Source organism: Bacillus sp. AR8-1, from assembly GCF_008042345.1.
GTDB lineage: Bacteria > Bacillota > Bacilli > Bacillales > Bacillaceae_G > Bacillus_A > Bacillus_A cereus.
The window spans coordinates 1-57263 of the sequence record NZ_QNUB01000018.1 but is presented as its reverse complement, the minus strand read 5'-3'; the positions used below and the strand labels follow the sequence as shown (position 1 = coordinate 57263).

Here is a 57263-nt window from a genome sequence, read left to right as displayed (position 1 = left end):
GCACTTGCTACTAACACGCTAAACACATTACCAAAGTTAGAGCTAGCTGTCATCTTGATATATTTTAAAATATTTCCGAATGTAGTACGTCCTTCTAAAATCCCGGCTTCTAATATAGTTAAACTTTTTTCGAGTAGAATAATATCAGAAGCTTCTTTCGCAATATCAGTAGCAGTATCAACAGATATTCCGACATCAGCTTCACGTAATGCTACAGCATCGTTAATGCCATCTCCCATGTAACCTACAGTGTGTCCGTTTCCTTGTAATGCGTGTATAATGCGAGATTTTTGCATTGGATTAAGCTTCGCAAATACAGTCGTTTCTTCAGCAAGTTTTGCTAATGCTTTATCTGGTAAAGAATCAATCTCGTAACCGAGGATTGGTTCGCCGATATCTAATCCAACTTCTTTACAAACTTTTCGTGTAACAATTTCGTTATCACCAGTTAAAATTTTTACTTGTACACCATGCTTTTGTAATGCTTGAATTGCAGCTGCTGCAGATGGTTTCGGTGGATCTAAAAAGCCGATATATCCAGTGAGAATCATATCAGTTTCGTCTTTTACTGCGTACTCTTTATCATTTATGTTTCTATCTTTTTTATAAGCCACAGCAATAACCCGCATACCTTCACTATTCAATGTCTCGCTTAGTTTTTTGACATTTGAGCGTATTTCCTCAGTGAGTGTAACGATTTTTTTATCCACTTCAGTGTAGTTGCAAATTGATAAAATTTCTTCTACGGCACCTTTACAAACCATTGTATGTTCACCTGAAATATCTTTTACGATGACTGACATACGCCGGCGGGCGAAATCGAATGGAATTTCATCTAGCTTTTGAAAAGCTGATGGGTCAAATGTATTGTTTTCCTCTGTATGCTTAATAACAGCTTTATCTATTAAGTTTTTCAATCCAGTTTGATAGAAACTATTTAAATAGGCAAATTGCAAGACGCGATTGCATTTATTTCCATTAGGATCTAAGTGACGAACAAGGATAACGTTATCTTCTGTTAAAGTTCCGGTTTTATCTGTACAAAGAATATTCATAGCACCTAAGTTTTGAATAGAATTTAGTTGCTTCACAATTACTTTTTGTTTAGACATGTTAACGGCACCTTTAGCTAAATTAGCAGTTACAATCATTGGCAACATTTCAGGTGTAAGGCCAACAGCCACGGCAATAGCGAAGAAGAAAGCTTCTTGCCAATCTCCTTTTGTGAATCCGTTAATGAGAAGGACAATAGGCGCCATAATAAGCATGAATGTAATTAAGAGCCAGCTTACTTTGTTTACACCTTTATCAAAGCTTGTTTCTACCCGCTTTCCGATTACCTTATTTGCTAAAGAGCCGAAATACGTATCAGTACTTGTTGAGATGACAACAGCTTTTGCGCTACCACTTACAATATTTGTTCCCATGAAGCAAAGGTTTTCCATATCGAGTGGATTGTAATTTTTTTTCATGTTTTTCGGTAAGATATGCTTATTTTCTGTATGGTAGCAGTTTTCGTATTTTTCTACAGGAAGTGCTTCCCCTGTTAAAGAAGATTGATTAACAAATAAATCTTTAGCGGATACAATACGCACATCGGCTGGAACGATATCACCTGCTGAAAGGGAAATAATATCGCCAGGTACAAGTTCCTCAATTGGAATTTCTGTTGTGTAATTTCGATTTAAATTCGTTACATTTTTTATTTCATGTACAAATCCATTTATTCTAAATACGCTCGCAGTTGTTCGAACCATAGCTTTTAATTTATCGGCAGCTTTTTGAGAACGAAATTCTTGGGAAAACCGAATCGTTGCACTAAGTAGGACCATTACAGATACGACAATTGTTCCTTGCATATCATCCGTGAAAAAGGAGAGTGCTCCAAGAGCTAATAAAACGAAAATAAATGGATTTTTAAATGCTAACAGAAGCTGAATGTACCACGGTGCCATTTTATTATGAGCTATTTCGTTCGGGCCATATAAAGAAAGTCTACGAGACGATTCTTGTTTAGATAATCCATCTTGAGATGTTTCTAAAAGTTTTAACGCAGAGCTTATATCTTGTGTTGCAACCTCCACTAATAATTCGTTATTTGTTTTCATGCTATCTTGCTCATAAGCATGCTTTGTTTCTTGTCTTTGTAAATTAAACATCGGTAGTTCCTCCTCTGTCATGAAGGAGGAAACAATCTGTTACCTAACTATTTGAAATGGTGAGGAACAGTTTTTTTCCTACCTACATGATGAAATATGAATGTAAAACGTATGGGTATCTGGGCCGAATCATCAATTGCCAACTGTTCCTCACCTCCGTACAATTTAGTAGTTTCTGAATATGCTATGTTTGTTTCATAGTAAGGTGCATATAGACGTAAAAAGACCTTTACTCAAAACGAGTAAAGGTCTGAATTCGCAGTTAAAAGAGTCCACAACAAAGACTGCTAGTAGACATAAATAAAAACAGTTTTTGTGTATGACAAAATACATGCACCTCTCCCTCGTTGAGTTTTAGCACTGTATAGCATAGGTACTGAAACCAGCTACGTTAAAAAAGGCCTTCATTCCGACCTTTCCTGTTGACCCATTGGCGTCTCTCGACATTTTTGGGCAGCAGCGTTTCTCTATACAGGAGCCTCACCTAACAGAGACCATATTCAATTACATGTTGAATGTTAGCACTGTAAAATCGTAGTGTCAATATCTTTTTTATCTGTGTTTTTAAAATATTAAATGGATTTATAATAGATATATGGGATGAAATGCATGATATTAATTATAAATAATGTGGAAAATAAATATTTTTATAAAAGGGGAATTTGTAATGGTACCACAAAATTTTATTATAAATATTGAGAATCAAAAGTGGTTGTTTAATGAGCAGGAAGATTTATGTTCTCACGGGGAAATTTATTTAAATGTGGATGGAACGATTATTACACAAACAGGTATGGATGAGGAATGGGGAATAAGTGAATCAGCTCTAGCTCTGTTACGAACTTTAGATAAAGAATATATTTGTGATATTGAAAATGAAGAGGGGCTTATTTTGCACGGATGTGGCACTATGCTCATGTTAGGATGCCCAATTTTAATTCATTGGACTATAAACCATATAGGCGAAAATGTGGTTTTAAAGGATTTTGTCAAAGTTATTTCTACTGATCAAAAGGCTATATACTATGAAGGGCTTCATATAGAAGTAAATGAAAATGAATATAGAAAACAAATTGTTTCTTTTGCGCTACAAGCAAAAGAATTATTCAATAAATCAAGTGAAAAGATAATTTTAGATGAGTTTGATCAAAGTATGTATACAGACTTGTGGACGGAATATAATCATTTGCTAAATAAGTATAAATAAAAAAGCACTGTAACCAGTGCTTTTTTATTATAGATTACGAGATTGTAGGGTTTTCAAAAATAACAATCTCTGAACTGTTTGTAGTTGAAACGCGTTGGGCGTAATATGTTAAAGCTGAAGAAATATATGCTGGTAACGTATCATTTGTATGTGATGTTGTATATTCATGGATTAATTCCTTTAAAGTTGTCCATTCTAATTGTGCTGGGTGATCAGACACGAAAGAACTTACCCAGCGATCAAATGAAGATGAAAAATCAGTTTGTAAACGAAATACTTCTTTCATAATAAAACGCTCCCTTAAAATGTAGTATAATCATTTTAACACAAAACACGAACGATTGCTAAATTTTTTAAGTATAACGTTCGTGTTATATAGTTGTCTAGATGATTGGTTATGTAAATTCAATTTGCCATTTGAAATAACATTCCGTAAGATGAGAGATAGAGTATATTTAGAGCTGGAGGAAAGAAAGTGGAATTTGTATTTTTAGGAACTGGTGCAGGTGTTCCTTCAAAAGGAAGGAACGTTTCAGCAATTGCTTTACAATTGTTAGAAGAACGAGGACAAACTTGGTTATTTGATTGTGGCGAGGCCACGCAACATCAAATATTACATACATCTGTACGTCCGCGCCGCATTGAAAAAATATTTATTACGCATTTACATGGCGATCATATTTTTGGATTGCCTGGTTTATTAGGTAGCCGTTCATTTCAAGGAGGAACTACGCCTTTAACGGTGTATGGACCGAAAGGAATTAAACAATTTATTGAAGTGGCATTATCGGTAAGTACGACACATGTGAAATATCCACTTGAAGTTGTGGAGATAACAGAAGAAGGTACCGTATTTGAAGATAATGAATTTTATGTAGAAACGAAAAGATTGTCACACGGTATAGAATGTTTTGGATATCGTATTGTAGAGAAAGATATACAAGGTGCTCTTTTAGTTGATAAGTTGCTTGAGATGGGTGTGAAACCAGGTCCAATCTTTAAACGTTTAAAGGATGGAGAAGTAGTTGAATTAGAGGATGGCACGATATTAAATGGAAATGAGTTTATCGGCCCACCTCAAAAAGGAAGAATTATTACTATCTTAGGTGATACGCGATATTGCGAAGCAAGTAGGGAGCTTGCGCAAGATGCAGATGTACTTGTCCATGAAGCGACTTTCGCAGCAGAAGATGAGCAACAAGCGCATGATTATTTTCATTCCACATCTAAGCAAGCTGCGAGCATTGCACTTCAGGCAAATGCGAAGCGATTAATCTTAACTCACATTAGTTCTCGCTATCAAGGAGATACATATAAGGAATTATTGAAAGAGGCAAGAGAGTTGTTTTCTAATACAGAAATAGCGACAGATTTGAAATCATTCCCAGTAGAAAAATAATAATTTTGTAAAAAATGGTAACGGTGGGTTACCATTTTTTTATGTCTAAAAAAATTTAAAAATAAAACTGTTATTATTTTATACTTATACTTGGATGATACAGAAAATTAGAATGGTTTGAATATATACGATAAAAATACGAAATAATGATTATTTAGAAAAACTGTTATATAAGTCAGATGACATACAAGTGATACAAATAGCAGGAATGGACTTTTATTCAGAACTTTTAAAATTCAACAAAAGTAAGCGTTTTATAAAAAACAAGCTATAATGAGGGCAGATTATAATTTATGATAAGTCACATGCTTTTTAGTTATTATCGTAACAAGTGAAGTTGACTAAACCATGAGAGAGTAACATGAGAATTATAATAGGAAAGATATCGCTTGTTTATGCTATCCTTGCAATGGCTTCTGTGTTAAACTTTGGATTGCTACCAGACTTTATTGTGGATTATCTTATATCATTTTTTAATGAAAATAATGCTAAGATTCTTATGTATTATTATAACTGGTATTATTTCAGGTTATATTGGATTACTTTTATTTAAAAATTATCCAATTCATACAGCAGAACAAATTCGTGGTACAACTGGAAAAGCGACAGATGTAGCAGGTTAATAGAATAGTAGAATAAATTTTTGCATAGAGGTTTAGGGGGAGTTATGATGAAGTATCGCTCAGTATTTGATATTATCGGTCCAGTTATGATTGGACCATCAAGTTCACATACAGCAGGCGCGGCAAGAATGGGGCAAGTTGCTCGCCAGCTGTTTCGTCATGAACCAGAAAGAGTAAGCATTTCGTTATATGGATCATTTGCAAAGACGTATCGAGGGCATGGTACGGATGTAGCACTAATCGGTGGAATATTAGGATTTGAAACAGATGACTTACGTATTCCAGAGGCGCTAGAAATAGCAAAAGAGCGCGGAATTGAAGTGGAATTCATTGAAGAAGATGCCAATGCACCTCACCCAAATACAGCGAAAATTCGTTTGTATAAAGGTGAAGAAGAAATTGAAGTTGTTGCTTGCTCAATTGGTGGCGGTAAAATTGAAGTTGTAGAATTAAACGGATTCGATCTTCAATTATCAGGCACAAGTCCAGCACTACTTATTGTAAATAACGATCGCTTCGGTGCTATTGCAGCAGTAGCTTCAATCCTTGCGAAACATGAAATTAACATTAGTACAATGAGTGTTTCTCGTAAAGAAAAAGGAAGAAGAGCGCTTATGGTCATCGAAACAGATGAATTATTAGCAGATGAAGTGATTGAAGAAATAAACGCGCAACAAAATATTTGTCAAGTAACTATTATGGAATAATTGCAGGGGGGACACACCATGTTTCGGAACGCAGCGGAACTAGTGGCGCAAGCTAAAGAACAAAATGTAAAAATCGCAGAAATTATGATTCAATGTGAAATGGAAACAAGAAGTATTTCACGTGAAGAAGTAATTGCTGGTATGGAAAAGAACTTAGTCGTAATGGAGCAAGCAGTAGAACGTGGTATTCGCGGAGTGAAATCACCAACTGGTTTAACTGGCGGAGATGCTGTAAAAGTTCAGGCGTATATGAATAGCGGAAAAGGCTTATCTGGAGATACGATTTTGGACGCGGTGAGTAAAGCTGTTGCAACAAATGAAGTAAACGCGGCGATGGGAATTATTTGTGCAACACCAACAGCAGGGTCTGCTGGAACAGTGCCAGGTGTACTGTTTGCACTGCAAGAAAAATTAAAACCGACACGCGAAGAGATGATTGAATTTTTATTTACAGCAGGAGCTTTCGGTATGGTTGTTGCGAATAATGCTTGTATTTCCGGCGCGGCAGGAGGTTGCCAAGCTGAAGTAGGTTCAGCAAGTGGAATGGCAGCAGCAGCTGCAGTTGAGATGGCTGGTGGAACGCAAGATCAAGCAGCTACAGCGATGGCGATTTCATTAAAGAATATGCTTGGTTTAGTATGTGATCCTGTTGCAGGACTTGTAGAAGTACCTTGTGTAAAACGTAATGCAGCAGGAGCTGCAAATGCGATGATTTCAGCAGATTTAGCATTAGCTGGTGTAACGAGTACAATTCCATGTGATGAAGTAATTGAGGCAATGTTTAGAATCGGACAAACGATGCCAGTAGCACTTCGTGAAACAGCTGAAGGTGGACTTGCAGCAACGCCGACTGGTCGTCGCCTGCAAGAAGAGATTTTTGGGAAGAACAATAACTAAGTGTAATTATAGAAAAAGGAGCTCAAATAAACTTGAGCTCCTTTTTTTATTTTTCTTTTGTTAGTTGTTCTAATGTTTTTCCAAGATTATGTGATCTTTCCGTTGCCTGTGTAATACAAGAAATAAGTGCTTGTTGAAATTTATGTTCTTGTAATACTTCAATGCCTGCCTCGGTCGTTCCGCCAGGCGAAGTAATTTCCTTTCGCAAAACAGAAGGGTGTTTTTCGCTTGCTTTTAGCATTTCAGCAGCACCAATCATCGTTTGAAGAATAAGTGATTTTGCAACATCTTCTTTTAAACCAATTTTTTTTGCAGCTTCTTCCATAGCTTCCACTACGTAATAAATATAAGCAGGTCCACTTCCGGATAATGCAGTGACAGCATGCATATCTTCTTCCTCTACAACAGAGACGAGACCAATCGTTTCAAATAAAGATGTTGCAGTGCGAATATGTTCCGCTGTTGCATGTTTCGAAGGGGAGATAGCGGTAGCTGATTTTAAAATGGCTGCGGATGTATTTGGCATTGCACGAATAATTGGAACGTCTTTTTGAAGTAGTTTTCTAATTGAGTGAGTAGAAACACCTGCTAGTAATGAAATAATAAGCACGTTATTATTTATGTATTCTTTAAAAGGGATAAGCGCCTCTGCAACATCCTTTGGTTTCATTGCTAGAAAAAGAATATTTGCATCAGTAAGTAATTCTTTTTTATTATGAGTACCTTTGACACCGTATTTTTTATGTAGCTCTTGTAATCTTGTCTCGTTAGAACGATTACTTACAGTAATTTGTTCACATTTAACAACATTTGCATGTAACAAGCCACCAATAATAGCTTCAGCAATAGAGCCTGCACCGAGAAAGGAAATGTTTTGAATAGACATGATGTTCCTCCTTTAATTTTGGTTAGAAATTCTTATAAATGTACATACATTCGTTTTTTTATAGGAAACACCTCTTTTTATCTGAAAATAATGACAAATATATATAGAAGTTGTAAACTGAAGAAGTATTCATTTTTGAACCGGAAAGAGACAGGGGGGCTAAGCATGACGGCGATTCACCGAATGGAGATTCCTGTACCATTTGCAGTGGAAACTGTGAATGTGTTTTTAGTTGAGGGGGAGACATTAACATTAATTGATACAGGGACGAATACAGAAGAGGCAAGAAATGCGTTAGAAAGTCAATTAGGTACATTAGGACATACGATAGAAGATATTGAAACAGTAGTCATTACGCATCATCATGCAGATCATTGTGGACTTTTAAATATATTTTCTGAGAAGACGAATATTATTGGACATCCTTGGAATGAGCCTTGGATCACACAAAATCCAGAGTTTTTAAAGCGGTATCATGAATTTTTTAGAGAGACGGCCTTACAGTTTGGTGTGCCAGCAGCATTTTTGAAAGACGATTCGTTATTGACGACGAGGACACTTAAATATTCTTGTAATAGATCGTTAACGCATACTGTGAGAGAAGGAGATCGTATTAATTCTTTGCCTGGATTTACAGTGCTTGAAACACCAGGTCATGCTTCTACTCATATTTCTTTATATAGAGAATCTGATGGAATATTAATTGGTGGAGATGCTCTCATTAGTCATATTTCTTCGAATCCAATACTAGAACCACCATATGAAGGGCAAACAGAACGGGCACGCCCATTACTACAATATAATCAAACATTACAGCGTTTAAGCGAAATGAATATTTCACGCATTTTATCAGGGCATGGGGAAGATGTTCTAAATGTGAAACAACTTATTGAAACGAGATTACAAAAGCAAGAAACACGTGCTTTTAAAGTACTTGAGTTATTAAAGGAAAAACCAATGACAGCATTTGAAGTATGTGTAAAACTATTTCCGGTATTATATAAAGAACAATTACCACTTACTATTTCAGAAACGGTTGGACAATTGGACTATTTAGCATATAATCAACAAGTGATGATTGATGAGTCATCGCAACAATTGATTTATTATGCAAAGTAGGTGACAGCAATGACAGGACGTTTACAAAATAAAGTAATCGTCATTACAGGTGCTTCTAGTGGGATTGGTGAGCAAGTTGCAATGCAAGTTGCAGCACAGGGAGCGACTCCAGTATTAATGGCTCGAACAGAAGAGAAACTACAAGCGTTAGTAGACAAAATTAAAGAAACTTATAATACGCCTTGCTATTATTATGTATTAGATGTAAGTGATGAGATGGAAGTACAGTCTGTTTTTTCAAAGGTATTACAAGAAGTGGGACGTATTGATATATTAGTAAACAATGCGGGATTTGGTATTTTTAAAACGTTTGAAGATGCGTCAATGGGTGAAGTAAAAGATATGTTCCAAGTAAATGTATTTGGATTAGTAGCATGTACGAAAGCGGTACTACCTTATATGGTAAACAAGAATGAAGGACATATTATTAATATTGCTTCACTTGCTGGAAAAATTGCAACTCCGAAATCGAGTGCTTATGCAGCAACGAAACATGCCGTATTAGGATTTACGAATAGTTTACGCATGGAATTAGCCAATACAGATATTTATGTTACAGCAATTAATCCAGGTCCGATAGATACAAACTTTTTTGAAATAGCGGATCAATCTGGTACATATGTAAAGAATATGGGACGTTACATGTTAAAACCAACATACGTAGCAGAACAAATCGTAAAGTCGATGCACACGAAAAAACGTGAAGTAAACTTACCGAAGTGGATGGGAATTGGCCCGAAACTTTATGCTTTATTCCCAGGTTTATTTGAACGTGTAGCAGGTAAATCATTAAGTAAAAAATAGGAGATTTCCATATGGAAATCTCCTATTTTTTATTGTTTTCCAGTTACATAATCATAAACAATATCCTCAATTTCCTCGTATAAATCAATTTCAATATTTGAATGAGTCACCGTTTGAATATGTTTCACTAGCATTTCCTGATCTTCTTTTGATATTGGACTGCATTGATATTGTTGAAAACTTTTTATAATCATTTTCTCAATTAATTTTTCGTTCATATTTTTCCCCGCCTGTATGTACGTATGTATTGTTTTATTGTACTTGAAGTGAAATAAAAAAACTACTATGCACTATTTTTGTATAAAAATTCGGTTGAGTATATTATTTTTCTAATAAAATTAAGTTTTTTTAGATTTAAAAATTTATAAATATTTAATTGACTCTATAAATATACAATATTATAATCATACTTAATTTAAAGAATCGATATGAGGAGGAACTTATGAAAGTCGCAATTATTGGAGCCACTGGATATGGGGGCATTGAGTTAATTCGTTTATTAGAACAACATCCATATTTTTCGATAGCATCTCTCCATTCTTTTTCACAAGTTGGTGAGTGTATAACAAATGTATATCCGCATCTTCGAAATGTCCTTTTTCATACGTTACAAGAAATTGATGTGGAGACGATAGGAAAAGAAGCAGAAATCGTATTTCTAGCAACCCCAGCAGGAGTATCGGCGGAGTTAACTCCCAAGTTATTAGCAGAAGGTTTAAAAGTAATTGACCTATCTGGAGACTTTCGTATGATAGATCCTTCGTCATATGAACTGTGGTATAAAAGGCCAGCAGCGAAAGAAGAAATTCTTAGAAAAGCAGTGTATGGGTTAAGTGAATGGAAAAGGACTGGGATTCAAAAGGCAAATTTAATTGCAAACCCAGGATGTTTTGCTACAGCCACATTGCTAGCGATAGCGCCGTTAGTACGTAGCGGCATGATTGAAGAAGATTCGATTATTATTGATGCGAAATCAGGGGTATCAGGAGCAGGTAAAACACCAACAACAATGACTCACTTTCCTGAGCTATATGATAACTTGCACATTTATAAAGTGAATGAGCATCAGCACGTTCCAGAGATTGAGCAAATGCTTACAGAATGGAATAGTGGATCACAGCCAATTACATTTAGCACACATTTAATACCGATATCTCGAGGAATCATGATTACACTTTATGCAAAAGTAAAACAAAAGATGGAAATAAAGCAACTTCAAAAATTGTATGAAGAAACGTATGAACAATCGCCTTTCATCCGAATTTGTACGCAAGGGAAATTTCCAAGTCCAAAAGAAGTGAGAGGCTCAAATTATTGTGATATTGGCATAGCTTACGATGAAAGAGCTGAAAGAGTTACGGTCGTTTCTGTTATAGACAATATGATGAAAGGCGCGGCTGGGCAAGCGATTCAAAATGCAAACATAATAGCGGGACTAGAAGAGACAACAGGTTTACAACATATGCCGCTTTATGTATAAGGGGGACATGATGATTAAAGTAGCGTCTATTACAAAATTAGAAAATGGTTCAATTGTAACGCCGAAAGGCTTTTCGGCAATTGGTACTGCAAATGGTTTAAAAAAGGAGAAAAAGGATTTAGGTGCCATCGTTTGTGATGTACCAGCATCATGTGCCGCTGTGTATACAACGAATCAAATACAAGCAGCTCCTTTGCAAGTAACAAAGGATAGTATAACGGCAGAAGGGAAGTTACAAGCAATTATCGTTAATAGTGGAAATGCAAATGCTTGTACTGGAATGAAAGGATTACAAGACGCATACGAGATGCGCGCATTAGGGGCGGAACATTTTGGGATGAAAGAAAATTACGTTGCAGTAGCTTCAACAGGTGTAATTGGTGTTCCACTGCCGATGGATATAATCCGAAAGGGAGTTGCAACTCTTATACCGACGAAGGAAGAAAGTGAAGCATATTGTTTTTCTGAAGCAATTTTAACGACGGATCTTATAATGAAAGAAACTTGCTATGAAATGATTATTGATGGGAAGAAAGTGGCGATTGCGGGTGTTGCAAAAGGTTCAGGGATGATTCATCCGAATATGGCAACGATGCTTAGTTTTATTACGACAGATGCTCATATAGAGCATGACGTATTGCAAACAGCGTTATCACAAATAACGAATCATACATTTAATCAAATTACGGTAGATGGAGATACTTCTACGAATGATATGGTCATCGTTATGGCAAGTGGATTATCAGAAACAAGGCCGATAAATATGGAACATACAGATTGGGAAACTTTCGTATGTGCTTTACAGCAAGTATGTGAAGATTTAGCGAAAAAAATTGCGCAAGATGGTGAAGGAGCTACGAAGTTAATAGAAGTAAATGTGCTAGGAGCTCAAACGAATGAAGAGGCAAAAAAAATTGCAAAGCAAATAGTCGGTTCGAGTCTTGTGAAAACAGCAATACATGGTGAAGACCCAAACTGGGGGCGAATTATTAGCAGTATTGGACAAAGTGAAGTAGCTATTCATCCGAACACAATTGACATTACTCTTCAATCTATATCGGTATTAAAAAATAGTGAGCCTCAAATATTTTCTGAAGAAGAAATGAAAGAGAGATTACAAGAAGATGAAATAGTCATTAATGTGTACTTACACTTAGGTGAAGAGACAGGATCAGCTTGGGGCTGTGACTTAAGCTATGAATATGTGAAAATAAATGCTTGTTATCGTACATAAGGAGAGAGAAGATGAGCGATTATATTGTAGTGAAATGCGGCGGTAGTATGTTGAATCAATTAAATGCTGTGTTTTTTGATTGTATAAAGAAATTGCAACAGAAGTATAAAGTGGTGATTGTTCATGGTGGTGGGCCAGAAATTGATGCCAAATTAAAAGATTGTAACATCAACGTAGAAAAAAGAGATGGATTACGCGTAACACCAAAAGAAGTTATGGATGTTGTTCAAATGGTGCTATGCGGAAGTACGAATAAAAAACTCGTAATGAATTTACAAAAGCATAATTTACTTGCTGTAGGTTGTTCAGGGTGTGACGGTAATTTACTTCAAGTTCAACCTGTCAGCGAGGAGATAGGATATGTGGGAGAAGTAAGTTATGTAGAAACAGCCTTATTAAAAGGATTAATAAATATGGGGTATATTCCTGTTATTGCTCCAATCGGGGTAAATGGTAATGAAATTTATAACATAAATGCGGACAATGCTGCAGCTGGGATTGCGGCCGCGTTAGGGGCAAAAGAGTTGATTTTTATTACGGATGTAGATGGAATATTACATGAAGGGAATTTGGTAAAGGAAACGGATGAATCTGAAATTGCAACTTTTATAGAAACAGGTGTTATTACAGGTGGGATGATTCCGAAAGTACAGGCGGCACTAGCATCATTAAAAATGGGAGTGCAAAAGATAAGTATTGTGAATGGTACAAAAGATTTTACTGAGGTTACGGGAGAGTGTATTGGAACGACGGTAACGAAAGGTGTGAGTATTGCATGACGAGTCATCTTTTTCAAACGTATGGCAGAAGAACTATTGAGTTTGTAAAGGGAACTGGAACGAAAGTTATTGATAATAAAGGTAAGCAATATTTAGATTTTACATCAGGAATTGGCGTATGTAATTTAGGACATTGTCACCCTACTGTTCTCAAAGGTGTACAAGAGCAACTTGATGATATATGGCATATATCTAACCTGTTTACAAACAGCTTACAAGAAGAAGTTGCGTCATTATTAACAGAAAATAGAGCATTAGATTATGTATTTTTCTGTAATAGTGGGGCAGAGGCAAATGAAGCGGCTTTAAAGTTAGCACGTAAGCATACTGGAAAATCTCTCGTCGTAACATGCCAGCAGTCTTTTCACGGTAGAACATTTGGAACGATGAGTGCAACAGGCCAAGATAAGGTAAAAGAAGGATTTGGTCCATTACTTCCATCTTTTTTACATATCCCTTTTAACGATATTAAAGCATTAGAGGAAGTAATGAATGAAGAAGTTGCGGCGGTAATGGTAGAAGTTGTTCAAGGAGAGGGAGGAGTAATACCTGCTGATCTATCTTTTTTGAAAGAGATTGAAACATTATGTAATAAGTTCGGTTCCTTATTTATTATAGACGAAGTACAAACGGGGATAGGAAGAACTGGAACACTATTCGCTTATGAACAAGTGGGAATAGTGCCTGATATCGTTACCGTTGCAAAGGCGCTTGGGAATGGGATTCCTGTCGGAGCGATGATTGGCCGGAAAGAGCTCGGAGCGTCGTTTACTGCAGGATCACACGGTTCAACTTTTGGCGGGAATTACATCGCGATGGCTGCAGCGAAAGAAGTATTGCAAGTAAGTAAAAAACCATCGTTTTTAAAAGAAGTACAAGAAAAAGGCGAGTACGTATTAGAGAAGTTGCAAGAGGAATTACAGCATGTCGAATGTATTCAAAATATACGTGGTAAGGGGCTTATGATTGGGATTGAGTGTAAGCATGAAGTTGCAAGTTTTATAGAACAACTAGAAAACGAAGGACTTCTCGTATTACAAGCAGGCCCTAATGTTATAAGACTATTACCGCCACTCATTGTCACGAATGAAGAGTTAGAACAGGCAGTATATATAATAAAAAAAGTAGTTTGTACAAAAAACGTATCAATCATATAAGGGGGAAGTTTCATGTCAACTTTACAAGTACCGAAATTAAATACGAAAGATCTTTTAACACTAGAAGAATTAACGAAAGAAGAAGTTATTTCTTTAATTGAGTTCGCTATATATTTAAAAAAGAATAAGCAAGAGCCTTTATTACAAGGCAAAATATTAGGGCTTATTTTTGATAAGCATTCAACTCGTACTCGTGTATCTTTTGAAGCGGGAATGGTACAACTCGGGGGACATGGTATGTTTTTAAGTGGGAAAGAGATGCAAATGGGAAGAGGAGAAAGCGTTTCAGATACTGCGAAAGTATTATCACAGTATATTGACGGGATCATGATACGTACATTCTCACACGCGGATGTAGAAGAGCTTGCAAAAGAATCGAGTATTCCTGTTATTAACGGTTTAACGGATGATCATCATCCTTGTCAAGCATTGGCAGACCTTATGACGATATACGAAGAAACAAATACATTTAAAGGAATAAAATTGGCTTACGTAGGTGACGGAAATAATGTATGTCATTCATTGTTGCTAGCGAGTGCAAAAGTCGGAATGCATATGACTGTGGCAACGCCTGTAGGGTATGAACCGAATGAAGAGATTGTAAAAAAAGCGTTAGCAATTGCCAAGGAAACAGGAGCTGAAATTGAAGTTTTGCATGATCCTGAATTAGCGGTGAATGAAGCAGATTTCATTTATACTGATGTTTGGATGAGCATGGGGCAAGAGGGCGAAGAAGAGAAGTATACTTTATTTCAACCTTACCAAATCAATAACGAACTTGTTAAGCATGCGAAGCAAACATATCGTTTCTTACACTGTTTACCTGCCCATCGTGAAGAAGAAGTAACAGGAGAAATTATAGATGGACCGCAGTCTATCGTCTTTGAGCAAGCTGGTAATCGATTGCATGCTCAAAAAGCGTTATTAGTGAGTTTATTTAAAAATGTAGAAGAGCCTTCCTAAAAGGGAGGTTTTTTTTATTAAAATGTCGGATGTATATTTGGTTAACCATTTCGATATCATTTATAATAAAAGAGAAAACTAAATTTGTTTTTCAGAGTGTGTAAGGACATACTACATATAAAAATATAGTTAAAGAGATGATGAGGGTGAAAACAACTAAGAAAACATATTCGTTTTTCCAGCGGATGTGGAGAATATTAAAGTTTCAATATTATAAGTTGCTTCGATCGCCAGAAGGCGCAAAGAAAGTATCGTTAGGGTTTGCTATAGGATTCGGCTTAGAAATGTTAGTCATTTATACGGCATCGCTCGTATATGTAATATTTTATCCAATCGTCAGGTTAGCAAAGGGATCTTTTCCTGCGGCAGTTATTGGCAATATTATTGGGAAAATATCGTTTCTCCCAGTATTTTTATTTCCGCTTGCGTATGCGCTAGGAAAAATGATTTATCCATTTCATGTACAGAAAATTAATCATGAACCATTTACGATATCGGACTTGTTTTCAAGTCACATTTTTACGATATTAAAGAGCTTATTACAAAGTGAAGTGTATGTATTAATTGGAATGACGATTTTAGGAGTTGTGTTTGGTCTCATTTCATATTTCGTTGTGCATTATTTATACGAAAAGAACCGTAAGTTACGTTTGAAGAAAAGGAAGAAACGAGTGAGAGAACCACTTGTACAATTATAAACAATGTCACATTCATTTTCTCCTTTGAATATGTTTAAGAAAAAGGAGGAGAGGGTAATGTATTATTATTACGTACCTCAAGTATATCCATATGTAAATTATTATCCGGTTTATGATACGAGTAGACAATACGAATTATATCGGCAACAACAATTACAGCAATTATCACAAATACCACAATTACCAACACAACAGCCTACACAGGAAAAAAAACCATATTTAACAACATGGCCATATTCCAATGTATACTATGGTAACTATTACGAATCATAAAGCTGCTTCTATTTAGAAGCAGCTTTATACGTTTGTTTTCAAAATTAAATTTTGAATGGTTTGAAGAGAATGAATGAGCTTTTCGCGCTCTTCCTCAGATAATGTTTGGAAATTTTCTTTTAGTTTGTCTAAAATGAATTGCTGATACTGATTTACTAATAATTTCCCTTCAGCTGTTAGGGAAATTAAAATGACCCGTCGATCTTTTTCGCTATAATGACGCTCTATTAGTTCTTCTTGAATAAGTTTGTTTAATAGAGGTGTCATGTTAGGCCGTGAAATCGCTAGCCGCTTGCCGATTTCGGAAACTGCTAATGTGCCGTTTTCATGCAAAAGCAGTAATACTTGTGTATGTGATGGCGGCATATGTCTTTGAGAAGAAAATTCTCCAGGAAGCATAAATTTGCGATAAAAAAGAGGCACTAGCGAAAGAAGATGATCAACAATACGTTCCCACTCGCGTGATTCCATATAAAGGCCCCCTTCCACTATCATTGTAACAAAAAAGACATGTTATAAAAATAGAATTGTTTCATGGGAATTTTAATATTTGTAGGCCAACACTTTTTTTGTAAATGAATCGGCAATAATCGTATAGCCTTTATCATTTGGGTGTACTTGGTCAAAGAGCAATTCTTTTTTATCATTCGATATTAATTTACGAATTGGCAAAACGATAGATGGTTGATTCACTTTTGCAATGGAATAAACGGATTCATTCCAGCCGTCTAAAAACATATCTGCATAACTTGCGATGGAGTCATCGAGTTGTAACGGGTTATAGAGTTCAGAAAGAATGAGTAAAGCATCCGGATTTTGATCTCGGACTGTCTTTACAATATTTTTTACATCCGCTTCAAAATGAGCTTTTTCTTTATTTAACATTTTAATACCGTCTATAACACCGACATCACGATTTAAGCGAAATAAATTATTTCCCCCAATATTAATTGTAATGATATTTGCTGCTCTAATTTTTTGCTTTACATCTTCTGATTGAACTTTTTTAGCGAGACGATCTGTTGTAAGACCGTTTACCCCAAGGTTTTCTACTGTAATTGGTTTGTGAATTTGTGCTTCTATTTGCTTAGAAGCTAATTCAGCAAATCCACCTTGTGTCGATCCATATCCTTTAGCGAGTGAATCACCTAATACAAGATGATAAAAAGATTCGTTTGTTTGCTTATCAATCCAATTTGGGGCAGATGTTTTTTCTGTTTTTTCTTCAGATTCATTTTGTTTTGTCTCGTCGTTCTTTTCAAAATAAGAATAAGAAATGATCAGAAGGAGGAGACAAACAATTGTTAAGATGACTTTTTTCATAAATTCATCCTCCTTGTAATTGGTAATTGTATCATATTCAGCAGTATTAGCAATGTAAGGGCATATTATATGTTTATGAAAAGTTTATAATAACTTTACAGAAAATTTGTTGAAGTTTGTCAAAAAATATTGACGATAGGAAAGAACTTTATATATGATAATGTCAGATAAGGTGAAACTTTAATGAGTGGGAGCTTTATTTCCTATTAATTAATAGTCTTCATCAATCGGGCGTTTAAGGGGACTACTCGTTAGCGCAGGGTGAAATGAAAATTGTGTCTCTAATAGAAGAAAAAAGGTATGTGGTTAGAGACAGATAGGGATTCATTTCATTATTTCTGGTAATTGTATAAGGGGGATTTTTTGTGAAAAAGTCAAAAAAAATGCTAGCTGGAGCAACTCTTGCTATTGGTGTTATAGCGCCGCAAGTATTGCCAGCAACAGCTCATGCGGATGAGCAAACTGGGGAGAGTACAGTTAACTTACGAATTCTAGAAACATCAGATATTCACGTTAACTTAATGAATTACGATTATTATCAAACGAAAACAGATAATAAAGTAGGTCTTGTGCAAACGGCAACACTTGTAAATAAAGCACGTGAAGAAGCGAAAAACTCTGTCCTATTTGATGATGGGGATGCATTACAAGGGACACCGCTTGGAGATTATGTAGCAAATAAAATAAAAGATCAGAAGAATCGTGTGGATCCTAGTTATACACACCCATTATATCGTGTAATGAATTTAATGAAGTATGACGTCATCTCTCTTGGGAATCATGAATTTAACTACGGTTTAGATTATTTAAACAAAGTGATTGAAAAAACGGATTTCCCGGTTATTAACTCGAATGTCTATAAAGACGACCATGATGATAAGGAAGAGAACGATGAAAATTATTTTAAACCATATCATATTTTAGAGAAAGAAGTAGTGGATGAAGCAGGCCAAAAACAAATAGTGAAAATTGGTGTAATGGGATTTGTTCCACCACAAATCATGAACTGGGATAAAGCGAACTTAGAAGGAAAAGTAAAAGCGAAAGACATCGTCGCAACAGCAAACATAATGGTGAAAAAAATGCAAAATGAGGGTGCGGATATTATCGTTGCATTGGCTCATTCAGGCGTCGATAAGAGCGAATATAAAGAAGTGAATAAAATGGAAAATGCATCATATCATTTAGCAACACAAGTTCCTGGCGTAGATGCAGTATTAATGGGACATTCACATACTGAAGTGAAGGATGTATTTAATGGTGTTCCAGTTGTAATGCCTGGTGTTTTTGGTAGTAACTTAGGTATTATTGATATGCAATTGAAAAAGGTAAACGGAAAATGGGAAGTACAAAAAGATCAATCTAAGCCACAACTTCGCCCGATTGCTAATAGTAAAGGTACCCCATTAGTAGAATCTGATCAAAAATTAGTTAATGAAATTAAAGATGAGCATCAAGCGACAATCGACTATGTAAATACACCTGTAGGTAAAACGAAAGCACCAATTAATAGTTATTTTTCATTAGTACAAGATGATCCTTCTGTACAAATTGTGACAAATGCGCAAAAATGGTATGTAGAACAAGAACTTAAAAAACCAGAGTACGAAAAGATTAAAGATATTCCGGTTTTATCTGCAGGGGCACCATTTAAAGCAGGTGGTCGAAACGGTGCAACATATTATACGGATATTCCAGCTGGAACGTTAGCGATTAAAAACGTTGCAGATTTATATGTATATCCAAATACGTTATATGCTGTAAAAGTAAATGGGGCACAAGTGAAAGAATGGCTTGAAATGTCTGCAGGTCAGTTTAATACAATTGATCCAAAGAAAACAGAAGAACAGCCATTAGTAAATATAGGCTATCCTACATATAACTTTGATATTTTAGATGGCTTAAAATACGAAATTGATGTAACACAACCGGCGAAATACGATAAAGATGGAAAAGTTGTAAATGCAAATACGAATCGTATTGTAAATATGACATATGAAGGTAAGCCAGTAGCTGATGATCAAGAGTTCATCGTCGCTACAAATAACTATCGTGGAAGTAGTCAAACGTTCCCAGGTGTAAGTAAAGGGGAAGTTGTATACCAATCACAAGATGAAACACGTCAAATCATTGTGAAGTATATGCAAAAAATAAAAGATATTGATCCAGCAGCTGATCAAAATTGGACATTTAAACCGATTGTTGCAGATAAATTAAATACAACATTTGATTCTTCACCAAATGCACAAAAGTATATAAAGAAAGATGGAAAGATTTCATATGTTGGACCATCTGAAAATGAATTTGCGAAATATGCAATTGATATAACGAAGAAGAATGATGATAAAGAAACTGGTGAAGGAAATCCAACGACACCGCCAACAGGTGGTGGAGAAAATCCGACGACACCGCCAACAGGTAATGGAGAAAACCCAACACCACCAACAGAAGAAGGTAATAATGGTAATGAACCAAAGCAAGATGGAAATAATACCGGATCTGGACAAACTACAACAGATGATCAAAATACAAAAGAAACAACAACAACTGTAAGTGAAAATAAAGAAGCTGAAAAAGATGAACGTGATTTACCGAAAACAGGTGCAAGTATTGCTTCTACAATTGGAGCTGGTCTTGCGTTTGTTGGAGCGGGATTACTTATGTTATTTAGAAGAAAGAAAGCGAATAGATAGTCGAGAAATATAAAAAGGATTACCGATTTGGTAATCCTTTTTGTTATATTATGAAACTGGTACTGCTTTTTCTTTTTTCCATGAAAGACCGAATCCAGTAAAACCGACGATAATGGTTACGACTGGACAAGCTAAACAGAAGATTGCGTATGGCAGGTAATCGAATGTTGGAACGCTAAGAACATTTGTTAAGAATACGCCACTGACACCCCATGGTACGAGTGGATTAATTACTGTACCAGCATCTTCTAATACTCGTGATAAATTACGACGCTCTAAACCGACTTCATCGTATTTATTAGCGAATGCTTGTCCTGTTAAAACGATGGATAAGTACTGCTCACCAAGTAAGAAGTTTACACCAATTGCAGTTGAAGCAGTAGAAATAATTAAGCGTGTACTAGTTTTTACGAAGCTAGAGATAATATTCATCAGCTGCGCTATAATGCCCATTCCTTGTAATAATCCTCCCATACAAAGAGCTAGGAAAATAAGAGCAATTGACATCATCATACTTTGCAGGCCACCGCGAGATAATAAGCTATCAATATCTTTGATACCAGTTTTAGAAACGTAACCGTCTTGCATAATTTTCATTAAATCAGCTAAAGAAGTGCTAGGTTTAAAAATAAAGAGAATAATAATTCCTACCACAATTCCTGCAAGTAATGTTGGAACTGCGGGTACCTTTTTAAATGCGAATAGGAACAGTAATAAAATAGGAATAAGTGTAACGATAGAAATCGTTGCATTTTTTTCTAGTGTATTAATAAATGCTGAGAAATCAACGTTTCCACCAGATCCGCTTCCTAAAATGAAAAATGCGATAAAAGCAATAATGAAAGCTGGCACTGTTGTCCAAAGCATGTTACGAATATGTTCAAATAAATCTACACCCGTTACAGCAGGCGCTAAGTTTGTTGTATCAGATAAAGGAGACATTTTATCTCCGAAGAATGCACCAGAAATAATTGCACCAGCAATAAGAGCTGGATCGTATCCAAGGGCAGTACCCATTCCCATAAAAGCAAGTCCTACAGTTGCAGCAGTTGTAAAAGCACTACCGATACTCGTTCCAACAATTGCACAAACAACAAAAACAGTTGGAACGAAAATTTTTGGAGATACAAGCTGGAAGCCGTATACCATTAAAGTCGGAATAGTTCCAGCTGCGATCCAAACGCTAATTAATACGCCTACAAGTAAGAAAATAAATATAGATGGAATACCAGCTGAAATACTACTAATCATCCCTTTCTCCATAGTAGACCAAGAGATTTTCTTCAGGAATCCAAATGCTAATAAAAGAACGATACCAAATAAAATTGGGATGTGTGGTGAAACTTCTAATTGAATAACACTAAAACCAATACAGAAAAAGATAAAAATTGTTAAAAGAACAGACTCAATTTTTGAAACCATTGTTTTCCCCTCCTAAGTAATGTAAAATAGCTCTTTTTTATATAAAATTCGCCAATATTGTATATTTCCTTCTAAAATTTAGAATTTTGTGACAAATTACCGGTAATTGTTAGTCCTTCTATATGATACGGAAATGATTGGATAAAAAAACGTCCCTGCATATAATTATGCAGGGACGAAGAAATCGCGGTACCACCCTAGCTTGTGAAATGAATGCGTCACAAAATAAAGGGTCATATGATATGCGCTTATAAAATAAAAAACGCCCCTGCAATATATGCAGGGACGAAAAATTCGCGGTACCACCCTAAATTGTGAAACAGTGTCGTTTCACCACTCTTTAGACATAACGGTCTATAACCGTCTTTCACTACTCCTCACGTTTCGTAAAAGAAGCTCCAGGGGGTAATTCATAATTCGCTCTGTACTGGTTCGCACCGACCACCAGCTCTCTGAAATCAGAAATCGAAATACTACTAAATCCTATCAACGCCGATTCATATGATGTTAGTTAAATTTTTATCATATTTTCATCTTACATGTCAATAAAAATATTAAATGTTTTTTAGGGAAATAAAGGATAATTGTTTTTAAAGCTGTAAAAATGTACGTTATAATGAATTTGAAAGGGGGAGGAAAGAGTGAAGAAAAAAATAATTCTTTTTACCACTTTATTAGTTATTGGAGGAAGTGCTGGAATTTACACAGCTTTTGCGGCTGAATCAGAGCAGTTGAAACAAAAGCAAATACAACAGTCAGAAGTGAAGAAAGTAAAAGAAATAGAAGAGAAGAAATCAATGGAAAAAGCAGCAGAAAAACTAGGAGTTTCTACTGAGGGGAAAACAAAAGAAGAGGTTACGAAAGAAGTAAATACCGCTAGATTTGAGAAGCGTCATGATTTATTAATTGAGCACGCTAAGCAACTTGGAATTGATACAGAGGGGAAAAAAGATGAAGAAATTATTTTAGAAATTGGAAAGATACAGCATGGAAAGTAGAACAACTTATCGTATGATAAGTTGTTCTTTTTTAAGAACTATTTGATTTTAAAATAATTGACAGTCATTCGGATTTAATGTTAACTATATTTATAAACAAGTTAACATTAGGGGTGACAGTTGTGACAATAAATAGTAGAACGATTGAAAAATCATCTTATACATATGAAGAATTAGCAGAGAAAAATAAAGCTTACGTATGGCACCCATTTACACAAATGAAAGATTATTTAGAAGAAGATCCTGTCATTATTGAACGTGGAGAGGGAAGAAAACTATACGATGTAAATGGTAATGAATATTGGGATGGTGTTTCATCTATATGGTTAAATGTTCACGGACATCAAGTACCGGAATTAGATGAAGCAATTCGTGAGCAATTAAATAAAATTGCTCATTCTACTATGTTAGGACTTGCTAACGTTCCATCTATTTTATTAGCAGAAAAAATTATTGAGGTTGTACCAGATGGATTGAAGAAGGTATTCTATTCTGATTCAGGTTCTACCGCTGTTGAAATTGCAATTAAGATGGCTTTCCAATATTGGCAGCATAAAGGGAAAACAAAGAAACAAAGATTCGTTACATTAAAAGAAGCATATCACGGTGATACAATTGGAGCTGTTTCAGTAGGAGCAATAGACTTGTTTCACCAAGTGTATAGTTCGCTCTTATTTGATGCGATTAAAATGCCGTATCCATATACATATCGTTCTCCTTACGGAAATAATAAGGAGGAAATTGTAAAAAGCCATTTAGAAGAAATGGAAGAATTGTTGAAAGAAAAGCATGAAGAAGTAGCTGCCATCATTGTAGAGCCATTAATGCAAGGTGCTGGCGGAATGATTACAATGCCAAAAGGATATTTAAAAGGACTGCGCGATTTATGTACAAAGTACAATGTATTATTTATTACAGATGAGGTAGCGACTGGATTTGGGCGTACAGGGAAAATGTTTGCGTGTGAACATGAAAATGTGACGCCAGACATTTTAACTGCTGGGAAAGGTTTAACAGGTGGATATTTACCAATTGCAGTTACGGTAACGACAGATGAAATATATAATGCCTTCTTAGGAGAATATGAAGAACAAAAAACATTTTTCCATGGACATAGCTACACAGGTAATCCGTTAGGGTGTGCCGTAGCAATCGCGAATCTAGAACTATATGAAAAAACAAATTTAATAGAAGAAGTGGCACGTAAAACGGATTATGTGACAGCGCAATTAGAAAAGCTCTTTGTGTATAAACATGTAGGTGATATTCGTCAGTGCGGATTAATGGTTGGTATTGAGCTTGTGAAGAATAAGGAAACGAAAGAAGCGTTTGACTGGACAGAAAGAGTCGGTGTTCAAGTATGTAAACGCTCAAGAGAGCTGGGTATGATTTTACGACCGCTAGGTAACACGATTGTATTTATGCCACCACTTGCTTCTACTTTTGAAGAGATTGATGATATGTTACGCATTTTATATAAGGCAATCTCAGATGTTACGGAGGGAGAATAATGAGTGGTTTTTTCATAACAGCAACTGATACTGAAGTTGGAAAAACAGTAGTTGCAGGTGCTATAGCAGGTGTATTTAGAGAATTAGGATATAACGTAGGGGTATATAAACCGTTACAAAGTGGGCATGTTGCATCAAACCCTGAGGGAGATGCGGCAAGGTTAAAAGTACTATCAGGTGTACCGACACAAGAAAATGAAATTTGCCCTTATTCTATTGAAGAACCACTTGCTCCGAGACTTGCCATGAAAAGAGCTGGAAGAGTAGTAAAGTTAAAAGAAATTACTGATTACTATAATGAACTATTAAAAGAGTTTAATAGCTTATTTGTAGAAGGAGCAGGTGGGCTTGCTGTCCCATATACAGAAGATGCTTTAGTAATAGATTTTGCAACAGAATTACAGTTGCCTCTTATTGTAGTAGCTCGTCCTACATTAGGAACAGTAAATCATACAGTGTTAACGATTGCTTACGCAAAGGCGCATGGCTTAACCGTAGCGGGTGTCATTTTATCAGGTTGCAAAGAATGTGAAATGGAAAGAGTGCAAGAAAATAAAGAGATGATTGAAGAGCTGAGCGGGGTACCAGTTTTAGGATTATTACCATTCTTTGAAGGTGAGTTTACGAAAGAAGAAGTATTGGAATCTGCAAAAGAATATATTATGATTTCAAAATTAGAGGAGTTTATCCAAAATGAATCAAACGTGGCGGGCGCATCTTCAATCTAAATTACAACAATTACATGAGCAAGGGCAGTATCGAAATTTATATGTAACAGAGAAGGCAGAAGAGACTTGGCTTATTCGAGATAAAAAAAGGATGTTAAATTTAGCGTCAAATAATTATTTAGGGTTAGCTGGAGATGAAAGGTTAAAAGAAGCTGCTATTGCCTGTACAAAAAGATGTGGAACTGGAGCGACTGCCTCTCGTCTCGTTGTAGGAAATCATCCATTATATGAAGAGGTTGAGAGAAGCATATGTGACTGGAAAGGTACTGAAAGAGCTTTAATTGTAAATAGTGGGTATACGGCAAATATAGGTGCCATATCTTCTTTAGCCTCTCGGCACGATATTGTTTTTAGTGATAAGTTAAATCACGCAAGTATTGTTGATGGAATCATATTAAGCGGGGCAGAGCATAAAAGGTATCGTCATAATGATTTGGATCATTTAGAGAAGCTGTTGAAAACAGCGTCACCTGAAAAGCGGAAATTAATCGTAACTGATACCATTTTTAGTATGGATGGTGATACTGCTTATTTGAGAGATTTAGTACAGCTGAAAGAGAAATACGGGGCAATCATTATAGTCGATGAAGCACATGCGAGTGGAATATATGGAATCGGCGGAGCTGGGTTATCTCATATAGAAAAAAATCTTGCTCAAAAAATTGATATACATATGGGGACGTTTAGCAAGGCTTTAGGGTGTTATGGTGCGTATTTGACAGGTGATGAAATTTATATAGAGTATTTACAAAATATGATGAGAAGCTTTATTTTTACCACAGCTTTACCACCAAGTACGTTAGGAGCAGTGCAAAAAGCAATTGAAATTGTAAAAGAAGATAACGAAAGAAGAGAGAACCTTATAGCAAACGGAGAATACTTCAGAACTAAATTAAGGGATGCTGGTTTTGATATTGGGAATAGTTCAACTCATATTGTACCGATTGTAGTCGGTTCAAATGAACATGCTTTACGATTTAGTAAAAGGTTGCAAGAGGCAGGGATTGCGGCTATTGCAATTCGTCCGCCAACTGTGCCGGTTCATAGCTCTCGAATTCGCTTTGCAGTTACATCGCAACATACAATAGATGATTTAAAATGGGCTATTGATCGAATTATTCACATTGCGAAAGAAGAGGAGATTTTCGTATGAACGAGCTAAAGATTATTTTTATACCAGGATGGGGAATGGAAGAGAATATTTGGGATTTAGTATTTCCGTATTTTAAAGGATACCCTGTTCAAAGCATAGATTGGCGTAATGTGAAAGAACGAAGTGAATTTGCGGAACGAATTGTAGATGTAGCGCATAATGACAACGTAATTTTAGTTGGATGGTCACTAGGAGCGTTAGCAGCAGTTGAAGCTTATAAAAAGATTCAGGCAAAAGGCATCGTATTAATTGGTGGTACTGCTAAATTTACAAATACGAGCGACTACAGTAACGGATGGAATGCTTTGCATGTAGAACGGCTGAAAAGGAATTTGGCGAGAAGGAAAGAAGATACGCTCAAGCGGTTTTATGAAAATATGTTTACGAAAGATGAGCTAAAAGAGAATAAAAACTTTGAAGACATTGTAGACCGTTTTAAAGGTGATTCTATTCAGTCTTTACAACTAGGTTTGGATTATTTAATAGAAACAGATATGAGAGAAGAACTAAAAGAAATTAAAGTTCCTATACTACTTATTCACGGAGAACAGGATGTAATATGCCCATTGTCTGCGGCACGTAGTATGACGGAGAATAGCAGCAGCGAGCTGAAAGTAGTAAGTGATGCAGGTCATGCGTTATGTGTAACGAATTTTGAATATTGCGCAAATGAGGTAATTCAATTTATAGAGGGGATACGACATGATCAACAAAACGTTACTACAAAAACGGTTTAATGGGGCAGCCGTATCTTACGATCGATATGCAAATGTACAAAAAAAGATGGCACATTCATTACTTTCAATCTTAAAGGAACGATATAGTGAAACGGCATCAATACGTATTTTAGAACTGGGGTGCGGGACGGGGTATGTAACAGAGCAATTATCAAAGTTATTTCCGAAAGCACATATTACAGCAGTTGATTTTGCTGAAAGTATGATTGCAATTGCGCAAACTAGACAAAATGTAAAAAATGTAACGTTTCACTGTGAAGATATTGAGCGATTACGATTAGAAGAATCATATGATGTCATTATTTCAAATGCTACATTTCAATGGTTAAATAATTTACAACAAGTGTTAAGAAATTTATTTCAACATTTGTCTATAGATGGGATATTACTCTTTTCAACGTTTGGACATGAAACATTTCAAGAATTGCATGCTTCGTTCCAACGTGCGAAAGAAGAAAGAAATATAAAAAATGAAACATCGATTGGTCAACGTTTTTATTCGAAAGATCAGTTGCTTCATATATGCAAGATAGAAACAGGGGATGTGCATGTTTCTGAAACATGTTACATAGAGAGTTTTACAGAAGTTAAGGAGTTTCTACATTCTATTCGAAAAGTAGGAGCGACTAATAGCAATGAAGGATCATATTGTCAAAGTCCCTCACTCTTTCGTGCGATGCTGCGCATATACGAAAGAGACTTCACGGGAAATGAAGGGATAATGGCAACGTATCATGCTTTATTTATGCATATAACAAAAGAGGGGAAGAGATGAAATGAAACAAGTACAAACAAAAAGGGATTGGAAAAAACTTGCATACGACGTAGTGGAAGAGAAGATGATTACGAAAGAAGATGCAATAGCGATATTAGAAGCTGATGATACAGAAGTTCTAGAAATTATGAATGCAGCTTACATCATTCGTCATCATCACTTTGGTAAGAAAGTAAAATTGAATATGATTATTAATACGAAATCTGGATTATGTCCTGAAGATTGTGGATATTGCTCACAGTCTATTATTTCAGAAGCACCGATTGATAAATATGCATGGTTAACGCAGGAGAAGATTGTAGAAGGGGCACATGAAGCAATACGCCGTAAAGCAGGTACATATTGTATTGTAGCGTCTGGTCGTCGTCCGACGGATAAAGAGGTAAATCACGTAATTGGAGCAGTTAAGGAAATTCGTGAAACGACAGACTTGAAGATTTGTTGTTGTTTAGGTTTCTTAAATGAAGATCAAGCAGGACGTTTAGCGGAAGCGGGCGTGCATCGTTATAACCACAACTTAAATACACATGAAAATAATTACGATAGTATTTGTTCAACTCATACGTATGATGATCGTGTTGATACAGTTCAAAAAGCGAAACAAGCGGGCATTTCTCCATGCTCTGGAGCGATTTTTGGCATGGGAGAAACAATTGAAGAGCGTGCTGAAATTGCATTTGAATTACAACGTATAGATGCAGATTCTATCCCTTGTAATTTCCTTGTTGCTGTAAAGGGAACACCTCTTGAAGGGCAAAAAGAGTTAACGCCAGTAGAATGTTTAAAAGTACTGGCAATGATGCGTTTTGTAAACCCGACAAAAGAAATTCGTATTTCAGGAGGACGTGAAATCAATTTACGTTCTGTACAGCCAATCGGTTTATTTGCAGCAAATTCTATTTTTGTCGGGGACTACTTAACGACAGCTGGACAAGAGCCGACTGCAGACTGGGGTATGATTGCAGATTTAGGATTTGAGATTGAAGAGTGTGCATTATAAGATAGATGAAAAAGCAAACTTGTAAAAAGGTTTGCTTTTTTTGTAAATAAAATGTAATAAATAGTTGTGAACGCTTGATATTATTGGTTTTTGAGCGGAAAAAAGAATTTTTGTGGACGAATTTTCCAAGCCCTAGTTGTACATAGTAAATATGTAATTTATATTGGGTTGGAGGATTTTACATGTACAAATACATATTAGCGATTATGACTTGTTTAATTTTAATAAAAGCAATAAGTTCTGATCCAGTTAAGGCTGCTGAAAATCCTGAACAAAAAGAGATGCAACAAAGAATCGAACAACACTTTCGAACGAAAGCTGAACATTTTGGATTGAAAACGGAAGGAAAAGATTTAAAGGAAGTTAGAAAAGAAATTACTATTATAGAAGAAGCGAAAAAAAGAGAGAATGTATGGAGAACAGCACAAGCTCTTCATATAAAAACAGAAGGAAAAACGATGAATGAATTAATAAAAGATGTACAAAAAAAGGTGAAAAAATAAAAAGAGGCCGAAGCCTCTTTTTTTATGCCCATTGTTTTGATAAGTGAGCCATTTCAATTGCAGCAACAGCTGATTCATATCCTTTATTACCAGCTTTCGTACCTGCGCGTTCAATCGCTTGTTCAATTGTTTCTGTCGTTAATACGCCGAAAATAACTGGGATGTCCATTTGTAGTGATAAAGACGCAACACCTTTTGCTACTTCATTACAAACGTAATCGTAGTGAGTTGTAGCACCTCGGATTACAGTACCTAATGTAATAACAGCATCATACTTTCCGCTACTAGCCATCTTTTTAGCGATTAAAGGAATTTCAAATGCACCAGGAACCCAAGCAACATCAATATCATTTTCTTCTACACCGTGACGCTTTAATCCGTCTAAAGCGCCGCCAAGTAACTTACTTGTAATAAATTCGTTAAAACGTCCAACAACAACTCCAACTTTTAATCCTGTACCAACTAAATGACCTTCGAATACCATAATAAATCTCTCCTTTAATTATAAGTTTAGTAAGTGTCCTAATTTGTTTACTTTCGTTTGTAAATACGATTTATTCTCTTCTTTTGCTGGCATTTGCAACGGTACACGCTCGACTACTTCTAAATCGTAACCTTGTAAGCCAGCAATTTTTCTTGGGTTATTCGTTAATAATCGTAAACTTTGTAAACCTAAATCTTTTAATATTTGTGCTCCGATACCGTAATCACGAAGATCAGCAGGGAAGCCGAGTTTTTCATTTGCTTCTACAGTATCGAATCCTTCTTCTTGCAATTTATAAGCACGAAGCTTATTAAGAAGCCCAATGCCTCTTCCTTCTTGTCTCATATAAAGAAGAACACCTTTTCCTTCACGCTCAATTTGAGCAAGTGCTGCATGGAGTTGTGGTCCGCAATCGCAGCGATGTGAACCGAATACATCTCCTGTTAAGCATTCAGAATGAACACGCACAAGTACCGGTTCACCTATTGAAATATCACCTTTTACAAGTGCGATATGTTCTTTCGTATCTAATGAGTTAGAATAGCCAATTGCGTGGAAAGTACCGAAATCTGTAGGTAATGTAATTTCCACCTCTCTCGTCACAAGTGTTTCATGATGGCGGCGGTAAGCAATTAAATCTTCTATTGTAATCATTTTTATATCAAATTGTTTTGCGCATTCTATTAAATCAGGTACACGTGCCATCGTGCCGTCCTCATTTATAATCTCGCAAATAACTCCAGCTGGTTCGGCACCGCATAGCTTCGCTAAATCAACAGCAGCTTCTGTATGACCTGCACGACGCAGGACACCGCCTTCTTTCGCAATTAATGGAAAGATATGTCCAGGTCGATTGAAATCAGCGCCTTTTGATGCGGGGTTTAACAATTCTTGTATCGTAGTTGCACGTTCGTGAGCGCTAATCCCTGTTGTTGTAGAAACATGGTCAATGCTCACTGTAAACGCAGTATGATGTGAATCTGTATTATGAGATACCATTGGTTCTAATTGTAGACGTTCTGCGTACCCTGCTGTAATCGGTACACAAACGAGACCACGGCCATGTGTAATCATAAAATTAATTGTTTCTGGTGTAATGTACTCTGCTAAAGCAATAAAATCGCCTTCATTTTCTCGGTTTTCATCATCACATACGATAACGACTTTACCTTGTTTTAAATCTTCTAGAGCTTCTTCAATACGATGAAACATTATGCTTCCCCCTTATAGAAATCCGTTTTCTTGTAAAAAGCTTTCAGTCATTGAACCTACTCGTTTTGTAGGTTTAGTAATAAAGCGTTCGATATATTTACCAATCATGTCACACTCAATGTTTACGATATCTCCGGCATTTTTTTCTCCAATGACAGATTCGCTTACTGTGTGCGGGATGAGTGAAATCGTTATGGAAGATTCGTCTATATCAAATATCGTTAAACTCGTTCCATCAACAGCAATGGATCCTTTATGCAAACAATAGCGCAGCAGTTCATCAGAAATTGCTATTTTGTAATAGACGGCATTGTAATGTTGTTTTTTATTTAAAATCGTTCCGATGCCATCAATATGTCCTGAAACGAAATGTCCACCGAATCGTCCGTTTGCAGCCATTGCTCGCTCTAAATTTACTTTAGAGTGCGGTTTAAGCATGCGAAGTGATGTCGACTGCATCGTTTCAGGCATTGCATCAACTGTAAATGAATTAGTTGTAAAGCTTGTTACAGTTAAGCAAATACCGTTCACCGCGATACTATCACCTAAGTGAACATCTGATAAAATTTTCTTTGCATGAATCGTTAATTTCATCGCTTCTCCGCTTTGTTGCATGTTTGCTATCGTTCCTAATTCGTCTACAATTCCTGTAAACATTCCGTCACCTCGTTTCGGGCATTCGCAACAATTTTTATATCATCACCAATTTGTTTCATCTCTTGAATTTTCAAGGAAAGCGCATCTTGTAATTTTGAAAAACCATTTCCTCCAAATAAAGTAGGAGCATCTTTCCCACCAATTAATTTCGGGCTTATATAGGTTACAATTTCATTAAAATTGTTTGTTTTTAAGAAACTTGCATGAATCGATTGGCCACCTTCAACGAATAGAGAAAGAATTTGTTTTTCTCCAAGAAAGGAAAGAAGGTCCTCAATTTCTATATGCTTCGTTTCCATTTGGAATATAGCTATATTTTTAGATTCATAAGAAGATATCTTCTCTTTCTTTACATCCTTACCGACAATAATCCATGTCGGTGCTAAACCATCTGTTATAACATGAGAAGATGGTGGTGTTCGTAAATGGGTATCTAAAACAACGCGAATAGGATGTTTCCCACCATTTGGAATTCTTGTTGTTAAATGAGGATTATCAGCTATAACTGTATTCACTCCAACAAGAATTGCATCATGTATATGGCGATATTGGTGAACATCAGCACGTGCTTCTTCACCTGTAATCCACTTACTTTCACCAGTTACAGTTGCTGTTTTTCCATCTAAGCTCATCGCTGTTTTGATTGTTACAAAAGGGCGTTTCGTTTTCATGTAGTGAAAAAAGTAGCGATTTAATAAAACTGCTTCTGCTTCAAGAACACCGGTAGTTACTTCAATTCTAGCTTCCTCTAATCTTCTTTTTCCGTTACCAGAAACGAGCGGATTACAATCGAGAGTAGCAATTACAACACGCTTAACTCCTTTTTCGATGAGCAATTCACAACAAGGTGGTGTTTTTCCAAAGTGGCTACACGGTTCCAGTGTTACATAAACGGTAGCGTCTTTGGCGTTCTGACCAGCCATTTGAAGGGCATGAACTTCTGCGTGTTCTTCACCAGCCCGTAAATGAGCCCCCATACCAACGATGTTTCCATCTTTTACAACAACAGCACCAACCATAGGATTTGGACTTGTTTGTCCTGATGTTCCTTCTGCTAACTGCAGGGCAATCCTCATATATTCTTGATCTGTCATTTTCTTCACCTCTCCTAAAAAAATCAAAAAACCCCAAGGATTTAATATCCTTGGGGTTTGGGAGACGTGATTTCTAGAAATATAGTTTGAATACGAAAGCATAGGAAAGAAACCTAACGATAATTGATATTTCTGCATAAGGAAAAAACCTAGCAAAATATCGAATTTTTAAACGCTAGTTGTCTCTTTTTATTTCAGTATAAAAAATAAGTATAGAAAATTAAACATATATAAAGAATCAAAATGAATCTTTAAAAATATGCATACTGAAATAAAAGTGTATTCACTATATAAAAAACTAGAAACATATCCTTCTCCCATCCAGACTATACTGTCGGCCCTAGAGTTTCACTAGATCCACCGTTTTCGAGTTGAAAACGGGTCACGGACTTAGAAGTTTTCACTTCATCACCGCCGGTTGGGAATTTCACCCGACCCCGAAGGATGCTGTTTGCTCAAATTATAGCACAAAAAAAATAAAAGGCTAGTAAAAAATATTCGAATGTGAAGAATTGTGTGAAAATATATGCAGGCTGGAATGGAAATAAAAGTATTAGAAATGTTGTAAGGAGAAGGGATATAACGGAGTTGCTAAAAAGAAAAAACATGCACAAAAAAATGTGCATGTCACATGTAAAATTATTCTGCCTCTGGTACTCTAACAACAGACTCGAATTTACCTTTATGCGAAGCGTCGCAATAAGGCATATTTTTTGATAAACCACAACGGCATAAAGAAAATGCCGGTTTTGCTGGGAATACATTCCCTTGTGAGTCGACTAATTCCACGTCCCCTGTAACGCGAAAAGAGCCATTATCATTTACTTTAATTTGTACTTTTGCCAACGTTATCCCTCCTTCCCAAACGCTTAATTTCATCATATAATCAAGGGAAGTGCTTGGCAATATAAAGTGAAACTTTAATTAGTGGGGGAGGCATCCCCCACTAATTATTATTTGAACCAATCGGGCTTTTAGGGGCAGTTAATCTCCCGCCTAACTTCTTTGTTTCAGCCGAATTTTGAGGTGGGAGTTTTACTGCCCACAAATAGCGGGGAAAAAAGAGCACTTTGTTTGAGAAAGAAGAGAGTGTTATAATAGTTTTCATAACTGACTAGAGTAAGGTGACGAGAGATGGATAAACAATTACATACATTACGAAACATTGCAAATGAGCGCACGTGGGCATCATTTTTGAATGATAATCATCCATATAGTTTGTTACATTGGTCCATTGCAGGTGTAGGGCAAGAGGTAAAGGATGTTTGGTTACTTCAAGATGAAGTAACATTTCAAACGACAGAATTTCCAACGTTAGATGATGCAATGCAATGGATTTCTGAAAATATGGAACAAGTTACAGACGTTTTAGCGCAATAAAAAAACAGGCTTATGCAAGCCTGTTTTTTGTTTCTTTCACATATGTGTTTAAAAATTGATCGATGGCTGCTTCGTACTCTTCTTTATTTTCGTTATAAGAGCAAGCGTGTGCACCGTGTTCTGCAATATAAAGTTGCTTATTATTTTCTTTCGCTTCATATAACGCTTTTGTCATATCAGCTAAAATATAGTCGTCATCTTTACTATGAATAAAGAGAACGGGATTGTTAATGTTTTTTATACAGTCGATTGGTGAAACTTCACGAATTGTATAACCGTCACGAACTTTTAAAAATGCGTTTGCTAAAGGTAATAAAGGCCATTTTGGTAAATGGAATTCAACCTTTAAACGGTGCTGTAATTGTCCGTGAAAATCAGAGAAAGGACAATCTGCAATATAGAAATCAGCGCCATCTTCTACAAGTCCTGCGTATTGAAGAATTGTTGCGGCTCCCATAGATTCACCATGAATACCAAGTGTAATATTGGTTCCAAAACGGTTTTTTAGCCAGTCAACTACGGATTTCAAATCATGCTTTTCATAGTATCCATAGCTTGTTGTTTTTCCGCCAGTTTTACCATGACGACGATGATCGTAAATGAGGACATTATATCCCCTTTTTAAGAATAAGTTTGCATATTTTACAGAGTTTATTTTATTTACAGTTACACCGTGGCAAAAAACCATAAACTTATTGGAATGACCAGCAGGAATGTAATATCCGTGAAGGTCGTATCCGAATTGTGAAGGGATATGAATTTCTTCTTTATGAAGAGCATCAAAATCCTCTATACGAAAATGTTTTTTCGTTTCTCTTTCGAGTACTTCTTCCTCTGTTTTTTTCTTTAAGTACATCACTTTATTTGTAAAGAAAATCCCAAGGGCAGTTATTGCACCTAGTATAGTAAACAATGCTGCAAAAAAACGTTTCATACTTTACCTCATCCTCCAAATACCGTTACATGTGATACACTTATATTGTATCACAATGATATAAAAGGGGAGAAATAGGAAATGCTGCATATACAAAAAATTACGCCAGCGATGAAAGAAACAATCCGAATGTTCATGTGTAAGAACTGGGGAAGTTCATTGATGGTTTCACGTGGTAAGGGACATCAGTTAGAAGAGTTGCCAGGATTTGTTGCGCTCTCAGATGACAGAATAATCGGAATTATAACGTATGAAGTGACCGGAAATATGTGTGAAATTGTATCGCTAGATAGCTTTGAAGAAAGAAAAGGAATAGGGACGAAACTTGTGGATTGTGTATTACAAGTTGCAGAAGAAGAGCGGTGCAGAGAGGTTTGGCTTATTACAACAAATGATAATATGAATGCGTTACGATTTTACCAAAAACGTAATTTTGTAATGACTAATTTATATGTGAATGCGGTAGAGAAGGCACGAAAAATAAAGAAAGAAATTCCACGTATTGGATATGATAATATCCCAATTTTACATGAAATTCAGTTGGAGTATCATTTAGTCAAATGATGTAACAATTTTCAGAATTGTGAGTTATTAATCTTGACGGATAGTGTAATTTAGGTTACCGTAAAATTGTAATCTATTACCATATTAAGGGGTGACGATGTGGCAACTATACGTGATGTTGCAAAATTGGCAGGTGTTTCAGTCGCAACCGTTTCACGAGTTATTAATGAAAAAGGATACGTTCATGAGGACACAGTAAAACAAGTAAAGGAAGCAATTGAAGGATTACGTTATAGGCCAAACAGTGCAGTGAAGCCACTATTTAAAGAGAATTCAACGATAATTGCATTACTTGTAGATAATTTATGTAACCAATCAAACATCACTTTGCTACATTGTATTGAGGAAATAGCATATAAAGAAGGCTATCAAATCATTATTTGTAATATAGAGAATAAAGATAGATACATACATATGCTGAAGCAAAATAACATTGCAGGTGTTATTTTGACGAGAGCAGTTTTTAAAAGTGTAGGAGAAATTCCATTTCCGTTTGTTGTGATCGATGAGCAACAATCACATAGAAATTATTATGAAAGTGGACAGAGAGCTGTTTCTTTATTAAAAGAGAAAGGGTGTCACTTTCTTGCATATTTCGGTGAGGGAGAAGAAAGTGAAGAAATGGAAGATTATATAGCAGGGTTTTTAGACGCTGTTTGGGATGAAGGAATCTCTTATCGAGAAGAATGTGTACAAGGGTATACAAATAAACAATTTATTACATTATTGCAAAACAATCCGTATATAGATGGAATTGTAACCTCAAGTGATCAGATTGCTATTGAGTTAATTCGGTCAGCGAGATTTCTAAATATACATATACCAGATAAATTAAAAATTGTTGGACCTAATGGGAGCATAGAGTATGAATGGATAGGTTCATCACTACCGGCAATTGAAAGCTATGTCAAAGATAATGGAAAATTAGCTTTTCAACAATTAAAAGGAAAAATAAAAAAGTAAAAGGTGCGTTTTATACGCACCTTTTTATAATGTAATTGCGGCAATAAAACCAAATATAAGTAACGGTATATTGTAATGTAGAAAAGTGGGTACACATGTATCCCATATATGATGGTGCTGACCATCAGCATTTAAACCGGATGTTGGTCCAAGGGTACTATCCGATGCTGGAGATCCTGCGTCACCTAGTGCTCCGGCTGTACCGATAATTGCAATTGTGGCCATTGGACTAAATCCAAGCTGAATGCAAAGAGGTACAAAAATGGTTGTTAAGATAGGGATGGTTGAAAAGGATGAACCAATTCCCATTGTAACGAGAAGTCCAATAACGAGCATAAGAAATGCAGCGAGTGGTTTGTTATTTCCGATTATATGTGCACTCGTTTGCACCAGAGATTCAACATGTCCTGTTTTTCGAAGAACAGCGCCGAATCCAGCGGCAGCAATCATAACAAAGCCAATAAAGGACATCATACGCATTCCGCTTGTTAATATCGCATCTGCTTCTTTAAGTGGTAGACTGCCACTAACCGATAAGACGATAATACCTGCTAAAGCACCAAAAATCATTGATTCTGTTGTTAATTGAACAGTTAATGTAGCAATGATAGATAATAACCCGAAAGTAATGCTACGTTTTGTATAGGGAACGATTTCATTTTCGGTAGTATGAATTTGTTCTGTTTCATACGTACGAGGTTTTCGGTACGTAATGAATACCGCTACACATAATCCAATAATCATACCAATTGCTGGAATAGTCATTGCTTTTGGAATAAGTGTGACATCAAATGTAAGGCCGCTTTGCGCAGCGTTGGTTTGTAATACGTCATGATAAATTTTTCCGAATCCTGCAGGGATCCACATATAAGGAGTAATCAATCCAAATGTAATAATACATGTGACAAGTCTGCGATCCACTTTCAGCTCATTTAATACTTTTAAAAGTGCTGGAATTAAGATGGGGATGAAAGCAATGTGAACAGGAATCACATTTTGTGAGAAACAAGCCATCGTTAAAATAATGAATAAAATAAGTATTTTAGAATAAACTTGTTTTTTCGTGTCTTGTTCATTGCCAATCCATTTTAATGCAGTTTGAATCATAGCATCTGGAAGTCCTGTTTTGGAAAGGGAAATAGCGAAACCACCAAGCATTGCATAACTTAAAGCGATTGGAGCACTGTTTCCAAGACCAGTTGTAAAAGTGTTAATCGTTTCTGAAATACCGAGTCCGCCGATAATTCCGCCTGTTAAAGCTCCAACAATGATGGCGACAATGACCTGGACACGTAACAAACTAAGCAATAGCATAATTGCTACTGCGACGAGTACAGCGTTCATAATAAATGTAATCTCCCTAAATTTTTATTCTGTTAAGACAAGTAAATATGAAACATTTTGCGATGTTTATACATACTTGCGACATATTATTATAAAATGTTTTCTATGAAATGTAAAAGAGCCTTTTGTTACTAATGCTGAAAAGCTAGCTCTTGTTTAATTGATTGCAAAGAATTAGCGAATAATTCTGGTTCTTCTAAATCAGGAGAATGTGCTGAATTTGGGAACCAAATCATCTTTTTTATAGGCGCTTCAATAATATCGCAATATTCCTGAACGAGTGCATAAGGAGTTTGATAATCATAGCGACCAGAACAAAAATAAACTGGGATAGATAAACTTGAGATAGAAGAAAAGAAATCGATTTTCAGCATTTCTTCCCATAAAACGCCAGATTTTAAATTTCCTGCGAGAAACTTGAACCAATCTAATAGCGTATACTCAGGAGAAAAGAAACCTTTTCGTATGAAAGAAAAGGAAGATCCGTTTTGGATTGCGCCTCCAAATGTGCCAAGCCACTTTCTTTGAATAATGAGACGTCTCGTATCTAAAAATGGTGGTTTGCCTAATTTTAAAAGGGAAGCTAATGCTTTTTTATGATCATGTTTTTTTGCAGAATGAATTAAATGTTGATATAGCAATTCTTCATTTTGTTTCATATGTACAATTTGCCCAATACCGATGTAAGCCTCGATATACTTTGGATATTGATGTGCTATGTTAAGCCCAATAATACTTCCCCAAGAATGACCAGCGAGAAATAGTTTTTGTTTGTTGAACCTTTTAAGTACATATTGAATCACTTCTTTTGCATCGGAAACGAATTGTTCAATTGTGAAATTTGCTCCGAAATCTTTCATTGAAAAGGATTTACCAGCCCCGCGCTGATCCCAATTAATAACAATAAATTGCTTCTCTAATTCTTTTTGAAAATGGCGAATAAATCCGATTTGTGCCATCCCAGGTCCGCCGTGACAGCATAATAAAATAGGTTGCTCTACGTTTTGTCCACGCATAAGGAGAGTTTGTTTTCGATTATTTATCATAACGCTTTCTATCGTAGCGATACTATTAGGAATGAGTTGTTTGTTTTCGTTATAGAACTGAGGGGTGTAGCTACGAAAAAGCATATTGAAAACCTCCTTTTGTGAAATCGTATGAATCGCACAGGCTATTCATTTTGCATATACTGTTAGAAAATCATTGTAACATACCATACTAGTGTCATTTCAACACGGGAGGAGGGAAATTGTGACGATTGGAGAAATTATAGATGGTTTAAACAGACGTGAATCCATCGCTATTATAGCAAAACGTCTTGAAATAAGCCCGTATACATTATCGAAGAAATTAAGATTGATTGGATACGAATATGATGGAGAGCAGAAGAAACGTATTTTTGTAGGAGATGGAGAAGAACCACGTCACTTACAACTCCAAGAAGCGACCGCCCTTCAATATGAGAAAACAGATTATCAATTATTAATTTACGAGCAATTACAAAGCATTTATGAGTTACTAAGAAAAAGAGGCGAAGTAATTGCACCAATTATGAGTAAGAGTACAGAGAAAAAGAGACGAACCTTTTCTATTAATACAGAAATATTAGCAAGATTGGACCTTATATCAGAATCGAAAGGAATTCAAAAGTCTAAACTTGTAGAAGAGGCGTTGCAACAATTTTTACAGCAATATGAAGTTGACAAAACATCACATTTTGATAACTAAAGAAAAGGATACTATGTTCATTGGAAGAACGAGTATCCTTTTTATGATGTATATTACGTATAAAATAGAGGATCAGTACAAATCCTTTATGGCGTGAAAAATAAAATTTATTATTAGAGAAATACTTAATTTACTTTTTGAATTCTTCCATCAATAACTGGCTGAATTGGTTCTTTTAATTGTTTTACGTAATCGACTAACGCTTCAAAGTCGTTTGGACCAGTTTCTGCATTTTTACCATTTTTAAATGATACGAATCCGTCACCGCCAGAAGCTAAGAAGGCATTTGCAACTACGCTATACGTTTTAGATGGAGATAATTCTTCTCCGTTTGTTAAACGTATATTTGTAACTTTTTCACCGTTTGTTTTATTTGCATCCCACGTATATTGAATACCTGAAATTTGAAGCATTCTTGTTGTTCCTTTTTGCCATTGCTGATTTAAAATATCGCGAATGTCTTGACCTGTTAAATCTACTTTAATCAATTGATTTCCAAAAGGTTGAATGCCGTATAACTCACCCCACGTAATATCACCAGCATCTAAGTCATTACGAATGCCACCAGGATTCATGAGGGCGATTTGAGTTTGCATCGTTTGACGCTGAGCATCGGCAACTAAATTTCCAAGAGTGGACTCACCAGCATCATTTTGTTTACGGTCGATAGGTGCTGTAGATTTTCCGACCACTTCATTTACAAGTGGTGCGATTTTTTCTTTATATTGATCTAGTTTTTTCTTTACTTGTTTATCAGGTTCTACACCTTCATGATACGTTGTAACAACTTCAGCTTTTTTCTTTACAATATCCTTTGTTTTACGATCAATTGTTACATCCACGTCTGAGAAAGCCGTTCCGTATGAATTTGCTTGGACAATTAGTTTATTATTTACTGTACCATTTACATACGTATGACTATGTCCACCGAAAATAACATCAACTTCTGGGTCTGTTTCATTTGCAATTCGAGTAAGATCGCCATTTGTTACCCCAGACTCATCGGTTGTTCCACCGACATGAGCAAGAACGACGATCGATTTAACGCCGAGGCGTTTTAATTGTTGTGTTGATTTATTAATTGCTTCTACTTCATCAGTAATTTGTACATTTTTAAGCATCGTAGGCATAACAACATTTGGTGTATCAGTTGTAACAACACCAATGAATCCAACAGGAACACCATCTACCATTTTTACAGTAAATGGTGGTAAAAATAAGCGGCCAGTTGATTTGTTATAGAAGTTAGCAGCTACATAGGGGAAGTTAGCCCCTTTGAAATTCCCTGTTTTTTCATGATATCCACCGTAAATGAGGCGTTTCATTTCATCAATGCCTTCATCAAATTCATGGTTTCCGATTGTACCAACATCAAATTTTAAATCATTTAAAAATTCAATCGTCGGTTCATCTTGTAATAATGCTGAAACTGGTGGACTAGCTCCGACGATATCACCAGCATGTACAAGAAGTGTATTAGGGTTTTGTTTTTTATGTTCTTTTAAATAAGTAGCTAAGTAATCAGCGCCACCAGCTTCTTTATTATTGATTTTTTTAACAGTATCTAGTTGTCCATGGAGATCATTAATACCAAGCATTTGTACGTCTATGTAGCGGTTTTGTTCAGCTGGATTCTGAGATGGGGGAGCGGCAAATACGCTTGAAAAAGTAATGGTGCTTAAAACAGCAACGGCAGGAATAATTTTTTTCCACATAATATAATTCTCCTTTTTTTATAATCTGACATCATACGACATAATTTTAATAGATTCATAGGATTATAGCTACATAAAAATTTAGTCTTTTCGAAAAATTAACATATTTACAAAAAGTGAATAATAGAGTAAAGACCCTTTTTTATTGTCGATTTCATTGTGTATCTACTATAATGGAGAAAAAAGTAAAAGGTGAGTAGCATGAAGAAAAAGAAACAAAGACAAATGCAAAGACAATCACAAGTGAATCAACCAAAGAAAGAAACACTTACATTAGGCGATCAATTAAATGATTCACTCATGCAACAATTAAAGAGTAAGAAGAAAGAGTTGCAAGTGAGGGAAGAGGAAAAAGAGGCAGCTGAACTGGAAAGAAAGCGCCAAGAACAAAAAGAACGTGAAAAGAATAAATCATTTGAAGAACTGCTAAGTGAAAGTAACCTTACTTGGAAAGACTTTAAATAATAAAAAAATGATCAGTGAAATACCACTGGTCATTTTTTGACGAGCTTGTAAGAAAAGGGGAGTTAGAATGAGAAAAATTGTCGTTGTTCCACATGAAAACCATTGGAGTGAAAAATTTCAAATGGAGGCTAAAAGATTAAAATCAGCGATGCCAGAAACGGTAAAAATTCATCATATTGGAAGTACGTCAGTTCCCGGACTGGCAGCTAAACCTATTATTGATATGATTATGGAAGTAGAAAATATCGAAAGAGTAGATGGGTGGAATGAACGATTTATAGAGCTTGGTTACATCGTAAAAGGGGAAAATGGTATTTCAAGACGCCGATATTTTATTCATGGAACTGAAGAAAAACGCTCGTATCATTTACACGTGTTTGAAAAAGGAAATCCAGAGATAGTAAGGCATTTAGCATTTCGTGATTATATGATGGCTCATTGTGAAGAAGCAGAGGCATATGCAACCTTAAAGAAAGAATTAGCCGAAAAGTATACATATGATGGCGCGTTATATACGGAAGGAAAAAATGAGTTTGTGCGCAATGTGGATGAAAAAGCGAAAGAATGGAGAAAAAATAACGTGAATGAATGAGTTCACGCTATTTTTTAGCTATATAAAAGTGTTATGTAAACTGTACGTATGTTTTGACTTTTGGGATGAATCTTGTTGAAATAAAATTGTGGCTTATAAAAAATGTAACAATGAAAGGGAGACGACTGTGCATATTCCAACAACTACACTTCATAATGGCGTGAAAATGCCGATGATTGGTCTAGGCGTATATAAAGCGAAAGAAGGAGACGAAGTAAAGCAAGCAGTAAAAACAGCGTTAGAAGTTGGATACCGTTCGATTGATACAGCAACTGTATATGAAAATGAAAGCGGTGTCGGAGAGGCGATACGTGAATCAGGAATTCCAAGAGAAGATATATTTATTACAACAAAAGTATGGAACGACGATCAAGGATATGAGGAGACACTCGAGGCGTTTGAAAAGAGTTTGAAAAAATTACAAATGGACTATGTAGATTTATATTTAATACATTGGCCGGTAAGAGGGAAGTATGTTGATACGTACCGAGCTTTAGAGAAATTGTATGAAGAAGGTAAAGTGCGTGCGATTGGTGTTTCTAATTTTCATAAACATCATTTAGAACTATTATTACCAAATTGCAAAGTGAAGCCGATGGTAAACCAAGTGGAACTTCATCCGATGTTGACGCAATTTGAGTTGTGCAATTATTGTCAAGATGAGCAAATTCAAATGGAAGCATGGAGTCCGTTAATGAGGGGCGGAGAAGTATTCCAGCATCCAATCATTCAGGCTATTGCTAACAAATATGAAAAAACACCTGCACAAGTTATATTAAGGTGGGATATTCAAAGCGGGATTGTGACGATTCCTAAATCTGTTACACCATCTCGCATTAAAGAAAACTTTACTATTTTTGATTTTGCACTAAATGAAGAAGAGATACGTCAAATTAACACGTTGAATCGTGATTTACATGTAGGAACGAATCCTGATAAATATGATACGTTATAAAAAAGACTGTCTCCTAATACTGGAGGCAGTCTTCTGTTTTATCGGTAATTCGATATTTTTAACGATGCAAAGCATATGTGTCATATTTAACAATCTTTTGAAGTTGTATATATTCTTCTTTTGTTAAAGGTAACTGTTGGCTAGCTCGTATATTTTCCTGTAATTGTTGAAGAGAGCTTGCACCAGGTATAACAGCTGCAACAGTCTTATTATGTAAGCAATATTGAATAGCTGTTCCTGTTAAAGAGCGTTCTCCAATCATTTCTTTTACACTTGCTAGAGTTGCATGTAATTCATCGTAAGAATAAGAGAGATAATCCTTTTCCTTTACTCTTTCTATCTTTCTTGCATTATTGTCAGTTAAAATTCCTTTTGCAAGTGGCCCGCGGGCAATGACGCTAATTTGGTGTTCATTTAGAAGGGGGAACCATTCTTCTGGACGACGATTTAAAAGGTTATATTCCATTAGTACACTAACGATGTTTGAGCGTTTTGCATATTCACGAACGACATTTGGGCGTATAGAAGAAATACCGTAATGGCGAATAATACCTTCCTTTTTCAATTCTTCAAAAGCTTCAATTGTTTCATCTATTGGATCTTCAATTGTTCCGCCATGAAGTTGGTAAAGGTCAATATAATCAGTTTGAAGTCTACGTAAACTTTCCTTTACTTCAGTCTTTATGTAAGCTTTAGAAGGATCCCAAGACCAGCCATTTTTTTCTTCTGTCCAACGATTTCCAACCTTCGTTGTAAGTACAATTTGGTCTCTTCTTCCCTTCAAGGCTTTTCCAACAAATTCTTCATTTAATCCGTAATCATATAAATCTGCTGTATCAAAAAAATTAATTCCTAAATCGATAGCTTCATCGATAATATGCATAGCTTCTGTTTCAGATGTACCGAGAGACATACAGCCAAGGCCCATTTCTGTAACAAACAAATCTGAGTTTCCTAATTGACGTTTTTTCATAGGTCAACCTCCTTACCTTTATTGTACGAGAGGGAAAAGAGGTTGACAAACGTTTCCTTTTCGCTTCGCATTAACTGCCCGTAAAAGCATGATTAATGTTTCACTTTATTTGCTGTAATCCACTCTTGTACAGTTGTATACTCTTTGCTATATTGCTTTAGCTTATGGCGAATTTGCCATGCTTTTCCGACTAACGTGATGCGATTTGGTAAAATATAAACTTTCATTTCTATCACGCTCCTTTCAATGTGGTAAAATGTATGAAGAAAGAATAGGAAATAGAACAGGGAGATGAAGTAGTATGAGTAATCTTACAGAGAGAACAGTAAAAACTGAGCCAATTTTTGATGGTAGAGTTATAAAAGTTCGTGTTGATGATGTAGTATTACCAAATGGAGCAATGAGTAAACGTGAAATTGTAAATCACCCTGGTGCAGTTGCTATTATTGCTATTACTGATGAGGGGAAAATTGTGCTTGTTGAGCAGTATCGTAAAGCACTTGAAAAGGCGATTATAGAAATTCCGGCTGGCAAGTTAGAACCTGGTGAAAAACCTGAGGTAACAGCAGTTCGTGAATTAGAAGAGGAAACAGGATATGTATGTGAAAATATGGAGCTCATTACTTCTTTCTATACATCTCCAGGATTCGCAGATGAAATTTTATATGTATATAAAGCGACAGGTTTGACAAGAAAAGAAAATAAAGCTGAGTTAGATGAAGATGAGTTTGTGGAATTAATGGAAGTATCGTTAGAAGAAGCGATTACTCTTATGAAAGATCTTCGTATTCATGATGCGAAGACGATGTTTGCAGTACAATATTTACAACTACAAAAATAAACACTCGCCAAAGGCGAGTGTTTTTTAATTGATTTTTGCGTATACACGTGCATCACGTAAGCTACCATCTGGTGCTAGGAAATCATTTTCCATTGTCCCTTCTAGAATGAATTCTAGACGTTCTGCTAAGCTACATGCATTTATATTTGTTGCATCAGTACGAATTTCAATTCTTCTAGCGCCTAGTTTATCAAAGGCGAACTGAATTGCACCTTTAACAGCTTCGGTCATATAGCCTTGTTTTGTATAGGCACTATGTAGCCAGAAGTGAAGTGAAAACTTTGGAATATCCCAGTTTTCAGGCTTTAGTGTAATTGCTCCGATGAATGTACCAGATACTTTATCGTATAAGTGAAAATCAAGTGTTTCACGAAGTAAAAACTGTCCGTGAGCTTCGCGAACAATTTCTTCAGCACTCTCTTCTGTTTCAGCGTTAATTGGTATCCACGGTACTAAGTCTTCTAGAGAAGCTTGGATTGCTTCATATACTTCTGCACCATCACCTGGAAATGGTTTACGAACTTGCAAGCGTTCAGTTTGAAATAATGTTGGAAAATCTAATAATAATGGTTTCAAGAGAAATCCCTCCTATTCTCTACTTTTTAGTTTAGCAAAGTAGAGCGGAATTTCAATGTTAATTCGTCATACTTTTTTCTTTCTTTCATACATTTTTAATAAGAGTGTGAACGGAGGGAAGAAAAATGTGGCGAAAAAATTGGCAAGACCGTGTAATGTCTCACATACAGGAAAACTCTTCATTATATATATTTAACGCTGTTTTATTATTGATGGGAGTAATATTCGGAGCCATTCTCGTGAATAGTTTACAAATCAATCAAAAACAAGATTTATCATTTTATTTACAACGTTTTTTTGGACAAGTCTCTAAAGGAGAATTTGCCATTGCGGGCGAAATGTTTCGAGAAAGTTACTTTTCGCAATTAAAATACATCGGATTTATTTGGATTTTAGGAATTTCAATTATTGGATTACCACTTACTTTTATTTTATTATTTGTAAAAGGAGTTGTCGTTGGATTTACAGTTGGTTTTTTAGTAAGTCAGCATGGATGGAATGGACTATTATTAGCATTTGTATCTGTTTTGCCACAAAATTTAATTATCATTCCAGTCTTTCTCGTTATGACAACCATTGCTGCAAGTTTTTCTTTACGGATGATTAGGCATCAATTTATTAGAAAAATAACCGAGCCACTATTACCATTATTAATCCGTTATACATGCTTCTTTCTCGTAATTGGAGTGGTGTTAGCACTTGCTTCTAGTGTGGAGGCTTACGCATCACCAGTTTTAATGAAAGAAGTCGTTGAGGCTATTAATAAAAAATAAATACTTTTTGAGAATAATTATCAATTTGTTTTTATTGTTTTTTCTTTTGACAGAAGCCCTTCTTCTGATATAATGGTGTAAGAGTGGCGAGGAGGGAGTAGTACCGAATGGAAGAAAGAATTGAACGAATTAAGAAGCAATTACATGCAGCGAGCTACAAATTAACACCGCAACGTGAAGCAACAGTTCGTGTGCTGCTAGAAAATGAAGAAGATCATTTAAGCGCAGAAGATGTTTACCTCCTTGTAAAAGAAAAGTCGCCAGAGATCGGATTAGCAACCGTCTATCGAACTTTAGAACTATTATCTGAGTTAAAAGTTGTCGATAAGATTAACTTCGGAGACGGTGTTTCACGCTATGACTTACGCCAAGAAGGTGCGCAGCGTTTCCACCATCATTTGATTTGTACACAATGTGGTGCTGTACAAGAAATACAAGAAGATTTACTTGGTGAAGTGGAAAGGAAAGTAGAACGAGACTGGAGCTTTAAGGTGAAAGATCATCGTTTAACATTCCATGGGATTTGTAAAAACTGTCAAGAAAATGAAACGGATGAAAAATAACCTTTTCCTATTTATCTAGGAAGAGGTTTTTTATTTGAATAAGGTATAAATTGGTGAAAGCTTGGCATATGTTGTAATAACTTATATTTTGGAGGAATTTACAATGCGCCGAGCTTTAAAATTAACTTTTGATGGAATAAAAGTATTTTTATTATTTACAAGTTGTACGATTTTGTTTTATTTCGCTATACTATGGATAAATGAAGAATATGAAAGCTATCATCGTTATGAAAAACCTAAAGAAGAGACTGTAGAAAAAGTATCAGGGAATGAAGAACCGGCAAAGGATGCTTTCGTAAATAGAATGATGTTTTTCTATGAAAATGGGGAGTAGTGTAGAGTGGAAGATCAATTAAAAGATTTTATTCATTATATGGTTGTCGAAAAAGGATTAGCAAAGAATACAGTAGTATCTTATGAACGGGATTTAAAAAGCTACGTAAAGTATTTGCAAAATGTGGAACAGACGAAAACTTTTCATGAAGTGACCCGTTTACACATTGTTAACTTTTTGCAGTATTTAAAAGAAAACGGAAAATCTTCGAAAACATTGGCGCGTCATATCGCATCAATTCGTTCGTTCCACCAATTTTTACTTCGTGAACGAGCGGTAGAACACGATCCATCCGTACATATTGAAACGCCACAAGGGGAACGGAAATTACCAAAAGTATTATCAGTTGATGAAGTAGAGGCGTTACTTCAAACACCAAAAATGACAAGTGCTTTTGGGATTCGTGATAAGGCGATGCTAGAGTTACTGTATGCGACAGGACTTCGTGTTTCAGAATTGATTGCACTCAATTTAGAAGATGTACATTTAACGATGGGATTTGTTCGTTGCATAGGGAAAGGGAATAAAGAAAGAATTATTCCACTAGGAAGTTTAGCAACGGAAGCGATTCAAAAGTATATTGAAAAAGGAAGAAGAGAATTAATGGGGAAAAAAGTAGTAGATGCACTCTTTTTAAACCATCATGGTAATCGATTATCAAGACAAGGATTTTGGAAAATATTAAAACGATTAGCGAAAGAAGCAAATATTGAAAAAGAGCTTACACCTCATACGTTGCGTCACTCGTTTGCTACGCACTTATTAGAAAATGGAGCAGATTTACGTGCTGTACAAGAAATGCTTGGACATGCAGATATTTCAACGACGCAAATCTATACGCACGTTTCAAAAACTAGATTAAAAGATGTATATAAACAGTTTCATCCGAGAGCATAGTTACTATGCTCTTTTTTTCATAGATTAAGAGGGGAAGAGCGTTTCACAGAAACTTCACAAACATTTCGTATATTGTTTTCAGCAGAAGACTGGAATATTACAATGTATTTCCTCTATACTAAATAAAGTATAAAGGAGGAAATGATGATGAAAAAACTGATTATAACTTTATTTATCGCGATGCTAGCGTTGGCTGGCTGTAATACAAACAAAGAAGAACCGAAAAAAGAACAGAAACTTGAAGCTATAAAAGTAGCAGTCCAAACAAATCCGAAAGAAATTAAACCAGGTGAAAAAACAGAAGTACAAGCACTTGTTACACAAGGAAAAGAAAGAGTAACGGATGCTGATGACGTAAAGTTTGAAATTTGGAAAGATGGCGACGAGAAACACGAGATGTTAGATGGTAAGCATAAAGGAAAAGGTGTTTATGCAGTCGAGAAAACATTTGAAACTGATGGAGTATATCATATTATTCCTCATACAAATGCACGTGAAATGCACGTTATGCCAGAAGTGAAAGTTGCTGTAGGAAATGCGAAAGTAGAAGATGCGAAAAAAGAAAATAGTGATCACAGTGCAGGACATGGAGATCATAAAAGTGACACAATGATCCATCTTATGGCTGGAGACATAAAGGCAAATGCTGAATCTACAATGAAAGTTCATTTAAAGCAAAAAGAAGAAGCATTAACTGGTGCTGAAGTACAACTAGAGATTTGGAAAGATGGTGTTGAAAAACACGAATTTATTCCAGCGAAAGAAGGGAATAAAGGAGAGTATGAAACGAAACATACTTTCAAAGAGAACGGTGCTTACAAAGTGAAAGTACATGTAAGAAAAGGCGAATTGCATGAACATAAAGAAGAAACAATAGAAGTAAAATAAAAAGTAGCTCTTTAGAGCTACTTTTTATTTTTAATATGAAGAAATAAATCATAAAAAAATTAGCACTTCGTTGCAGAATGGATTACAATAGAAGTGTGAAGAAAATGAGAAATTCTACGAAAATGTATTAAAAAGAAAGCGTAAACATGTTATGATATCAGTATCAGATGTCTGACATCTGACTTAGAAAAAACTAGAAATGTTTTTGAATCGTTTCAAGTAAACGAAATAGGTTAGAAAATGATTTAAAGAAGTACTGTTTGACAATGAGAATTCTTTTGGATAACAGTTTCACTTTATAGCGTTTTGAACATACTACAAGAAGTAGAACTGAACTTATAGGAGGTCGCAGTTATGAATAAATATAAACGTATATTCCTAGTCGTAATGGACTCTGTGGGAATCGGTGAAGCACCAGATGCTGAGCAATTTGGTGATCTAGGATCTGACACAATTGGTCACATTGCTGAACATATGAATGGGTTACAAATGCCTAACATGGTGAAATTAGGTCTTGGTAACATTCGAGAAATGAAAGGTATCTCTAAAGTAGAGAAACCACTTGGATATTACACAAAAATGCAAGAGAAATCTACTGGTAAAGATACAATGACAGGTCACTGGGAAATCATGGGCCTTTACATTGATACACCATTCCAAGTGTTCCCAGAAGGATTCCCGAAAGAATTACTTGATGAATTAGAAGAAAAAACAGGCCGTAAAATTATCGGTAATAAGCCAGCTTCTGGAACTGAGATTCTTGATGAACTTGGTCAAGAGCAAATGGAAACAGGCTCTTTAATCGTTTATACTTCTGCTGATAGCGTATTACAAATTGCAGCACACGAAGAAGTAGTGCCACTTGATGAATTATATAAAATTTGTAAAATTGCACGTGAATTAACATTAGATGAGAAATACATGGTAGGTCGTGTTATTGCTCGTCCATTCGTTGGTGAACCTGGAAACTTTACACGTACACCAAACCGTCATGACTATGCATTAAAACCATTCGGTCGTACAGTAATGAATGAATTAAAAGATAGTGACTACGATGTAATTGCTATCGGTAAAATCTCTGATATTTATGATGGCGAAGGGGTAACTGAATCACTTCGTACGAAGTCTAACATGGATGGAATGGATAAGCTTGTAGATACATTAAATATGGACTTTACAGGTCTTAGCTTTTTAAACTTAGTTGACTTTGATGCATTATTCGGCCACCGCCGTGATCCACAAGGATACGGAGAAGCTCTGCAAGAATATGATGCACGTCTTCCAGAAGTATTCGCAAAACTAAAAGAAGATGATCTATTATTAATTACAGCAGACCACGGTAATGATCCAATTCACCCTGGTACTGACCATACACGTGAATATGTACCATTATTAGCATATAGCCCAAGCATGAAAGAAGGCGGACAAGAGTTACCACTTCGTCAAACATTTGCTGATATTGGTGCAACAGTAGCAGAAAACTTCGGTGTGAAAATGCCAGAATACGGAACAAGCTTCTTAAACGAGCTAAAGAAATAGGGGGATAAACAAATGAATCGTGAACTTATTACAAAATCAGCTTCATATTTAAAAGAGAAATTTCAAGAGACACCACAAGTAGGACTAATCCTTGGATCAGGACTAGGTGTATTAGCAGACGAAATTGAGAACGCAGTAACAGTACCTTACAGTGAAATCCCTGAATTCCCAGTATCAACTGTAGAAGGCCATGCAGGTCAACTAGTATTTGGTACACTTCAAGGTGTAACAGTAGTAGCAATGCAAGGACGTTTCCACTTCTATGAAGGATACGACATGCAAAAAGTAACATTCCCAGTTCGTGTTATGAAAGAACTAGGTGTAGAAACAGTAGTTGTAACAAACGCAGCTGGTGGTGTAAATACATCATTTGAGCCAGGCGATCTTATGTTAATTTCAGACCACATTAACTTCATGGGTACGAATCCATTAATCGGACCGAATGATTCTGAAATGGGCGTACGTTTCCCTGATATGTCTACATCATATACAGTAGAACTTCGCGAAATGGCGAAACAAGTTGCAGCAAACTTAAATATTAAAGTACAAGAAGGTGTATACGTAGGAATGACAGGTCCTGTATATGAAACACCTGCTGAAATTCGTATGCTTCGTACACTTGGCGGAGATGCAGTTGGTATGTCAACAGTACCTGAAGTAATTGTAGCGCGTCATGCTGGTATGAAAGTATTAGGTATTTCTTGTATTTCAAATATGGCAGCTGGTATTTTAGATCAGCCACTTCACCACGATGAAGTAATTGAAACGACAGAACGTGTTAAAGCTAACTTCTTAGCATTAGTAAAAGCAATCGTAAAACAAATGAAGGGGTGACTTCACAATGAGAATGGTGGACCTAATTGCAAAAAAACGTGACGGACATGCATTAACGACAGAAGAAATTAACTTTATTGTTGAAGGATATACAAATGGTGATATTCCTGATTATCAAGTAAGTTCACTTGCAATGGCAATTTTCTTCCAAGATATGAACGATCAAGAGCGTGCTGATTTAACGATGGCAATGGTAAATAGCGGTGATACAATCGACTTATCAGCTATTGAAGGTGTAAAAGTAGATAAGCATTCGACAGGTGGTGTTGGTGATACAACGACACTTGTATTAGGTCCATTAGTAGCTGCTTTAGGTGTACCAGTAGCGAAAATGTCTGGACGCGGTTTAGGACATACTGGTGGTACAATTGATAAATTAGAAGCAGTTCCAGGATTCCATGTGGAAATTGAAAACGATGAATTCATGCGTCTTGTAAATGAAAACAAAATCGCTGTTATCGGCCAAAGTGGTAACTTAACACCTGCTGATAAAAAGTTATATGCACTTCGTGATGTAACAGCAACAGTAAACTCAATTCCGCTTATTGCAAGTTCGATTATGAGTAAAAAAATTGCTGCTGGTGCAGATGCAATTGTTCTTGATGTAAAAACTGGAGCAGGTGCATTTATGAAAACGGATGAAGATGCAAAACGTTTAGCAGAAGCAATGGTACGCATCGGTAATAACGTTGGTCGTAATACGATGGCAGTTATTTCTGATATGAGTCAACCACTCGGTGAAGCTATCGGTAACGCATTAGAAGTACAAGAAGCAATTGATACATTACAAGGTAAAGGGCCGAAAGATTTAGAAGAGCTATGTTTAACACTTGGAAGTCAAATGGTGTACCTTGCTGGACAAGCTTCATCTTTAGAAGATGCACGTGAAAAGCTAATTGAAGTAATGAACAACGGAAAAGCACTAGAATCATTTAAAACGTTCCTATCAGCGCAAGGCGGCGACGCATCTGTTGTTGATGACCCTTCTAAATTGCCACAAGCACAATTTAAAATTGAAGTGGAAGCGAAAGAAGACGGATATGTATCAGAAATCGTTGCAGACGAAATCGGAACAGCAGCAATGCTTTTAGGAGCAGGACGTGCAACGAAAGAGTCTGAAATTGATTTAGCAGTTGGTCTAATGCTGCGCAAAAAAGTAGGCGATAGCGTGAAGCAAGGTGAATCCCTTGTTACAATTTACGCAAACCGCGAAAATGTTGAAGATGTAAAAGCGAAAATTTATGAGAACATGAAGATCTCTAAAGAACACGTAGATGCACCAACTTTAGTACACGGTATCGTAACGAAGTAATAAAAAAAAGCTGAGGAGATTTCTCCTTGGCTTTTTTTACTATTTTTTGTTTATAATAATAATGGGTGAAATTATGATTAGAATTTGTGCAGTAACAAAAACAGATGAAGTATTATATGATGTTTCTCTAGAAGAAACAAAGAAAGACCATATTGTATGGTATTGGCTAGATTTATATAAGCCAACGAAAGAAGAGTATACATATATTCTGCAAGACCATTTTAAGTTCCATCCCCTTGCAATTGAAGACTGTCTAGAATATGTACAGAGGCCAAAAGTTGATTTTTATGATGGATATAACTTTTTAGTTCTTCACGCGTTTGGAGAAGATGGGCTAGAACCACATGAAATTGATTTGTTTGTTAGTGATCGCTATATTGTTTCTTTCCATTTTTCTCATAATAATGCAATTGAAAGAGTATGGAAAACACTTGGTGAGAAGAGGCGGATTAAGAAAGGGCCTTTACATGTAGCACATACGATCACTGATCAAATTGTAGATGATTATTTCGCACCTGTATATTACATTGAAGATCATTTAAATGCGATTGATGATAATTTAACAGGTGAGACAGCAGGAGCCGTGCTAGAAGAAGTATTTGATATTAGGGCAGATTTATCTAAGTTAAGACGTACAATTATTCCAATGCGTGATTTATTGTATCGTATTTTGAATTCCACTCGTTTTTACGGTATAAGTGATCATGAGATTTATTTTAAAGATATACATGATCATTTACTTAAACTTACGGAAATGATTGAGGCAAGTCGAGAGTTAACGGCGGATATTCGGGATAGTTATTTTTCATTAAACTCACATCATATGAATAACATTATGAAAACATTAACTGTATTCTCGACTATTTTCATGCCATTAACATTTATTGCGGGAGTATATGGAATGAACTTTACGCATATGCCAGAGCTTGGTGGACAATATAGTTATTTTATTTGTCTTCTTCTAATGGCATTAATTGGCGGCGGAATGATGGCCTGGTTTTATAAAAAAGGATGGTTTAAGTAAAAAAACACCGAGGATTTCCCCGGTGTTTTTTCTTAACCAATAGCATGTAATACAAACATAGCTAAGAATAAGCATGTAATGATATACATAGATGGTGCGACTTCTTTACGCTTTCCAAGAGCAACTTTTAAGATAGGGTAAGCAATAAATCCGAACGCAATGCCATCAGCGATACTATATGTGAGCGGGATCATGACGATAATTAAGAACGCTGGAAATCCTTCTGAAAAATCGTTCAGAGGAATTTGCTGAATGCTTGTAATCATCAGGCCGCCAATAATAATTAAGATTGGTGCAATGGCACTATCAGGAATTAGTTTGACAAACGGAAGTGCAAACAATGATGCAAAGAATAACAACCCCGTAACGATAGACGTCAGACCTGTCTTTCCGCCTGCAGTAATACCTGCGGCACTCTCTACTGTTGATACGGTAGGGCTTGTGCCAAATAGACCACATGTCATTGCTGAAATTGCATTGGCTTGGTAAGCACGTGGGAATTTACGGTCATCTTCTAATAAACCGTGCAGAAGTCCCATGTTCTCAAAAATAAGCACCATGCTTAAGGAGAATGTTGCAATCCAAAACGGTAAGGAAGAAAGTTTGCCAAATGACATAGCTCCAAACACATCGCCGTAATTAGCGAATGAGAATGAACTATTTCCGATTTGACTTGTATCAACAAGGCCAAATAGCCATGCAATACCAGTTCCTATTGCAATCGTCCATAAAAAGTTTCCACGTACGTTACGAATAAATAGTACAAGTGCAACGATAAGAGTAAGCACGGTCGCAAGAACGACAGGGTTACTTAATTTACCCATTGCAACAGCAGTATTTGGGTTCGAAACGACTAAACCACCTTTTTGCAATCCGATAAACGCTAAAAATAATCCGATGCCGACAGTAATTGCTTCTTTTAATGACTTTGGAATTGATACTGATAGCACGCGAGCGATTGGTGTAAAAGCGGCAATTGCAAAAATAATACCAGAGATAAAGACAGCAGCTAATGCTTCTTGCCAAGTTAGTCCAAGCGTATGCACAGCTGTGTACGTGAAGAATGCATTTACACCCATACCAGGGACAAGAATAGCAGGTGCATTTGCCCAAAATGCCATGAGTAGACATCCGACAAATGAACTGAAAACAGTTGCTAAAATTCCAGCTTCAAGAGGAATGCCAGCATCGGATAAAATTGACGCATTTACAATCATAATATATACGATCGTGAAAAATGACGTAACTCCAGCTAAAACTTCTTGTTTTGGTGATGTTTCGTGTAAACCTAATTTAAATGTTCTTTCAAGTATTCCTTTCATGTTAAACCTTCTTTTTCATATCCCTCTCCCACCCGTGATATCTCTTTTGTAAGAGCTCACCGTCCTTTATTATATCAGAACATCATGTTTTTACAACAAGGAAAATGATAACGTTTACTTATAAATGAAATTATTTATAAATACGTAAAAATTGCCCGTATTGTTGAAATAATTTCTAATTCTCCCGATTGAATAGGTGGAGCTGCTTGCGCATGTAAAGTAGCATAAGACGTAACCTCCCTTGGTAATTGGGCAGATTCTTCAACGAATGAGAGGGGAACAGGATTAATATTTAAATTATATGTACTCGCAATAGCACGAGCTTTTTCTACTGCCTGGTGCAGAGCTTGAATGAGAGCTTGCTCATAATATTTATTTGGATGAGATACTCGGAAACGTAACCCTTTTGCTACATTTGCGCCATTTGAAACGGCTATATCATATACTTCCCCAGCTTTTTGTACATTTAAAACGGTAATTTCATACAAATGCTCTACACGGTATCCTTGTAGCAATGCTTTATCATTTACATATTCGTATTGAGGAGTAATTGTATAAGAAATCGTCTCTATATCTTTATCGGCAATACCAAGCTGTTTAAGTGCATCCAGCAATTGTTTGGATTGCACTGCATTTTCTTCTTGAGCCTGTTTTACATTTTTATCATCTGTTCGAATGCCGAGTGTTAATATAACAACATTCGGTTTTGCTTTTACAACACCTTCTCCTTGTACAGTAATAGTAGCTTCTTTACCAGTATTAGCAGTGCGTACGTTGTGTAAATAAGGATTCATTCCACCCTGCATTTTCCATCACCATCCTTTTTATATGTATATGTGTGAACAAAAAAGAAATTTATATGAAAAAAGTTACATAAATGAGAATGTTGAGGAAAGAAAGCATATACAACATAGGTATTTATAGATTATAATATGTGTAAATATGATAAAAAAGGGACGAGGCTATTGAACGAAAAAAGAGAAACGCTGATTTTAGATTTATCTGCATCATTTCGAAAAATGATACGTTTATTACAAAATGATATTAATACACGTTTTGCAGAACATATGCCATATAATGAATTTTCTGTATTACGTGCGTTATTTTTAAACAGTCCACAGATGGCTTCGCAAATTGCGAGTGAAGTAAACGTAACCTCCAGTCATATTACAGCTGTTACAGATCGTCTCGTACGAAAAGGATTAGTAGAAAGAAAACGTTCTAATTCAGATCGTCGAATCGTGTACTTAGAAATTACAGAGCACGGAAGAGAAGTAACTGAAAAACTTGAAGCTGTGCGTAAAGAATATTATAAAGAGAGATTTAAAGGTTGGAGCGACCAAGAAATAGAAATGGTCTTAGAACTATTTGGCCGCGTATTATAATAAATGAGGATAGGAAGCGAAAGCACTCCTATCCTTTTTCTTTTGAATAAAAATATTTTGAAACTCCGATACTTTAATTAAAAGATCGGAGGAAAGATTATGAAATATATTGCTGCACTTACCATTTTATTTGGTAGTTTTTTCTGTTTTCAAACATTCACGTACGCAGATACGCCTATCCAAGTGGTGCGAAAAGAAGTGAAGTACATCGAAAATGATAATACAGTCTTATATTCAAAATTATGGGTTCGTTCTATGCAAAACGCAGTATTATTCCACCATAGCGATAATATTCGTAATCGGGACACATTACGTAATGTAACAAGTTCATCGCTTGTTAAAGCGAAGCAACTATCTTTTCGGAAAGCAGCACTTTATATACCGAGACTATCGCAATACGTATCAAAAATAGGGAAAGAAAACATTCAAGTGTACTACATTGCGATTCACTATAATGTGAAAAAAGAAAATGCATATCAATTAGATGGCATGAACTATTTTCTACAAGTATTCGTAAAAGAGCGTGGGGAATGGAAAATTGCCGAAAGTGTAGTTGCACCGACAGAGCAAATTGTGCAAAATGGTGATGGATTTGGGATGAAAGAAGAGATGGTGTATGGGGATAGGAGAGAGAATGTAAAATAACCTCCTCTTTAAGAGGAGGTTATTTCCAGAGTGTTGGGAAAC

The 57263-nt window shown here is 35.9% G+C and carries 63 protein-coding genes, 2 riboswitches and 1 other annotated feature (1 of these 66 running past the window's edge); of the genes, 42 read left to right on the top strand and 21 right to left on the bottom strand.

Annotated features, from left to right (window positions below):
- Window positions 1-2159, bottom strand: the 5' portion of a protein-coding gene (gene mgtA / locus DN400_RS13575; RefSeq protein ID WP_065229325.1) for a magnesium-translocating P-type ATPase. It extends 547 nt beyond the left edge of the window; 2159 of the gene's 2706 nt are visible here — the first part of the coding sequence; it begins with the start codon at window positions 2157-2159; its stop codon lies beyond the left edge, outside the window.
- A gap of 331 nt (window positions 2160-2490) precedes the next feature.
- A riboswitch (M-box (ykoK) riboswitch) is annotated at window positions 2491-2658 on the bottom strand.
- Between the two features lie 168 nt (window positions 2659-2826).
- Between mgtA and DN400_RS13570 the strand changes: the two genes are divergently transcribed.
- Complete coding sequence (locus tag DN400_RS13570; RefSeq protein WP_000249062.1) at window positions 2827-3366, top strand: hypothetical protein; 540 nt, start codon at window positions 2827-2829, stop codon at window positions 3364-3366.
- Between the two features lie 34 nt (window positions 3367-3400).
- On the opposite strand, the gene DN400_RS13565 is transcribed toward DN400_RS13570, so the two are convergent.
- Window positions 3401-3652 carry a DUF3932 family protein gene (locus DN400_RS13565; protein WP_000665709.1) on the bottom strand — a complete coding sequence of 84 codons (252 nt, stop codon included), beginning with the start codon at window positions 3650-3652 and terminating at the stop codon, window positions 3401-3403.
- 189 nt (window positions 3653-3841) lie between these two features.
- Here DN400_RS13565 and rnz point away from each other — a divergent pair, with 189 nt between their 5' ends.
- The 4 genes from rnz (at window position 3842) to sdaAA (ending at window position 6992) form a co-directional block, all read left to right on the top strand.
- Entirely contained in the window at window positions 3842-4765 is a 924-nt protein-coding gene (gene rnz, locus DN400_RS13560; RefSeq protein ID WP_000397454.1) for a ribonuclease Z, read from the top strand.
- A gap of 485 nt (window positions 4766-5250) precedes the next feature.
- Window positions 5251-5388: a hypothetical protein gene (locus DN400_RS29465; RefSeq protein ID WP_000943432.1), complete on the top strand. Its 138-nt coding sequence runs from the start codon at window positions 5251-5253 to the stop codon at window positions 5386-5388.
- A gap of 47 nt (window positions 5389-5435) precedes the next feature.
- Window positions 5436-6095, top strand: coding sequence for an L-serine ammonia-lyase, iron-sulfur-dependent subunit beta (gene sdaAB / locus DN400_RS13550; protein WP_000877448.1), 660 nt, complete (start codon window positions 5436-5438; stop codon window positions 6093-6095).
- Between the two features lie 18 nt (window positions 6096-6113).
- Entirely contained in the window at window positions 6114-6992 is an 879-nt protein-coding gene (sdaAA, locus tag DN400_RS13545) for an L-serine ammonia-lyase, iron-sulfur-dependent, subunit alpha (protein WP_000489464.1), read from the top strand.
- Between the two features lie 46 nt (window positions 6993-7038).
- On the opposite strand, the gene proI is transcribed toward sdaAA, so the two are convergent.
- The gene (gene proI, locus DN400_RS13540) at window positions 7039-7878 is read right to left on the bottom strand and encodes a pyrroline-5-carboxylate reductase ProI (protein ID WP_000027243.1); all 840 of its coding nucleotides are present in this window, start codon (window positions 7876-7878) and stop codon (window positions 7039-7041) included.
- A 165-nt stretch (window positions 7879-8043) separates the two neighbouring features.
- Between proI and DN400_RS13535 the strand changes: the two genes are divergently transcribed.
- Window positions 8044-8997, top strand: coding sequence for an MBL fold metallo-hydrolase (locus DN400_RS13535; RefSeq protein ID WP_000125133.1), 954 nt, complete (start codon window positions 8044-8046; stop codon window positions 8995-8997).
- A gap of 9 nt (window positions 8998-9006) precedes the next feature.
- Window positions 9007-9801, top strand: a complete 795-nt coding sequence (locus tag DN400_RS13530; protein ID WP_000147789.1) for an SDR family NAD(P)-dependent oxidoreductase — start codon at window positions 9007-9009, stop codon at window positions 9799-9801.
- A gap of 29 nt (window positions 9802-9830) precedes the next feature.
- Here DN400_RS13530 and DN400_RS13525 read toward each other — a convergent pair whose 3' ends face one another.
- Complete coding sequence (locus tag DN400_RS13525) at window positions 9831-10019, bottom strand: YqzH family protein (protein WP_001003222.1); 189 nt, start codon at window positions 10017-10019, stop codon at window positions 9831-9833.
- 224 nt (window positions 10020-10243) lie between these two features.
- Here DN400_RS13525 and argC point away from each other — a divergent pair, with 224 nt between their 5' ends.
- The 7 genes from argC to DN400_RS13490 all read left to right on the top strand — a co-directional run bounded on the left by argC (window position 10244) and on the right by DN400_RS13490 (window position 16385).
- Complete coding sequence (gene argC / locus DN400_RS13520; RefSeq protein WP_000861239.1) at window positions 10244-11281, top strand: N-acetyl-gamma-glutamyl-phosphate reductase; 1038 nt, start codon at window positions 10244-10246, stop codon at window positions 11279-11281.
- A gap of 10 nt (window positions 11282-11291) precedes the next feature.
- On the top strand, window positions 11292-12515 hold the full coding sequence (argJ, locus tag DN400_RS13515) for a bifunctional glutamate N-acetyltransferase/amino-acid acetyltransferase ArgJ (protein ID WP_140158991.1): 1224 nt from the start codon (window positions 11292-11294) through the stop codon (window positions 12513-12515).
- Window positions 12516-12526: 11 nt separating this feature from the next.
- Window positions 12527-13294 carry an acetylglutamate kinase gene (gene argB / locus DN400_RS13510; RefSeq protein WP_001286792.1) on the top strand — a complete coding sequence of 256 codons (768 nt, stop codon included), beginning with the start codon at window positions 12527-12529 and terminating at the stop codon, window positions 13292-13294.
- Window positions 13291-14451 carry an acetylornithine transaminase gene (locus DN400_RS13505; RefSeq protein ID WP_147801716.1) on the top strand — a complete coding sequence of 387 codons (1161 nt, stop codon included), beginning with the start codon at window positions 13291-13293 and terminating at the stop codon, window positions 14449-14451. Before argB ends, DN400_RS13505 begins: the two co-directional genes overlap by 4 nt.
- Before the next feature lie 12 nt (window positions 14452-14463).
- Window positions 14464-15414 (top strand): ornithine carbamoyltransferase, encoded by a 951-nt coding sequence (gene argF / locus DN400_RS13500; RefSeq protein ID WP_147801715.1) that lies wholly within the window; start codon window positions 14464-14466, stop codon window positions 15412-15414.
- A 137-nt stretch (window positions 15415-15551) separates the two neighbouring features.
- Window positions 15552-16112, top strand: a complete 561-nt coding sequence (locus tag DN400_RS13495) for a DUF2062 domain-containing protein (RefSeq protein WP_097911970.1) — start codon at window positions 15552-15554, stop codon at window positions 16110-16112.
- Window positions 16113-16169: 57 nt separating this feature from the next.
- Window positions 16170-16385 (top strand): hypothetical protein, encoded by a 216-nt coding sequence (locus tag DN400_RS13490; protein WP_000291957.1) that lies wholly within the window; start codon window positions 16170-16172, stop codon window positions 16383-16385.
- 24 nt (window positions 16386-16409) lie between these two features.
- Here the strand turns inward: DN400_RS13490 and DN400_RS13485 are convergent, their stop codons facing one another.
- Both DN400_RS13485 and DN400_RS13480 read right to left on the bottom strand, forming a co-directional pair.
- A complete protein-coding gene (locus DN400_RS13485) occupies window positions 16410-16856 on the bottom strand; it encodes a MarR family winged helix-turn-helix transcriptional regulator (protein WP_000445819.1) in 447 nt (148 codons plus the stop codon).
- A gap of 72 nt (window positions 16857-16928) precedes the next feature.
- Complete coding sequence (locus DN400_RS13480) at window positions 16929-17708, bottom strand: GDSL-type esterase/lipase family protein (protein ID WP_097911974.1); 780 nt, start codon at window positions 17706-17708, stop codon at window positions 16929-16931.
- Between the two features lie 365 nt (window positions 17709-18073).
- Here DN400_RS13480 and cpdB point away from each other — a divergent pair, with 365 nt between their 5' ends.
- Window positions 18074-20401, top strand: a complete 2328-nt coding sequence (cpdB, locus tag DN400_RS13475) for a bifunctional 2',3'-cyclic-nucleotide 2'-phosphodiesterase/3'-nucleotidase (RefSeq protein ID WP_097911976.1) — start codon at window positions 18074-18076, stop codon at window positions 20399-20401.
- 48 nt (window positions 20402-20449) lie between these two features.
- Here the strand turns inward: cpdB and nhaC are convergent, their stop codons facing one another.
- Entirely contained in the window at window positions 20450-21823 is a 1374-nt protein-coding gene (gene nhaC, locus DN400_RS13470; RefSeq protein WP_147801714.1) for a Na+/H+ antiporter NhaC, read from the bottom strand.
- Window positions 21824-22101: 278 nt separating this feature from the next.
- Window positions 22102-22322, bottom strand: a binding site (T-box leader).
- Window positions 22323-22464: 142 nt separating this feature from the next.
- Here nhaC and DN400_RS13465 point away from each other — a divergent pair.
- The 8 genes from DN400_RS13465 to DN400_RS13430 all read left to right on the top strand — a co-directional run bounded on the left by DN400_RS13465 (window position 22465) and on the right by DN400_RS13430 (window position 29228).
- Window positions 22465-22821, top strand: coding sequence for a hypothetical protein (locus tag DN400_RS13465; protein WP_000726902.1), 357 nt, complete (start codon window positions 22465-22467; stop codon window positions 22819-22821).
- 77 nt (window positions 22822-22898) lie between these two features.
- Window positions 22899-24332 (top strand): adenosylmethionine--8-amino-7-oxononanoate transaminase, encoded by a 1434-nt coding sequence (gene bioA / locus DN400_RS13460; protein ID WP_061659912.1) that lies wholly within the window; start codon window positions 22899-22901, stop codon window positions 24330-24332.
- Window positions 24332-25060 (top strand): dethiobiotin synthase, encoded by a 729-nt coding sequence (gene bioD / locus DN400_RS13455; RefSeq protein WP_000012479.1) that lies wholly within the window; start codon window positions 24332-24334, stop codon window positions 25058-25060. The genes bioA and bioD overlap by 1 nt, the downstream gene beginning before the upstream one ends.
- Entirely contained in the window at window positions 25026-26213 is a 1188-nt protein-coding gene (gene bioF, locus DN400_RS13450; protein ID WP_001077298.1) for an 8-amino-7-oxononanoate synthase, read from the top strand. The genes bioD and bioF overlap by 35 nt, the downstream gene beginning before the upstream one ends.
- Window positions 26210-26950 carry an alpha/beta fold hydrolase gene (locus DN400_RS13445; protein WP_147801713.1) on the top strand — a complete coding sequence of 247 codons (741 nt, stop codon included), beginning with the start codon at window positions 26210-26212 and terminating at the stop codon, window positions 26948-26950. The genes bioF and DN400_RS13445 overlap by 4 nt, the downstream gene beginning before the upstream one ends.
- A complete protein-coding gene (gene bioC, locus DN400_RS13440; protein WP_000608912.1) occupies window positions 26916-27725 on the top strand; it encodes a malonyl-ACP O-methyltransferase BioC in 810 nt (269 codons plus the stop codon). The genes DN400_RS13445 and bioC overlap by 35 nt, the downstream gene beginning before the upstream one ends.
- Window position 27726: 1 nt before the next feature.
- Entirely contained in the window at window positions 27727-28725 is a 999-nt protein-coding gene (gene bioB / locus DN400_RS13435) for a biotin synthase (protein WP_000815858.1), read from the top strand.
- A 182-nt stretch (window positions 28726-28907) separates the two neighbouring features.
- Window positions 28908-29228, top strand: coding sequence for a hypothetical protein (locus DN400_RS13430; protein ID WP_000280032.1), 321 nt, complete (start codon window positions 28908-28910; stop codon window positions 29226-29228).
- A gap of 22 nt (window positions 29229-29250) precedes the next feature.
- On the opposite strand, the gene ribH is transcribed toward DN400_RS13430, so the two are convergent.
- The 5 genes from ribH to DN400_RS13405 form a co-directional block, all read right to left on the bottom strand.
- Complete coding sequence (ribH, locus tag DN400_RS13425; RefSeq protein WP_000230895.1) at window positions 29251-29712, bottom strand: 6,7-dimethyl-8-ribityllumazine synthase; 462 nt, start codon at window positions 29710-29712, stop codon at window positions 29251-29253.
- An 18-nt stretch (window positions 29713-29730) separates the two neighbouring features.
- Window positions 29731-30924 (bottom strand): bifunctional 3,4-dihydroxy-2-butanone 4-phosphate synthase/GTP cyclohydrolase II, encoded by a 1194-nt coding sequence (gene ribBA, locus DN400_RS13420; protein ID WP_000468981.1) that lies wholly within the window; start codon window positions 30922-30924, stop codon window positions 29731-29733.
- Between the two features lie 12 nt (window positions 30925-30936).
- The gene (ribE, locus tag DN400_RS13415; RefSeq protein WP_000493869.1) at window positions 30937-31581 is read right to left on the bottom strand and encodes a riboflavin synthase subunit alpha; all 645 of its coding nucleotides are present in this window, start codon (window positions 31579-31581) and stop codon (window positions 30937-30939) included.
- Window positions 31563-32675, bottom strand: coding sequence for a bifunctional diaminohydroxyphosphoribosylaminopyrimidine deaminase/5-amino-6-(5-phosphoribosylamino)uracil reductase RibD (gene ribD / locus DN400_RS13410; RefSeq protein WP_000131984.1), 1113 nt, complete (start codon window positions 32673-32675; stop codon window positions 31563-31565). The genes ribE and ribD overlap by 19 nt, the downstream gene beginning before the upstream one ends.
- A 305-nt stretch (window positions 32676-32980) precedes the next feature.
- Window positions 32981-33124, bottom strand: a riboswitch (FMN riboswitch).
- A 190-nt stretch (window positions 33125-33314) separates the two neighbouring features.
- Window positions 33315-33521 (bottom strand): CDGSH iron-sulfur domain-containing protein, encoded by a 207-nt coding sequence (locus tag DN400_RS13405; RefSeq protein WP_147801712.1) that lies wholly within the window; start codon window positions 33519-33521, stop codon window positions 33315-33317.
- A 288-nt stretch (window positions 33522-33809) separates the two neighbouring features.
- Here DN400_RS13405 and DN400_RS13395 point away from each other — a divergent pair, with 288 nt between their 5' ends.
- Entirely contained in the window at window positions 33810-34055 is a 246-nt protein-coding gene (locus DN400_RS13395) for a DUF2552 family protein (protein ID WP_000360796.1), read from the top strand.
- Between the two features lie 10 nt (window positions 34056-34065).
- On the opposite strand, the gene DN400_RS13390 is transcribed toward DN400_RS13395, so the two are convergent.
- Window positions 34066-34989 carry an alpha/beta hydrolase gene (locus tag DN400_RS13390; protein WP_000819228.1) on the bottom strand — a complete coding sequence of 308 codons (924 nt, stop codon included), beginning with the start codon at window positions 34987-34989 and terminating at the stop codon, window positions 34066-34068.
- Between the two features lie 81 nt (window positions 34990-35070).
- On the opposite strand from DN400_RS13390, the gene DN400_RS13385 reads away from it, so the two are divergent.
- Window positions 35071-35553 carry a GNAT family N-acetyltransferase gene (locus tag DN400_RS13385; protein WP_071729727.1) on the top strand — a complete coding sequence of 161 codons (483 nt, stop codon included), beginning with the start codon at window positions 35071-35073 and terminating at the stop codon, window positions 35551-35553.
- A 99-nt stretch (window positions 35554-35652) separates the two neighbouring features.
- Complete coding sequence (locus DN400_RS13380; protein WP_147801711.1) at window positions 35653-36516, top strand: LacI family DNA-binding transcriptional regulator; 864 nt, start codon at window positions 35653-35655, stop codon at window positions 36514-36516.
- Between the two features lie 24 nt (window positions 36517-36540).
- Here DN400_RS13380 and DN400_RS13375 read toward each other — a convergent pair whose 3' ends face one another.
- Together DN400_RS13375 and DN400_RS13370 are read right to left on the bottom strand one after the other, a co-directional pair.
- Window positions 36541-37860, bottom strand: coding sequence for a Na+/H+ antiporter family protein (locus DN400_RS13375; protein ID WP_000994810.1), 1320 nt, complete (start codon window positions 37858-37860; stop codon window positions 36541-36543).
- Between the two features lie 131 nt (window positions 37861-37991).
- Window positions 37992-38990, bottom strand: coding sequence for an alpha/beta fold hydrolase (locus DN400_RS13370; protein WP_147801710.1), 999 nt, complete (start codon window positions 38988-38990; stop codon window positions 37992-37994).
- 121 nt (window positions 38991-39111) lie between these two features.
- Here DN400_RS13370 and DN400_RS13365 point away from each other — a divergent pair, with 121 nt between their 5' ends.
- Window positions 39112-39588, top strand: coding sequence for a ribbon-helix-helix domain-containing protein (locus DN400_RS13365; protein ID WP_000151933.1), 477 nt, complete (start codon window positions 39112-39114; stop codon window positions 39586-39588).
- A 125-nt stretch (window positions 39589-39713) separates the two neighbouring features.
- Here the strand turns inward: DN400_RS13365 and DN400_RS13360 are convergent, their stop codons facing one another.
- Window positions 39714-41303: a bifunctional metallophosphatase/5'-nucleotidase gene (locus DN400_RS13360; protein WP_090977121.1), complete on the bottom strand. Its 1590-nt coding sequence runs from the start codon at window positions 41301-41303 to the stop codon at window positions 39714-39716.
- A gap of 201 nt (window positions 41304-41504) precedes the next feature.
- Between DN400_RS13360 and DN400_RS13355 the strand changes: the two genes are divergently transcribed.
- The 3 genes from DN400_RS13355 (at window position 41505) to DN400_RS13345 (ending at window position 43315) form a co-directional block, all read left to right on the top strand.
- Window positions 41505-41768: a YqkE family protein gene (locus DN400_RS13355; RefSeq protein ID WP_000727561.1), complete on the top strand. Its 264-nt coding sequence runs from the start codon at window positions 41505-41507 to the stop codon at window positions 41766-41768.
- Between the two features lie 67 nt (window positions 41769-41835).
- Window positions 41836-42360, top strand: a complete 525-nt coding sequence (locus tag DN400_RS13350; RefSeq protein WP_001227186.1) for a GrpB family protein — start codon at window positions 41836-41838, stop codon at window positions 42358-42360.
- Between the two features lie 127 nt (window positions 42361-42487).
- Window positions 42488-43315, top strand: a complete 828-nt coding sequence (locus DN400_RS13345) for an aldo/keto reductase (RefSeq protein ID WP_147801709.1) — start codon at window positions 42488-42490, stop codon at window positions 43313-43315.
- A 58-nt stretch (window positions 43316-43373) separates the two neighbouring features.
- Here DN400_RS13345 and DN400_RS13340 read toward each other — a convergent pair whose 3' ends face one another.
- Together DN400_RS13340 and mciZ are read right to left on the bottom strand one after the other, a co-directional pair.
- Window positions 43374-44288, bottom strand: coding sequence for an aldo/keto reductase (locus DN400_RS13340; protein ID WP_000747210.1), 915 nt, complete (start codon window positions 44286-44288; stop codon window positions 43374-43376).
- Window positions 44289-44380: 92 nt separating this feature from the next.
- Window positions 44381-44515 carry a Z-ring formation inhibitor MciZ gene (mciZ, locus tag DN400_RS13335; RefSeq protein WP_000870292.1) on the bottom strand — a complete coding sequence of 45 codons (135 nt, stop codon included), beginning with the start codon at window positions 44513-44515 and terminating at the stop codon, window positions 44381-44383.
- 74 nt (window positions 44516-44589) lie between these two features.
- Here mciZ and DN400_RS13330 point away from each other — a divergent pair, with 74 nt between their 5' ends.
- Complete coding sequence (locus DN400_RS13330) at window positions 44590-45129, top strand: NUDIX hydrolase (RefSeq protein WP_147801708.1); 540 nt, start codon at window positions 44590-44592, stop codon at window positions 45127-45129.
- 24 nt (window positions 45130-45153) lie between these two features.
- On the opposite strand, the gene DN400_RS13325 is transcribed toward DN400_RS13330, so the two are convergent.
- Window positions 45154-45705 (bottom strand): GNAT family N-acetyltransferase, encoded by a 552-nt coding sequence (locus DN400_RS13325; protein ID WP_000803479.1) that lies wholly within the window; start codon window positions 45703-45705, stop codon window positions 45154-45156.
- Between the two features lie 155 nt (window positions 45706-45860).
- On the opposite strand from DN400_RS13325, the gene spoIIM reads away from it, so the two are divergent.
- The 9 genes from spoIIM (at window position 45861) to corA (ending at window position 53869) form a co-directional block, all read left to right on the top strand.
- Entirely contained in the window at window positions 45861-46478 is a 618-nt protein-coding gene (gene spoIIM, locus DN400_RS13320) for a stage II sporulation protein M (protein ID WP_255477947.1), read from the top strand.
- A gap of 107 nt (window positions 46479-46585) precedes the next feature.
- Window positions 46586-47041, top strand: a complete 456-nt coding sequence (gene fur / locus DN400_RS13315; protein WP_000392657.1) for a ferric iron uptake transcriptional regulator — start codon at window positions 46586-46588, stop codon at window positions 47039-47041.
- A 103-nt stretch (window positions 47042-47144) separates the two neighbouring features.
- Complete coding sequence (locus tag DN400_RS13310) at window positions 47145-47375, top strand: YqzK family protein (RefSeq protein ID WP_001250432.1); 231 nt, start codon at window positions 47145-47147, stop codon at window positions 47373-47375.
- A 6-nt stretch (window positions 47376-47381) separates the two neighbouring features.
- The gene (xerD, locus tag DN400_RS13305) at window positions 47382-48272 is read left to right on the top strand and encodes a site-specific tyrosine recombinase XerD (RefSeq protein WP_000390088.1); all 891 of its coding nucleotides are present in this window, start codon (window positions 47382-47384) and stop codon (window positions 48270-48272) included.
- 144 nt (window positions 48273-48416) lie between these two features.
- A complete protein-coding gene (locus tag DN400_RS13300; RefSeq protein ID WP_002183918.1) occupies window positions 48417-49160 on the top strand; it encodes a FixH family protein in 744 nt (247 codons plus the stop codon).
- 354 nt (window positions 49161-49514) lie between these two features.
- Window positions 49515-50699: a phosphopentomutase gene (gene deoB / locus DN400_RS13295; RefSeq protein WP_001046079.1), complete on the top strand. Its 1185-nt coding sequence runs from the start codon at window positions 49515-49517 to the stop codon at window positions 50697-50699.
- 12 nt (window positions 50700-50711) lie between these two features.
- On the top strand, window positions 50712-51533 hold the full coding sequence (locus tag DN400_RS13290) for a purine-nucleoside phosphorylase (RefSeq protein ID WP_001078448.1): 822 nt from the start codon (window positions 50712-50714) through the stop codon (window positions 51531-51533).
- 7 nt (window positions 51534-51540) lie between these two features.
- Complete coding sequence (locus DN400_RS13285; protein WP_001243080.1) at window positions 51541-52845, top strand: pyrimidine-nucleoside phosphorylase; 1305 nt, start codon at window positions 51541-51543, stop codon at window positions 52843-52845.
- Window positions 52846-52906: 61 nt separating this feature from the next.
- The gene (gene corA / locus DN400_RS13280; RefSeq protein WP_002026281.1) at window positions 52907-53869 is read left to right on the top strand and encodes a magnesium/cobalt transporter CorA; all 963 of its coding nucleotides are present in this window, start codon (window positions 52907-52909) and stop codon (window positions 53867-53869) included.
- Window positions 53870-53901: 32 nt separating this feature from the next.
- Here corA and DN400_RS13275 read toward each other — a convergent pair whose 3' ends face one another.
- Window positions 53902-55191, bottom strand: coding sequence for an NCS2 family permease (locus DN400_RS13275; protein WP_000676248.1), 1290 nt, complete (start codon window positions 55189-55191; stop codon window positions 53902-53904).
- 134 nt (window positions 55192-55325) lie between these two features.
- Window positions 55326-55997, bottom strand: coding sequence for an SIMPL domain-containing protein (locus DN400_RS13270; RefSeq protein ID WP_001161449.1), 672 nt, complete (start codon window positions 55995-55997; stop codon window positions 55326-55328).
- Window positions 55998-56156: 159 nt separating this feature from the next.
- On the opposite strand from DN400_RS13270, the gene DN400_RS13265 reads away from it, so the two are divergent.
- Together DN400_RS13265 and DN400_RS13260 are read left to right on the top strand one after the other, a co-directional pair.
- A complete protein-coding gene (locus DN400_RS13265) occupies window positions 56157-56576 on the top strand; it encodes a MarR family winged helix-turn-helix transcriptional regulator (protein WP_001003307.1) in 420 nt (139 codons plus the stop codon).
- 99 nt (window positions 56577-56675) lie between these two features.
- On the top strand, window positions 56676-57221 hold the full coding sequence (locus DN400_RS13260) for a hypothetical protein (RefSeq protein ID WP_097911995.1): 546 nt from the start codon (window positions 56676-56678) through the stop codon (window positions 57219-57221).
- The last annotated feature ends 42 nt before the right edge of the window (window positions 57222-57263 follow it).

What these genes read in the sequence shown, in the direction of transcription:
- DN400_RS13565 (WP_000665709.1), bottom strand. Translation starts at nt 3,652, where the DNA reads ATGAAAGAAGTATTTCGTTTACAAACTGATTTTTCATCTTCATTTGAT.
- DN400_RS29465 (WP_000943432.1), top strand. Translation starts at nt 5,251, where the DNA reads ATGCTAAGATTCTTATGTATTATTATAACTGGTATTATTTCAGGTTAT.
- corA (WP_002026281.1), top strand. Translation starts at nt 52,907, where the DNA reads ATGGGTGAAATTATGATTAGAATTTGTGCAGTAACAAAAACAGATGAA.
- DN400_RS13535 (WP_000125133.1), top strand. Translation starts at nt 8,044, where the DNA reads ATGACGGCGATTCACCGAATGGAGATTCCTGTACCATTTGCAGTGGAA.
- DN400_RS13385 (WP_071729727.1), top strand. Translation starts at nt 35,071, where the DNA reads ATGCTGCATATACAAAAAATTACGCCAGCGATGAAAGAAACAATCCGA.
- DN400_RS13260 (WP_097911995.1), top strand. Translation starts at nt 56,676, where the DNA reads ATGAAATATATTGCTGCACTTACCATTTTATTTGGTAGTTTTTTCTGT.
- ribBA (WP_000468981.1), bottom strand. Translation starts at nt 30,924, where the DNA reads ATGTTTCATCGTATTGAAGAAGCTCTAGAAGATTTAAAACAAGGTAAA.
- deoB (WP_001046079.1), top strand. Translation starts at nt 49,515, where the DNA reads ATGAATAAATATAAACGTATATTCCTAGTCGTAATGGACTCTGTGGGA.
- argC (WP_000861239.1), top strand. Translation starts at nt 10,244, where the DNA reads ATGAAAGTCGCAATTATTGGAGCCACTGGATATGGGGGCATTGAGTTA.
- argF (WP_147801715.1), top strand. Translation starts at nt 14,464, where the DNA reads ATGTCAACTTTACAAGTACCGAAATTAAATACGAAAGATCTTTTAACA.
- bioC (WP_000608912.1), top strand. Translation starts at nt 26,916, where the DNA reads ATGATCAACAAAACGTTACTACAAAAACGGTTTAATGGGGCAGCCGTA.
- bioB (WP_000815858.1), top strand. Translation starts at nt 27,727, where the DNA reads ATGAAACAAGTACAAACAAAAAGGGATTGGAAAAAACTTGCATACGAC.
- DN400_RS13485 (WP_000445819.1), bottom strand. Translation starts at nt 16,856, where the DNA reads ATGGAATCACGCGAGTGGGAACGTATTGTTGATCATCTTCTTTCGCTA.
- DN400_RS13390 (WP_000819228.1), bottom strand. Translation starts at nt 34,989, where the DNA reads ATGAAACGTTTTTTTGCAGCATTGTTTACTATACTAGGTGCAATAACT.
- DN400_RS13445 (WP_147801713.1), top strand. Translation starts at nt 26,210, where the DNA reads ATGAACGAGCTAAAGATTATTTTTATACCAGGATGGGGAATGGAAGAG.
- DN400_RS13340 (WP_000747210.1), bottom strand. Translation starts at nt 44,288, where the DNA reads ATGAAAAAACGTCAATTAGGAAACTCAGATTTGTTTGTTACAGAAATG.
- DN400_RS13300 (WP_002183918.1), top strand. Translation starts at nt 48,417, where the DNA reads ATGATGAAAAAACTGATTATAACTTTATTTATCGCGATGCTAGCGTTG.
- ribD (WP_000131984.1), bottom strand. Translation starts at nt 32,675, where the DNA reads ATGACAGATCAAGAATATATGAGGATTGCCCTGCAGTTAGCAGAAGGA.
- sdaAB (WP_000877448.1), top strand. Translation starts at nt 5,436, where the DNA reads ATGAAGTATCGCTCAGTATTTGATATTATCGGTCCAGTTATGATTGGA.
- DN400_RS13430 (WP_000280032.1), top strand. Translation starts at nt 28,908, where the DNA reads ATGTACAAATACATATTAGCGATTATGACTTGTTTAATTTTAATAAAA.
- DN400_RS13570 (WP_000249062.1), top strand. Translation starts at nt 2,827, where the DNA reads ATGGTACCACAAAATTTTATTATAAATATTGAGAATCAAAAGTGGTTG.
- DN400_RS13375 (WP_000994810.1), bottom strand. Translation starts at nt 37,860, where the DNA reads ATGAACGCTGTACTCGTCGCAGTAGCAATTATGCTATTGCTTAGTTTG.
- fur (WP_000392657.1), top strand. Translation starts at nt 46,586, where the DNA reads ATGGAAGAAAGAATTGAACGAATTAAGAAGCAATTACATGCAGCGAGC.
- bioF (WP_001077298.1), top strand. Translation starts at nt 25,026, where the DNA reads ATGAATCAAACGTGGCGGGCGCATCTTCAATCTAAATTACAACAATTA.
- DN400_RS13310 (WP_001250432.1), top strand. Translation starts at nt 47,145, where the DNA reads ATGCGCCGAGCTTTAAAATTAACTTTTGATGGAATAAAAGTATTTTTA.
- DN400_RS13505 (WP_147801716.1), top strand. Translation starts at nt 13,291, where the DNA reads ATGACGAGTCATCTTTTTCAAACGTATGGCAGAAGAACTATTGAGTTT.
- sdaAA (WP_000489464.1), top strand. Translation starts at nt 6,114, where the DNA reads ATGTTTCGGAACGCAGCGGAACTAGTGGCGCAAGCTAAAGAACAAAAT.
- DN400_RS13395 (WP_000360796.1), top strand. Translation starts at nt 33,810, where the DNA reads ATGGATAAACAATTACATACATTACGAAACATTGCAAATGAGCGCACG.
- DN400_RS13285 (WP_001243080.1), top strand. Translation starts at nt 51,541, where the DNA reads ATGAGAATGGTGGACCTAATTGCAAAAAAACGTGACGGACATGCATTA.
- DN400_RS13370 (WP_147801710.1), bottom strand. Translation starts at nt 38,990, where the DNA reads ATGCTTTTTCGTAGCTACACCCCTCAGTTCTATAACGAAAACAAACAA.
- ribH (WP_000230895.1), bottom strand. Translation starts at nt 29,712, where the DNA reads ATGGTATTCGAAGGTCATTTAGTTGGTACAGGATTAAAAGTTGGAGTT.
- spoIIM (WP_255477947.1), top strand. Translation starts at nt 45,861, where the DNA reads ATGTCTCACATACAGGAAAACTCTTCATTATATATATTTAACGCTGTT.
- DN400_RS13530 (WP_000147789.1), top strand. Translation starts at nt 9,007, where the DNA reads ATGACAGGACGTTTACAAAATAAAGTAATCGTCATTACAGGTGCTTCT.
- DN400_RS13290 (WP_001078448.1), top strand. Translation starts at nt 50,712, where the DNA reads ATGAATCGTGAACTTATTACAAAATCAGCTTCATATTTAAAAGAGAAA.
- DN400_RS13350 (WP_001227186.1), top strand. Translation starts at nt 41,836, where the DNA reads ATGAGAAAAATTGTCGTTGTTCCACATGAAAACCATTGGAGTGAAAAA.
- argB (WP_001286792.1), top strand. Translation starts at nt 12,527, where the DNA reads ATGAGCGATTATATTGTAGTGAAATGCGGCGGTAGTATGTTGAATCAA.
- bioD (WP_000012479.1), top strand. Translation starts at nt 24,332, where the DNA reads ATGAGTGGTTTTTTCATAACAGCAACTGATACTGAAGTTGGAAAAACA.
- bioA (WP_061659912.1), top strand. Translation starts at nt 22,899, where the DNA reads ATGTTAACTATATTTATAAACAAGTTAACATTAGGGGTGACAGTTGTG.
- ribE (WP_000493869.1), bottom strand. Translation starts at nt 31,581, where the DNA reads ATGTTTACAGGAATTGTAGACGAATTAGGAACGATAGCAAACATGCAA.
- DN400_RS13275 (WP_000676248.1), bottom strand. Translation starts at nt 55,191, where the DNA reads ATGAAAGGAATACTTGAAAGAACATTTAAATTAGGTTTACACGAAACA.
- DN400_RS13270 (WP_001161449.1), bottom strand. Translation starts at nt 55,997, where the DNA reads ATGCAGGGTGGAATGAATCCTTATTTACACAACGTACGCACTGCTAAT.
- DN400_RS13495 (WP_097911970.1), top strand. Translation starts at nt 15,552, where the DNA reads ATGATGAGGGTGAAAACAACTAAGAAAACATATTCGTTTTTCCAGCGG.
- DN400_RS13355 (WP_000727561.1), top strand. Translation starts at nt 41,505, where the DNA reads ATGAAGAAAAAGAAACAAAGACAAATGCAAAGACAATCACAAGTGAAT.
- DN400_RS13490 (WP_000291957.1), top strand. Translation starts at nt 16,170, where the DNA reads ATGTATTATTATTACGTACCTCAAGTATATCCATATGTAAATTATTAT.
- DN400_RS13360 (WP_090977121.1), bottom strand. Translation starts at nt 41,303, where the DNA reads ATGTGGAAAAAAATTATTCCTGCCGTTGCTGTTTTAAGCACCATTACT.
- argJ (WP_140158991.1), top strand. Translation starts at nt 11,292, where the DNA reads ATGATTAAAGTAGCGTCTATTACAAAATTAGAAAATGGTTCAATTGTA.
- proI (WP_000027243.1), bottom strand. Translation starts at nt 7,878, where the DNA reads ATGTCTATTCAAAACATTTCCTTTCTCGGTGCAGGCTCTATTGCTGAA.
- nhaC (WP_147801714.1), bottom strand. Translation starts at nt 21,823, where the DNA reads ATGGTTTCAAAAATTGAGTCTGTTCTTTTAACAATTTTTATCTTTTTC.
- DN400_RS13480 (WP_097911974.1), bottom strand. Translation starts at nt 17,708, where the DNA reads ATGAAAAAAGTCATCTTAACAATTGTTTGTCTCCTCCTTCTGATCATT.
- mciZ (WP_000870292.1), bottom strand. Translation starts at nt 44,515, where the DNA reads ATGAAAGTTTATATTTTACCAAATCGCATCACGTTAGTCGGAAAAGCA.
- DN400_RS13330 (WP_147801708.1), top strand. Translation starts at nt 44,590, where the DNA reads ATGAGTAATCTTACAGAGAGAACAGTAAAAACTGAGCCAATTTTTGAT.
- DN400_RS13525 (WP_001003222.1), bottom strand. Translation starts at nt 10,019, where the DNA reads ATGAACGAAAAATTAATTGAGAAAATGATTATAAAAAGTTTTCAACAA.